The organism is Kiritimatiellales bacterium, from assembly GCA_041656295.1.
In the GTDB taxonomy this organism is placed as follows: Bacteria; Verrucomicrobiota; Kiritimatiellia; order Kiritimatiellales; family Tichowtungiaceae; genus Tichowtungia.
Genome location: JBBADV010000016.1, coordinates 1 through 56,518, shown reverse-complemented (window position 1 = coordinate 56,518; position 56,518 = coordinate 1). Strand labels below are relative to the sequence as shown.

General features: G+C 50.3%; 57 protein-coding genes and 1 tRNA gene. 47 read left to right on the top strand and 11 right to left on the bottom strand.

The features are described 5' to 3' along the window. The 10 genes from WC959_10025 to WC959_09980 form a co-directional block, all read left to right on the top strand. Nucleotides 1–506, top strand: a 506-nt coding sequence (locus tag WC959_10025; protein ID MFA5689466.1) for a hypothetical protein, incomplete at its 5' end; no start/stop codon positions are given. A 31-nt stretch (nucleotides 507–537) separates the two neighbouring features. Beyond that, on the top strand, nucleotides 538–1,320 hold the full coding sequence (locus tag WC959_10020; protein ID MFA5689465.1) for a hypothetical protein: 783 nt from the start codon (nucleotides 538–540) through the stop codon (nucleotides 1,318–1,320). Nucleotides 1,321–1,441: 121 nt separating this feature from the next. After that, nucleotides 1,442–2,278 (top strand): hypothetical protein, encoded by an 837-nt coding sequence (locus WC959_10015; GenBank protein ID MFA5689464.1) that lies wholly within the window; start codon nucleotides 1,442–1,444, stop codon nucleotides 2,276–2,278. A gap of 53 nt (nucleotides 2,279–2,331) precedes the next feature. Beyond that, nucleotides 2,332–4,074 (top strand): right-handed parallel beta-helix repeat-containing protein, encoded by a 1,743-nt coding sequence (locus WC959_10010; protein ID MFA5689463.1) that lies wholly within the window; start codon nucleotides 2,332–2,334, stop codon nucleotides 4,072–4,074. A gap of 28 nt (nucleotides 4,075–4,102) precedes the next feature. After that, nucleotides 4,103–6,097, top strand: a complete 1,995-nt coding sequence (locus tag WC959_10005) for a hypothetical protein (GenBank protein ID MFA5689462.1) — start codon at nucleotides 4,103–4,105, stop codon at nucleotides 6,095–6,097. Between the two features lie 12 nt (nucleotides 6,098–6,109). Next, nucleotides 6,110–8,623, top strand: a complete 2,514-nt coding sequence (locus tag WC959_10000) for a glycoside hydrolase family 3 C-terminal domain-containing protein (GenBank protein ID MFA5689461.1) — start codon at nucleotides 6,110–6,112, stop codon at nucleotides 8,621–8,623. Next, nucleotides 8,613–11,702, top strand: a complete 3,090-nt coding sequence (locus tag WC959_09995; protein MFA5689460.1) for a glycoside hydrolase family 38 C-terminal domain-containing protein — start codon at nucleotides 8,613–8,615, stop codon at nucleotides 11,700–11,702. The genes WC959_10000 and WC959_09995 overlap by 11 nt, the downstream gene beginning before the upstream one ends. Nucleotide 11,703: 1 nt before the next feature. Next, nucleotides 11,704–12,357, top strand: coding sequence for a beta-phosphoglucomutase (gene pgmB, locus WC959_09990; protein ID MFA5689459.1), 654 nt, complete (start codon nucleotides 11,704–11,706; stop codon nucleotides 12,355–12,357). Next, complete coding sequence (locus WC959_09985) at nucleotides 12,341–14,404, top strand: glycosyl hydrolase family 65 protein (protein MFA5689458.1); 2,064 nt, start codon at nucleotides 12,341–12,343, stop codon at nucleotides 14,402–14,404. Before pgmB ends, WC959_09985 begins: the two co-directional genes overlap by 17 nt. 13 nt (nucleotides 14,405–14,417) lie before the next feature. Beyond that, nucleotides 14,418–14,540 carry a hypothetical protein gene (locus WC959_09980; GenBank protein ID MFA5689457.1) on the top strand — a complete coding sequence of 41 codons (123 nt, stop codon included), beginning with the start codon at nucleotides 14,418–14,420 and terminating at the stop codon, nucleotides 14,538–14,540. 577 nt (nucleotides 14,541–15,117) lie between these two features. Here the strand turns inward: WC959_09980 and WC959_09975 are convergent. Together WC959_09975 and WC959_09970 are read right to left on the bottom strand one after the other, a co-directional pair. Beyond that, a complete protein-coding gene (locus WC959_09975) occupies nucleotides 15,118–15,417 on the bottom strand; it encodes an IS630 transposase-related protein (GenBank protein ID MFA5689456.1) in 300 nt (99 codons plus the stop codon). A 107-nt stretch (nucleotides 15,418–15,524) separates the two neighbouring features. Then, nucleotides 15,525–16,025 (bottom strand): HIT domain-containing protein, encoded by a 501-nt coding sequence (locus WC959_09970; protein MFA5689455.1) that lies wholly within the window; start codon nucleotides 16,023–16,025, stop codon nucleotides 15,525–15,527. 52 nt (nucleotides 16,026–16,077) lie between these two features. Here WC959_09970 and holA point away from each other — a divergent pair, with 52 nt between their 5' ends. From holA to WC959_09955, 3 genes are all read left to right on the top strand, one after another. Continuing rightward, nucleotides 16,078–17,166, top strand: a complete 1,089-nt coding sequence (holA, locus tag WC959_09965; protein ID MFA5689454.1) for a DNA polymerase III subunit delta — start codon at nucleotides 16,078–16,080, stop codon at nucleotides 17,164–17,166. A 93-nt stretch (nucleotides 17,167–17,259) separates the two neighbouring features. Beyond that, a complete protein-coding gene (locus WC959_09960) occupies nucleotides 17,260–17,940 on the top strand; it encodes a YggS family pyridoxal phosphate-dependent enzyme (GenBank protein ID MFA5689453.1) in 681 nt (226 codons plus the stop codon). 115 nt (nucleotides 17,941–18,055) lie between these two features. After that, nucleotides 18,056–18,559, top strand: coding sequence for a DUF456 domain-containing protein (locus WC959_09955; GenBank protein MFA5689452.1), 504 nt, complete (start codon nucleotides 18,056–18,058; stop codon nucleotides 18,557–18,559). A gap of 41 nt (nucleotides 18,560–18,600) precedes the next feature. On the opposite strand, the gene WC959_09950 is transcribed toward WC959_09955, so the two are convergent. Both WC959_09950 and WC959_09945 read right to left on the bottom strand, forming a co-directional pair. Continuing rightward, nucleotides 18,601–19,344, bottom strand: coding sequence for an LOG family protein (locus tag WC959_09950; GenBank protein ID MFA5689451.1), 744 nt, complete (start codon nucleotides 19,342–19,344; stop codon nucleotides 18,601–18,603). A gap of 136 nt (nucleotides 19,345–19,480) precedes the next feature. Beyond that, nucleotides 19,481–19,987, bottom strand: coding sequence for a YfcE family phosphodiesterase (locus WC959_09945; protein ID MFA5689450.1), 507 nt, complete (start codon nucleotides 19,985–19,987; stop codon nucleotides 19,481–19,483). Nucleotides 19,988–20,072: 85 nt separating this feature from the next. On the opposite strand from WC959_09945, the gene argC reads away from it, so the two are divergent. Together argC and WC959_09935 are read left to right on the top strand one after the other, a co-directional pair. Then, nucleotides 20,073–21,125, top strand: coding sequence for an N-acetyl-gamma-glutamyl-phosphate reductase (argC, locus tag WC959_09940; protein MFA5689449.1), 1,053 nt, complete (start codon nucleotides 20,073–20,075; stop codon nucleotides 21,123–21,125). Nucleotides 21,126–21,128: 3 nt separating this feature from the next. After that, the gene (locus WC959_09935; protein MFA5689448.1) at nucleotides 21,129–21,368 is read left to right on the top strand and encodes a DUF454 family protein; all 240 of its coding nucleotides are present in this window, start codon (nucleotides 21,129–21,131) and stop codon (nucleotides 21,366–21,368) included. A gap of 54 nt (nucleotides 21,369–21,422) precedes the next feature. On the opposite strand, the gene WC959_09930 is transcribed toward WC959_09935, so the two are convergent. The 3 genes from WC959_09930 to WC959_09920 all read right to left on the bottom strand — a co-directional run bounded on the left by WC959_09930 (nucleotide 21,423) and on the right by WC959_09920 (nucleotide 24,971). Next, entirely contained in the window at nucleotides 21,423–21,674 is a 252-nt protein-coding gene (locus tag WC959_09930) for a hypothetical protein (GenBank protein MFA5689447.1), read from the bottom strand. A gap of 202 nt (nucleotides 21,675–21,876) precedes the next feature. Further along, on the bottom strand, nucleotides 21,877–23,055 hold the full coding sequence (locus WC959_09925; GenBank protein MFA5689446.1) for a saccharopine dehydrogenase family protein: 1,179 nt from the start codon (nucleotides 23,053–23,055) through the stop codon (nucleotides 21,877–21,879). Between the two features lie 107 nt (nucleotides 23,056–23,162). Beyond that, nucleotides 23,163–24,971: a lysophospholipid acyltransferase family protein gene (locus WC959_09920; protein MFA5689445.1), complete on the bottom strand. Its 1,809-nt coding sequence runs from the start codon at nucleotides 24,969–24,971 to the stop codon at nucleotides 23,163–23,165. A 169-nt stretch (nucleotides 24,972–25,140) separates the two neighbouring features. On the opposite strand from WC959_09920, the gene WC959_09915 reads away from it, so the two are divergent. From WC959_09915 to WC959_09840, 16 genes are all read left to right on the top strand, one after another. Next, nucleotides 25,141–25,776, top strand: a complete 636-nt coding sequence (locus WC959_09915; GenBank protein ID MFA5689444.1) for a redox-sensing transcriptional repressor Rex — start codon at nucleotides 25,141–25,143, stop codon at nucleotides 25,774–25,776. Continuing rightward, nucleotides 25,777–26,124, top strand: coding sequence for a hypothetical protein (locus WC959_09910; protein MFA5689443.1), 348 nt, complete (start codon nucleotides 25,777–25,779; stop codon nucleotides 26,122–26,124). Continuing rightward, nucleotides 26,121–27,077: a CBS domain-containing protein gene (locus WC959_09905; GenBank protein ID MFA5689442.1), complete on the top strand. Its 957-nt coding sequence runs from the start codon at nucleotides 26,121–26,123 to the stop codon at nucleotides 27,075–27,077. Before WC959_09910 ends, WC959_09905 begins: the two co-directional genes overlap by 4 nt. Next, entirely contained in the window at nucleotides 27,064–27,393 is a 330-nt protein-coding gene (locus WC959_09900; GenBank protein MFA5689441.1) for a DRTGG domain-containing protein, read from the top strand. The genes WC959_09905 and WC959_09900 overlap by 14 nt, the downstream gene beginning before the upstream one ends. Nucleotides 27,394–27,467: 74 nt before the next feature. Next, nucleotides 27,468–28,175 (top strand): PHP domain-containing protein, encoded by a 708-nt coding sequence (locus tag WC959_09895; protein ID MFA5689440.1) that lies wholly within the window; start codon nucleotides 27,468–27,470, stop codon nucleotides 28,173–28,175. A 135-nt stretch (nucleotides 28,176–28,310) separates the two neighbouring features. After that, nucleotides 28,311–29,273 carry a tryptophan--tRNA ligase gene (trpS, locus tag WC959_09890; protein ID MFA5689439.1) on the top strand — a complete coding sequence of 321 codons (963 nt, stop codon included), beginning with the start codon at nucleotides 28,311–28,313 and terminating at the stop codon, nucleotides 29,271–29,273. A 49-nt stretch (nucleotides 29,274–29,322) separates the two neighbouring features. Beyond that, nucleotides 29,323–29,631, top strand: a complete 309-nt coding sequence (locus tag WC959_09885; GenBank protein MFA5689438.1) for a type II toxin-antitoxin system Phd/YefM family antitoxin — start codon at nucleotides 29,323–29,325, stop codon at nucleotides 29,629–29,631. Then, the gene (locus WC959_09880) at nucleotides 29,628–30,023 is read left to right on the top strand and encodes a type II toxin-antitoxin system VapC family toxin (GenBank protein MFA5689437.1); all 396 of its coding nucleotides are present in this window, start codon (nucleotides 29,628–29,630) and stop codon (nucleotides 30,021–30,023) included. Before WC959_09885 ends, WC959_09880 begins: the two co-directional genes overlap by 4 nt. Further along, nucleotides 30,024–30,830, top strand: coding sequence for a segregation/condensation protein A (locus tag WC959_09875; GenBank protein MFA5689436.1), 807 nt, complete (start codon nucleotides 30,024–30,026; stop codon nucleotides 30,828–30,830). It abuts the gene before it with no gap. After that, on the top strand, nucleotides 30,827–31,708 hold the full coding sequence (scpB, locus tag WC959_09870; protein MFA5689435.1) for an SMC-Scp complex subunit ScpB: 882 nt from the start codon (nucleotides 30,827–30,829) through the stop codon (nucleotides 31,706–31,708). The genes WC959_09875 and scpB overlap by 4 nt, the downstream gene beginning before the upstream one ends. A gap of 90 nt (nucleotides 31,709–31,798) precedes the next feature. Then, nucleotides 31,799–32,860 carry a prephenate dehydratase gene (gene pheA / locus WC959_09865; protein MFA5689434.1) on the top strand — a complete coding sequence of 354 codons (1,062 nt, stop codon included), beginning with the start codon at nucleotides 31,799–31,801 and terminating at the stop codon, nucleotides 32,858–32,860. Between the two features lie 406 nt (nucleotides 32,861–33,266). Then, nucleotides 33,267–34,169: a hypothetical protein gene (locus tag WC959_09860; GenBank protein MFA5689433.1), complete on the top strand. Its 903-nt coding sequence runs from the start codon at nucleotides 33,267–33,269 to the stop codon at nucleotides 34,167–34,169. A 26-nt stretch (nucleotides 34,170–34,195) separates the two neighbouring features. Continuing rightward, nucleotides 34,196–34,780, top strand: a complete 585-nt coding sequence (locus WC959_09855; GenBank protein MFA5689432.1) for a PEP-CTERM sorting domain-containing protein — start codon at nucleotides 34,196–34,198, stop codon at nucleotides 34,778–34,780. A gap of 932 nt (nucleotides 34,781–35,712) precedes the next feature. Beyond that, nucleotides 35,713–36,159 carry a transposase gene (locus WC959_09850; protein MFA5689431.1) on the top strand — a complete coding sequence of 149 codons (447 nt, stop codon included), beginning with the start codon at nucleotides 35,713–35,715 and terminating at the stop codon, nucleotides 36,157–36,159. Nucleotides 36,160–36,198: 39 nt separating this feature from the next. Next, on the top strand, nucleotides 36,199–36,393 hold the full coding sequence (locus WC959_09845) for a hypothetical protein (protein ID MFA5689430.1): 195 nt from the start codon (nucleotides 36,199–36,201) through the stop codon (nucleotides 36,391–36,393). A gap of 98 nt (nucleotides 36,394–36,491) precedes the next feature. Beyond that, nucleotides 36,492–37,406, top strand: coding sequence for a ParB/RepB/Spo0J family partition protein (locus tag WC959_09840; GenBank protein ID MFA5689429.1), 915 nt, complete (start codon nucleotides 36,492–36,494; stop codon nucleotides 37,404–37,406). 262 nt (nucleotides 37,407–37,668) lie between these two features. Here the strand turns inward: WC959_09840 and WC959_09835 are convergent, their stop codons facing one another. Beyond that, nucleotides 37,669–37,860, bottom strand: a complete 192-nt coding sequence (locus WC959_09835; protein ID MFA5689428.1) for a hypothetical protein — start codon at nucleotides 37,858–37,860, stop codon at nucleotides 37,669–37,671. 169 nt (nucleotides 37,861–38,029) lie between these two features. Here WC959_09835 and WC959_09830 point away from each other — a divergent pair, with 169 nt between their 5' ends. The 16 genes from WC959_09830 (at nucleotide 38,030) to WC959_09755 (ending at nucleotide 53,838) form a co-directional block, all read left to right on the top strand. After that, a complete protein-coding gene (locus WC959_09830; GenBank protein MFA5689427.1) occupies nucleotides 38,030–38,479 on the top strand; it encodes a hypothetical protein in 450 nt (149 codons plus the stop codon). Nucleotides 38,480–38,617: 138 nt separating this feature from the next. After that, nucleotides 38,618–38,806 (top strand): hypothetical protein, encoded by a 189-nt coding sequence (locus WC959_09825; protein ID MFA5689426.1) that lies wholly within the window; start codon nucleotides 38,618–38,620, stop codon nucleotides 38,804–38,806. Continuing rightward, a complete protein-coding gene (gene rsmH, locus WC959_09820; protein ID MFA5689425.1) occupies nucleotides 38,806–39,735 on the top strand; it encodes a 16S rRNA (cytosine(1402)-N(4))-methyltransferase RsmH in 930 nt (309 codons plus the stop codon). The genes WC959_09825 and rsmH overlap by 1 nt, the downstream gene beginning before the upstream one ends. After that, a complete protein-coding gene (locus WC959_09815) occupies nucleotides 39,732–40,097 on the top strand; it encodes a hypothetical protein (protein ID MFA5689424.1) in 366 nt (121 codons plus the stop codon). The genes rsmH and WC959_09815 overlap by 4 nt, the downstream gene beginning before the upstream one ends. Nucleotides 40,098–40,099: 2 nt before the next feature. Further along, nucleotides 40,100–41,842, top strand: a complete 1,743-nt coding sequence (locus WC959_09810) for a penicillin-binding protein 2 (GenBank protein ID MFA5689423.1) — start codon at nucleotides 40,100–40,102, stop codon at nucleotides 41,840–41,842. A gap of 95 nt (nucleotides 41,843–41,937) precedes the next feature. Beyond that, nucleotides 41,938–43,380 (top strand): UDP-N-acetylmuramoyl-L-alanyl-D-glutamate--2,6-diaminopimelate ligase, encoded by a 1,443-nt coding sequence (locus tag WC959_09805; protein MFA5689422.1) that lies wholly within the window; start codon nucleotides 41,938–41,940, stop codon nucleotides 43,378–43,380. Further along, nucleotides 43,380–44,651, top strand: coding sequence for a Mur ligase family protein (locus WC959_09800; protein MFA5689421.1), 1,272 nt, complete (start codon nucleotides 43,380–43,382; stop codon nucleotides 44,649–44,651). Before WC959_09805 ends, WC959_09800 begins: the two co-directional genes overlap by 1 nt. A gap of 273 nt (nucleotides 44,652–44,924) precedes the next feature. After that, nucleotides 44,925–46,064, top strand: a complete 1,140-nt coding sequence (gene mraY / locus WC959_09795) for a phospho-N-acetylmuramoyl-pentapeptide-transferase (GenBank protein MFA5689420.1) — start codon at nucleotides 44,925–44,927, stop codon at nucleotides 46,062–46,064. A gap of 82 nt (nucleotides 46,065–46,146) precedes the next feature. After that, on the top strand, nucleotides 46,147–47,427 hold the full coding sequence (murD, locus tag WC959_09790; GenBank protein ID MFA5689419.1) for a UDP-N-acetylmuramoyl-L-alanine--D-glutamate ligase: 1,281 nt from the start codon (nucleotides 46,147–46,149) through the stop codon (nucleotides 47,425–47,427). Further along, nucleotides 47,420–48,349: a LysM peptidoglycan-binding domain-containing protein gene (locus tag WC959_09785; GenBank protein MFA5689418.1), complete on the top strand. Its 930-nt coding sequence runs from the start codon at nucleotides 47,420–47,422 to the stop codon at nucleotides 48,347–48,349. Before murD ends, WC959_09785 begins: the two co-directional genes overlap by 8 nt. A 241-nt stretch (nucleotides 48,350–48,590) precedes the next feature. Further along, a complete protein-coding gene (ftsW, locus tag WC959_09780) occupies nucleotides 48,591–49,712 on the top strand; it encodes a putative lipid II flippase FtsW (GenBank protein ID MFA5689417.1) in 1,122 nt (373 codons plus the stop codon). A gap of 355 nt (nucleotides 49,713–50,067) precedes the next feature. Further along, the gene (locus tag WC959_09775; protein ID MFA5689416.1) at nucleotides 50,068–50,871 is read left to right on the top strand and encodes a hypothetical protein; all 804 of its coding nucleotides are present in this window, start codon (nucleotides 50,068–50,070) and stop codon (nucleotides 50,869–50,871) included. 11 nt (nucleotides 50,872–50,882) lie between these two features. Further along, entirely contained in the window at nucleotides 50,883–51,392 is a 510-nt protein-coding gene (locus WC959_09770; GenBank protein ID MFA5689415.1) for a PEP-CTERM sorting domain-containing protein, read from the top strand. A gap of 740 nt (nucleotides 51,393–52,132) precedes the next feature. Further along, entirely contained in the window at nucleotides 52,133–52,864 is a 732-nt protein-coding gene (locus WC959_09765; GenBank protein MFA5689414.1) for an RsmE family RNA methyltransferase, read from the top strand. Nucleotides 52,865–52,871: 7 nt separating this feature from the next. Next, nucleotides 52,872–53,735 (top strand): ParA family protein, encoded by an 864-nt coding sequence (locus WC959_09760; GenBank protein MFA5689413.1) that lies wholly within the window; start codon nucleotides 52,872–52,874, stop codon nucleotides 53,733–53,735. A 13-nt stretch (nucleotides 53,736–53,748) separates the two neighbouring features. After that, nucleotides 53,749–53,838: transfer RNA gene (locus WC959_09755), tRNA-Ser, on the top strand. Here WC959_09755 and WC959_09750 read toward each other — a convergent pair. From WC959_09750 to WC959_09740, 3 genes are read right to left on the bottom strand one after another with little or no spacing between them, the layout of a single operon-like run. Next, nucleotides 53,797–55,035: a tyrosine-type recombinase/integrase gene (locus tag WC959_09750; protein MFA5689412.1), complete on the bottom strand. Its 1,239-nt coding sequence runs from the start codon at nucleotides 55,033–55,035 to the stop codon at nucleotides 53,797–53,799. The genes WC959_09755 and WC959_09750 overlap by 42 nt on opposite strands. After that, the gene (locus WC959_09745; protein ID MFA5689411.1) at nucleotides 55,032–55,205 is read right to left on the bottom strand and encodes a helix-turn-helix domain-containing protein; all 174 of its coding nucleotides are present in this window, start codon (nucleotides 55,203–55,205) and stop codon (nucleotides 55,032–55,034) included. Before WC959_09745 ends, WC959_09750 begins: the two co-directional genes overlap by 4 nt. Further along, nucleotides 55,202–55,750, bottom strand: coding sequence for a hypothetical protein (locus tag WC959_09740; protein MFA5689410.1), 549 nt, complete (start codon nucleotides 55,748–55,750; stop codon nucleotides 55,202–55,204). The genes WC959_09745 and WC959_09740 overlap by 4 nt, the downstream gene beginning before the upstream one ends. Between the last annotated feature and the right edge of the window lie 768 nt (nucleotides 55,751–56,518).

Below are 56,518 nucleotides of genomic sequence, written 5' to 3'. Positions count from 1 at the left end.
TTCTGCCGACGCTCGCCGAACTGCTCAACGTTCCGCAGGAAGATCTGTGGGACGGCGCAAGTTATGCGCCGGTGTTAAAAGAGGGGAAAAGCTGTGGACGCGACTATCTGGTGCTGAGCCAGTGTGCACATGTTTGTCAGCGTTCTGTGCGCTGGGATAATTATATCTGGATTCGCACCTGGCATGACGGGTTCCATCTCTTTGATGAGGAGATGCTTTTCGATCTGAAAAACGATCCGCTCGAACGCCGCAATATTGTTGCCGAAAAACCGGAACTCGCCGCCGCCGCCAGGCAGAAATATGACGCATGGCACAAACACATGATGGACACCATGCCCGCCGGTTACGGCGATCCGATGGACACCGTGCTCGCCGAAGGCGGACCGTTTCATGCGCGCGGCATGATCAAAAAAACAAACTACGACAAACGCCTCGCAGTCACCGGCCGCGGCTGGGCGGTTCCTGAATTAAAACAGCGATATCCGCAGGAATTTTTAGATGTGTAATCAGGATTCGTAATTAAAAAGGAGATTGGAAGTGCAGACGAAGAGATTAAAATTATGCGTGCCAGTGTTGTGTATCATAACCGCTGCCTGCGAATTGACTGCCGGTGACATCGTTGTTGCCGACGGAATGGATTATTCAAACAGCCGGCAGCTGAATTCCGTCTGGAAAACCATGTACGGACTTTCTTCCGTAAAAAATGCGATCACGTTTGAGGCTCAATCGCTGGCAGGAACACGGCCTGCTCCGGCATCCGGAACGGTGCTTGTGCTGGGGAATGCAATCAGTCACCGCGAGCTTGGGGCAACCCTGAAAGAGGACTGGGTGCTGTCCGCAAAAATACTGCATAAAAGTTACGGGCGCGGGCAGGGGATTTATCTGCTGAATGAAGCCGGAACGCAGGGATATGGCATTCTCTGGAATTCTGCCAATGTAAGTCAATTTGCCGGAAATGGTTTTTTAAGCATTCGGCGGTTTGATAATGCGAACTATAAAGACTGGCCGTCTTTCGGCGTCGGAACGCAGCTTGGTCGGGAAGCCAACTCGCAGCATCCGGTTACCGGCTATTGTGTAACGAAACTGTCCAGCGCAGATCAAAATACCGCAACGTATGAGACCGCAGCATGGAACGATTTTTTAACGGTTGAGCTGCATTGGTCTGCGACAGAAGGAACGCTGCGGCTGTATGCCAACGGAAAATTTATCACACAGGCGGCGGACAACAGTTTTTCAGAGTTCAGCCGGATTTATTTAAGAGGCAATTCGGATGGGTACTTTGATGACATTCAGGTAAGCACCGGTTCGGAAAAAAAATAAGAGAAAGCAGAGGAGGGACGGGTATGAAAGAATGAAGAAAGATAATGGCCATCGTCGCAATAACGGGTGGTTATTGCGATAAATTCGGAGAAGTAGACAGAAAATAAAAAATGGAGAAAAAATGAGAAAAAATAAATGTATCATAATAGTAACAGCAGTACTGATGAGCCTGTCCGTTACGGCAAACGTCATCTATTCAAACGGAATGAATTACGCTAATAATGCTGCCCTCCGCACGGACTGGACTACGGTTTACGGAGAAATTACAGTCCAGCAGAATGCATCCTTCGGAGCCGCAGGACTGGCAGGGCAAACTCCATCGCCGGCATCCGGGTCATTTATGTCAGCAGGCAATGCAATTGCGTATGACAGCCTGGGGACTACGGTAACGGGCGACTGGAGTTTGAGTGTAAAAATGCTGCACAATAACTATGGACGCGGGCATGGGATTTTTCTGCTCAATGAAGCGGGGACTCAAGGTTACGGTATAATGTGGACCGGCGGGAATGTAAGCCAGTACGGCGGCAAAGGAACTTATACGATCCGCGCATTTAATAATCCAACACATAATAATCATTCCACATTTGGAGCCGGAAATGTGATCGGCAGTTCTGTCAACGGCTCGCACTGGCTTACAGGATATGAAGTGACCGCAACATCCGGCACAGATCAAGACAATGCTACGTTCGATACATCGACCTGGAATGATTTTGTTGAACTTACGCTGACGTGGGAAGCGGAGACCGGCATTCTGACGCTGTTTGAAGGCGCAAATCAGATTATTCAGGTTACAGATACGTCGTATTCGAGTTTCAGCCGCGTATATATTCGCGGCAACAACAACGGATTTTTTGATGATATCGTTGTGACAGCCGCAGTTCCGGAAGCGGGAACCATCGGTCTGTTTTTAATCAGCGGAGCCGGGCTGTTCATCTCCCGCCATTTTTTGACACGATAAAGCAGTGCGCGCCGGAAAAAAACTGAATCTCATATGATCAACCAGAGGTCCGTATGTTTAAGACAAAACCATGTTTAGTTATTGTTATGTGCGCCGGAATAAGTTCGTTTGCAACGGGATCGGCATTTCAGATTACAGGAAAAAATCCGGCGAACGCCGGGGCTGATATGCCGTTTATAACGCTGGAGGCTGAGAGCGCCGCAACAGTAAAAGGCAGTGTGGTTAGATTGTCTGAATCCTGCCCCTGGCCTTCCGTGCCGGAGCAGGAGGCATCCGGACACGCATATGCGGAGCTGAAAAAGACCGGCGATTATATCGAGTTCGTGTTTGAGCGCGCCGCAAATGCAATGGTGATTCGCCATTGCATTCCGGACGCGCCGAACGGCGGCGGAATCTCGGCGACATTGGGATTATATGTAAACGGCGAGCGCCGGCAGAATCTCACCTTAAGTTCAAAACATAACTGGCTGTACGGTGACGGGGTCTTATTCGAAAACGGACAGAGTGAAACGCCCGGAAGTTATCCTCATGTGTTCTGGGATGAAACCCGCTTTTTCATTGAGGGAGGCATTTCTGCCGGCGATGCTGTCCGGTTACAGAAAGATTCCGGCGATACGGCAAAATTTTACCGGATTGATTTAATTGAGCCGGAACTGGTTGATCCGCCGCTTTCCTGCCCGGAAAACGCACTGTCGGTTGTAGACTATGGCGCCGCCGGAAAATCTGCGGACGTTGATACGGCGGCAATTAAGCGTTGCATCGAAGATGCAAAAGCCCAGGGGAAAACCGTGTGGTTTCCTGCCGGAAACTATCTGCAGAACGAATTCTTTGTTCTGGACGGCGTTAAAGTGCAGGGCGCCGGCATGTGGCATACGGTTTTATATGAGACGGTCGGCAACTATGCAACAAACTGGGCGGGGAATGCCGGTTTCCGGCTGGAAGGAACCGGCGCGGGTGTTTTTGATCTGAGCCTTGACAGTTCGGTCTCAACGCATCGACCGAAATCACACAAAGCATTTTTCGGTGTGGCAACCAACTGGATTGTTGAAAATGTCTGGATTTCACATATCGGCGTCGGTTTCTGGATGGCGGGAAAGGATGGCGTGATCCGGAATTGCCGGGTGCGCTGTACATACGCCGACGGGATTAATATTAATAACGGTCAGAAATACGAAACAGATAATGTGCTCGTTGAAAATAATCATGTGCGCGGCACCGGTGATGACGGTTTAGCGATTCTTTGCAGTTCAAGATCCCCTGGAATTACAACCCGCGTTACACTGCGCTCAAATACAGTTTCTGCGGTCTGGTGGGGTGCAAACTGCGATTTGGCAGGAGGAGAAAATCACCGGATTGAAAATAATCTGCTGACTGACGGCGGCGGTTTTGTGGTGAATATGCCGTCCTCTTTTCCGATGAGTAAGCTCAAAGATACTTATTTCAAGGATAATGTGCTGATCCGGTGCGGAAAACGCAAAGGGCTGGCGCCTGAAGCAGAACGCGGCGCAATATGGATATTTCCTCAGACGGATGAAGTGGAGGGGTTTATTGTAGAGAACAATAAAATTTACCAATCCGCGTTTCATGGAATTCACTGCACAGGAAAGCAACGGCAAAATATTGTATTTAAAGGCAATGAAATTAAACAATCAGGGCGCAGCGCAGTGCGCGTTGATGTGTCAGCCACCGGTACAGGAGTGTTCGAAGCAAATATCTCAACTCAATCCGGCAGTCAGCCGTTTGTGAATAAGTCAACGACGTATCATGTGACCGAAAAAAATAATTCCTGGCAGTAATCCGGGATTTAATTGAAAGAACCGTTGTATGAATTTACATGCGTGGGACTGGGGGGTTCTGCTGTTCGGATTGGGTGCACTGACGGCAGTGACATTTTATTTGAGACGCTTAACCCGCAGTGTTGCCGATTATATTGCCGCCAATCGCTGTGCCGGACGTTATCTGCTGACGATGGCGGAAGGTGCTGAAGCAATCGGGGCGATCACAATAGTCGCCATGTTCGAAAAATTTTATAAGTCGGGTTTCGGCGGACTGTGGTGGCAGTCGATGATGCTTCTGGCAACATTTATTTTTTCAGCCACCGGCTGGGTTGCCTACCGTTACCGGCAGACTAGAGCCCTGACACTGCCGCAGTTTCTGGAAATGCGCTACAGCCATCGTTTCCGTATTTTTATCGGAATCCTCTCCTGTGTTTCCGGTATTATTAATTATGGAATTTATCCCGCCATCAGCGCCCGGTTCGTCGTTTATTTTTTCGGGCTTCCAATTCACATGGTTCATCTGTTCGGTATGGATCTGAATCTTACGCTCGGTATGGTTATGCTGGTGATGATTTCCGGTGCGGCGTTTTTTGCATTAATGGGCGGGCAGGTGGCTGTGCTTATTACAGATTTTATTCAAAGTGCGCTGTTGAAATTCGGCGGGTTGCTGGTTTTTGTTGTACTTCTGCTTTTCTTTAAATGGGATACATTCACATCCACCATGCTTTCTGCCCGCCCCGGAGAATCGTTTATCAATCCATTCGACCAGCAGGGGATTTCCGGTTTTAATTTTACGTTTTTTGCCATGATGGTTTTTATCGAAGCATATACGCGGAAATGCTGGATGACCGGGCAGGCGCTGTCCGCCTCGGCAAAAAATTCCCATGAATTGAAAATGGCCGGAATTCTTGGAAATTTAAGCCGCGCTACGCATGAGTTGATTTATTTTATCATTCCGCTGGCGGTTTATATTATCATGAATAATGAACAGTTTGCGGAAATGGCCGGATCAATCCGTCAGGGATTAAGCTCGCTGGGGACGGAACAACTGCAGAATCAAATGCTCGTTCCGCTGGGATTATCCAAACTGCTGCCGGTCGGAATTTTTGGACTGTTTTGTACGGTGATTGTTACGGCGGCGCTTTCTACGGATAATACCTGTCTGCTGATTTACGGGAGTATTCTTGTGCAGGACGTCATCGTTCCGCTGCGGAAAAAACCGCTGGATACGGCGCGGCATTTGCGCTGGATACGATACGCGGTTTTCGGCGTTTCGGTCTTTGTCTTTTTTTGGAGCTGGCTGTTTCCGCTGGGCGATTATATCCTGATGTATTTCCAGTTAACCGGCGCAATTTATATGGGCGGAATCGGCTGTGCGGTGATTGGCGGACTCTACTGGAAACGCGGCACCACCGCCGGGGCGTGGGCCGGAATGATTACCGGCTCAACGCTGGCAGTTGCCGGAATTATTCTAAGAAATATTATCTGGCCGTATCAGTTGGACGCAATTAAAGCCGGATTTCCGGCGGTTCAATGGATACAGCAGCTGCCGGAAGATTTCTTCTTCAACGGCGTTCAGATGATGGTGATTTCCGCGCTCTGCGCAATCACAGTTTATGTCACTGTATCTTTAGTCACCCGTGTAAAGCCGGGCTTTGAAATGGATAAAATGCTGCATCGCGGAAAATATGCGGTTGCAGAAGAAGTAATCGAACGGCATCAGGTCGGCGGATTTTTCCGACGACTCGGAATCACGGATGAGTTTACCCGTACGGATAAGATGATACTGTTTCTAAACTTTGGAATCATGCTGACATCCGTTCTCCCGTTTATCACCGGCTGCATTTTGCGCATTTTTATGGATATTCCTGATAAAGCCTGGCTTGCATACTGGGTCTGGGTTTTAATTTTCTATACCACCATCGCCGTTCTGACAACCATCTGGTTCACCTGGAAAGGAACACAGAATGTGCGTGAGCTGATTTGCGGCTTGCGCGGTCAGAATGAAACTCCGGCAGATGACGGACGGGTGGCTGAATAGCCGGAGCATGGCATGATGGAGATCGCTGAAAAAATTGAAACGCTTCTCCGGCAGATGACGCTGGATGAAAAAATCGGTATGTGTCATGCCAACACAAAATTTTCATCCGCCGGAATTTCGCGGCTTGGAATCCCGGATATCGTCATGTCCGACGGGCCGCACGGCGTCCGGCAGGAAATTGCCAAAGACAGCTGGCGCTCCGCCGGAAGAGATGACGATGATGCAACATATCTTCCCGCCGGCACCGCACTGGCATCAACCTGGAATCCGGACTGTGCAAAAGATTTTGGATATGTGCTCGGCAGGGAAGCGCGGGAGCGGGGAAAAGACATCATCCTTGCGCCGGGAATTAATATTATCCGGACTCCGCTGTGCGGACGCAATTTTGAATATATGAGCGAAGATCCGCATTTGATCCGCTCGCTGGCGCCCGGATTGATTCACGCAATTCAGGAGCAGGATGTTGCCGCGTGCGTGAAACATTTCGCGGCCAATAATCAGGAGTTGAACCGCTTTGAAACCAATGCTGAAGTTGACGAACGGACGCTGCGCGAAATCTATTTCCCTGGCTTTGAAGCCGCCGTTTTTTCCGGCGTATTAACCGTGATGGGCGCGTACAACCGGTTTCGCGGGCAGCACTGCTGCCATAACCATTATCTGCTGCAGCAGGTATTAAAAGACGAATGGAAATTTCCGGGGCTGGTCGTCTCAGACTGGGCGGGAACGCATAATACCGATGAAGCCGTTTTCAACGGACTGGATATCGAAATGGGTACGCCGGTCGAATATGACGAATATTACCTCGCCCGTCCGTTCCGCGAAGGAGTTCTTTCCGGCAATTATCCGGAATCACTGCTGGATGAAAAAATCCGCCGGATTTTATATGTCGTGCTCCGTTCCGGAATGATGAAAGAAAACAGAAAACCCGGCGCGCGCAATACTGCAGAGCATCAGGCAATCGCGAAAAACATTGCGCGTGAATCCATTGTACTGCTGAAAAATGACGCCGGCGGTCTGCCGGTGAATCCTGATAAAGTAAAATCCGTTTTGGTGGTCGGTGACAATGCCGACCGTAAAATGTCCGCCGGCGGCGGCAGCTCAGAGGTCAAAGCATTATATGAAATCACGCCGCTGGAAGGTATCCGGACGCTGATGGGTTCGCGCGCAAAAGTCGAATACATCAAAGGATATCCGGTGCGCGATATTCCGGTTCTGCCGGTGGATTCCGAATATCTTGCAATTGCAGATCAGCACGCCGGGATACGCGGCTGGCACGCCGGGTTTTTTCAGACAGAAAAGCCGTCCGGCACGCCGGTATTTGAACGCGTGACCGATCAGATTAATTTCTCCTGGGAACAGGATCCACCGGCTGATGGAATCGATGTTTTTTCAGGATATGCGGTGCGCTGGCGCGGAACATTAACTGCCCCGGAAACCGGCGAATATAAATTCGGTGTGTACAACACAAACGAAGCCGCAGTGAGTTTAAACGGCGCCGTTCTTTTAAAAACGGAAGCAAACACCGTCGCCCGCTATTCTGAAAAGACGGCTGTTTTAAAATCCGGCGAAGCATACGAAATCCTCATCGAATATTATTATAAACGCGGCAGTTCACGTATTGAATTCGGGTGGCTTCCGCCGGAAGAAACCGTGCCGGATATTCATGCCGCCTACGCATCTGTAATTGATGCCGCGCAGCGAGCAGACACCGTAATTTTTATCGGCGGGCTGAATCATCAATACGACACGGAAGCCAGAGACCGCCCGGATATGCGCCTGCCGGAAGGGCAGGATGGACTGCTGGAGGCGGTGCTGAAAATAAAGCCGGACACCATCGTTATCATCATGTCCGGCGCTCCCGTTGAAATGCCGTGGATTAATCACGCCGCCACTGTTTTGTGGACGTCATACGCCGGAATGGAAGGGGGCACCGCATTGGCGGAAGTTCTGTTCGGCGCGGTGAATCCTTCCGGCAAACTGCCGATAACCTTTCCGGAAAAACTGGCCGATTCACCGGCGCATGCCATCGGCGAATATCAGGCGGGTATCTGCCGCTACAAAGAAGAAATATTTGTCGGCTACAGGTACTTTGATTCATTCGATGTGAAACCGCTGTTTGAATTCGGCAGAGGACTTTCATATACAGAATTCACCTATTCCGATCTGCACATACAGCCATCCGCCGCGCCGGATTCGATTGCTGAAATATCCTGCAGAATAAAAAATTCCGGTTCAATGGATGGCGCGGAAACAGTTCAATTTTATCTGCAGGATGTGGAGTGCAGTGTAAAGCGCCCGCAAAAAGAATTGAGAGGGTTTGTGAAAGCGCATCTCGCTGCCGGCGAAGAAAAAACCGTTTCAATTACGCTCTCACTGCGTGATATGTCATTTTATAACGTCAGTCAAAAATGCTGGTGCGTCGAGCCGGGAACGTTTGTTCTTTATGCCGGTTCATCTTCGCGCGATCTCAGACTGCATCAATCGTTTGAATATACAGGCACAGGAATCATTACAGATGAAAAGTGAATGGGAGTCGCACCGGATTGAACGGGCGGAAGAATGGTTAGCGCGGCTGGCACGCGCTAAGTTTGCGGAGCAGATTAAAATTGATTTGGAGTTTGCGCCGGCAGAGCCGTTTCTGCCGTTTGAAAAAATTCCGGCACTGCCGTTTCGTCCGGTGCCGGAAAATCAGGTCTGGGGAACAAACGGCGAACTCGGCTGGTTTAAAATTGCGGCGAAAATTCCGGCGGACTGGAATTCCGGAAATCCGGTCGCACTGCTGGTGAATGTGAACGGCGAACTGCTGCTGTTTAATCCGGACGGCGTTCCGGTGTACTCCTTAACCGCCGGATCAATTTTCATGCCGCGTTTCCGGCACGAGCTGTTTACGCTGGAAGCAAAACCCGGCGATAACATTCTATGTTTCGGTGAAGCCACGGCGGCGACGCTGTTTGGTGTAGAGCGTCCGGTGGTCGACAGCGGCGGGGCGATTCAGCCCGGCACCGGTCCGTTTCCGGAAGAAGAAAAAATTGCCGATGCCTGTTCATCTGTAAAATTTGCGCGACTGGTTTCGCTCCGTCCGGAACTTTATGACTTAGAGCGCCGTGTTGCGCTGTTAATTGATCAGGCGCGGTCATTGCCGGAAAATCATGAGCGCCGGAAAAAACTCAGCCATACACTCTGCGACGCAGTTGGACTTTACGATTCCGGCAAACTTGCCGAATGCACAGATTTAATTCAGGCCTGTTTCGCTGCGCCGGAAAATCATGAGCTGGAATTTACGGCAATCGGACACGCGCACATCGACACCGCGTGGCTGTGGCACATGGAAGAATCCATTCGCAAATGCGGACGCACCTTTGCGCGCCAGCTCGCCAACATTAAAAAATATCCGGAATACATCTTCGGCGCGAGCGCTCCGTTTCATTATGACTGGACGGAAAAATATTATCCGGCGCTCTTTGAACAGATTAAAGAACAGGTTGCCGCCGGACGCTGGGAATGCCTCGGCGTAATGTGGGTGGAAGCGGATTGCAATATTTCCGGCGGCGAAGCGCTCGCGCGCCAACTGCTCTACGGCAAACGGTACTTCATGCAGAAATTCGGCGTCGATGTGAATCACCTCTGGCTGCCGGACGTATTCGGCTATTCCGCGTGTCTGCCGCAGCTGCTGCAATCGGCACGCGTGTCGTATTTCATGACGATTAAAATTTCATGGAACCGCTACAATCAATTTCCGTTCACGAGCTTTCGCTGGAAAGGCATCGACGGTTCGGAAGTGCTCACGCATCTGCCGCCCACCGGAAACTATAATGAACAACTGATTCCGTCGCGGCTTTCATTCGGACGCGACAACTGTCAGGAAAAGGAAACCGCGCCGCTGGCGCTGGCGGCGTTCGGCATTGGCGACGGCGGCGGCGGACCGACCGAAGAGTTTATTGAAGACGGACTGTTGATGAAAAATCTCGCAGCCGCGCCGCGCGTGCGCTTCGGAACCGCCGCCGGATTTTTTGAAAAGCTGGACCGGTATTCAAACCGGCTGCCGGAATGGAACGGCGAGCTTTATCTTGAACTGCATCGCGGAACACTGACGTCGCAGGCAAAAATTAAAGCAGGCAACCGGCAGACTGAACACCGTTTGCGTGACACCGAAATTCTGTTTGCTCTCTTCGCACCGGAAATTTATCCGCAGGAAAAACTCGAAGCGCTGTGGAAAAAATTTCTGTCGAATCAGTTTCATGATGTACTGCCCGGCAGCAGCATCGCCGGCGTTGCTGAAGACACGCTCAATGACTATGCCGAAATCAACCGCGAACTGGATGAACTGTGGCAGAGCGCCGCGCCGGAAAATTCCGGCGCCGGATTTACCGTTGTGAATTCACTCAATTTCCGGCGCAGCGATATTGTTCGTCTGCCGTCCGCATCGCCGGTTGAAACCGCCGGAAAAATTCTGCCGGCGCAAACCGTCGGAAATGAACTTTGGATTCAACTCGAACAGCCCGGACTTGCGAGCACCGTTTTAACTCCGGCGGAAACTCCGGCGCCGGAAATTCAAACGCGCGAACTCACTGCCGCTGATTTTCCGCTGACGCTCGAAAACGAGCACGCCCTTTATCAGCTCAACGAAAACGGTGCAGTGCTTTTTGCGCAGGATAGGCGCACCGGAAAAATATTCATCGAAAACGAAGCCGCCAATGAACTCGCGCTGTACGCCGATTATCCGGTGAAGTGGGATGCGTGGGATATCGACCCGTTTTATCCGGATGCGTTAATCGACACCGCGCACGCCGCCGGAACCGCCGCGCTGGAAACCGGCGCCGTTGCACAGATTTTAAATCTCAAACTGGCGGTCGGAAACTCGATCATTCAGCAGCGCATCATACTCCCGGAAACCGGCGCAGCACTTGAAGTTGAAAATCAGGTGCAATGGAACGAAACACACCGGCTGCTCCGCGTGAATGTTCCGGTGGCGGTGAAAAATAAAACCGCCGGATTTAACATTCAGTTCGGCGTACTGCATCGCAGCACCGAAAACAATACCTCCGAAGAGCAGGCACAGTTTGAAGTTGCGGCGCACGAATACACCGATCTTTCAGAAGCAGATTCCGGCGTCGCATTGCTCAACGCCGGAAAATACGGACACAAAATAAAAGGCAGCGTCATCTCCATGTCGCTGCTGCGCGCGCCGGCTTTTCCGGATCCCGATGCCGACCGCGGCGAACACTGTTTCCGTTACGCCATCGTGCCGCACGCCGGAAATCTGGCAGAAAGTGATGTCGCGGAGCAGGGCGCAATCTTCAATCAGCCGCGCTGGATACTCGCCGGAAAACACGATTTTAAATTTCCGTTCGCCATTGATGGTAATAGTATTCGCCTCGAGACCATCAAAAAAGCCGAAGATTCTGACGACCTGATTTTGCGGCTCTACGAATGCAAAGGAAATTCCGGTACGGCGGAGATGAAATTCCGGTGTGCGGTTAATGCGGCGGAAGTCAATCTGCTTGAAGAACCGATAAAATGTCTTGGAAATTTTCCGGAGGACAGCGTGCTGAATCTGCCATTCCGTCCTTTTGAAATTAAAACTATACAACTGACACAGGTGTAGCGTGAGTCTTAAGGCCGTTTTGTTTGATTTGGATGGCGTAATTGTTAACACGGCAAAATATCATTATATCGCGTGGAAAGAGCTGGCAGATAAACTTGGAATCTATTTTGACGAAGACATCAATGAACGGCTGAAAGGCGTCAGCCGGATGGCGTCGCTGGAAATTATTCTGGAGCGCGCGGAGAAAAAATATTCCGGTATCAAAAAAGAAGCGTTTGCGGATGAAAAAAACAGCCGTTATGTCGCGATGGTAAAACAGCTGACTCCGTCGGAAATTCTGCCGGGTGTACTGGATTTTTTAAATGAGCTGAACGCCGCCGGGATTCGATGTGCAGTTTGTTCCGCCAGTAAAAGCGCCGGAATGATAATCGATCTGCTTGAGTTGAATGATTATTTCGATGCGGTGTTCGGCGGAGCGGACGTGACAAAGCCGAAGCCCGACCCTGAAATTTTTATATTGGCACAGACCCGCTTCGGACTGGCGCCAGAAGAGTGTTTAGTAATTGAAGATGCGTTTGCCGGAATTGAAGCGGCGCAAACAGCGGGAATGCGCACAATGGGGATCGGCGATGAAAAAATTCTGACAAATGCGGACGTGGTTTACCGTGACATGACATGTTTTTCCCTGGCGGATGTGTATGAATTTTTTAACTGAGGATATAATGTGGGTTTATAAAACAGAAGGATATTCTCTGGAAGAGATTAGGCTGAACGGCAGCCGTTTCATGCTCGGCAACGGCTATATGGGTTATCGCGGCACACTGGAAGAACACACGAAAGAAGAACTGACCGCGTGCATTCTAAACGGCGTATATGATCAGGTTCCCGGGAAATGGCGTGAACCGGTGAATGCGCCGAACGGGTTGTTTACAACGGTGGGAAACGCCGGAAATATTCTTGCGCACGAACAGTCGCTTAATATTCGCCATGGCATCCTGTCGCGCAAGACCGAATATGAAAACGGTAACGTGGAAGCAGAGCGGTTTGTCTCAATGGATGATATCCATCTGATTTGCTTGAGATATAGATCCACGATGCCGGTCAAAACATCGATCAACTCAGATGTATGGGATATCAACGGTCCGCATTTTCAGTGCGTTGAGCAATCTGAAAATCATGTTCTGGTGAAAACCGGCGAGCAGGGGGTTCTGATTGCAGTCTGCACTGAAACAGAGTGGATCGGAAAGAACGCGTTTAATAAATATATTTCGATTTATACTTCACTGGATTGCGACAACCCGCTGGAAACAGCACGCGCGAACAGCCGTCGAGCAAAAGAGGCGGGCTATGAGCGGCTGAAAGCTGCACATGCCGCGCAATGGGAAACACTGTGGAAGCGCTGTGATGTTAAAATTTCCGGTGATGACGAAGCGCAATTCGCACTGCGGTACAGTTTGTATCAACTGTTACTTGTCGCGCCGCGCCATTCAGACCGTCTTTCAATTCCGGCGCGCGGTCTCTCTGGACAAGTATACAAAGGCGCGGTTTTTTGGGACACGGAAATGTTCATGACACCGGTATTTTCGCTGATCGATCCGGCAGTGGCACGTAATCTGATTTTATACCGTTGTCATACACTTGACGGCGCGCGCCGTAAAGCAGCAGAGCTTGGATTTCGTGGCGCATTTTTCGCATGGGAAAGTCAGGAAACCGGCGACGATGCATGCTCATATTTTAACGTCACCGACGTTTTTACTGGCCGTCCGATGCGTACCTATTTTCGTGACAAACAGATTCACGTCAGCGCCGATATGGTTTACGCGGTGGATCAGTATTTTAAACAAACCGGCGATTTTTCAATTTTCACCGCCGGTGCGGCGGAGTTGATGATTGAATGTGCGCGTTTCTTCTTTTCATATGCATATTATAAAAAAGATAAATCGCGTTATGAGCTGCTTGATGTCGTCGGTCCGGATGAATATCACGAGCGTGTGAACAATAACGCGTTCACCAACCGGATGGCGAAACACACGATGGAATCGACTCTTGCCATGCTGGAGATGCTAGAAGAACGCGCACCGGAATTTTTCGCGGCGCTGGATGAGAAAATAGAATTTTCAGCAGAGCTTGATAACTGGCGTGACTTTGCTGAAAAACTTTATATTCCGGCGCCGGATGCCGCCGGAATTATTCCTCAGTTTGATAACTATAAAAAATTAGAAGACATAACGCTCAGCGAGGTGAAAGCGCGCATGCTTGACCCGACAGAATATCTCGGTGGCGGTAACGGCCCTGCCGTTGCCACACAGATTTTGAAACAGGCTGACGTAATTCAGATGCTCTATCTATTCCGTAACGAATATTCACCAGGAATCAAACAGGCGAACTGGGAATATTATGAGCCGCGCACAGAGCACGGATCAAGTCTGAGTGCGTGCATGTACGCAATGGTCGCGGCAGAAATCGGCAGACCGGACTGGGCGTATAACTATTTCATGAAAACGGCGACGGTGGATTTGACGGGACAGTCGAAACGGTACATCGGTCCGCAGTATATTGGCGGAACACATCCGGCGGCAAACGGCGGCGCATGGATGAGTGCAGTGTTCGGCTTTGCAGGACTGAATGCGGACGAAAGCGGAATTACACTGAAACCGTCGCTGCCGTCGCACTGGAAGAGTATTGAATTTTCTGTTGAGTGGCACGGTCAACGCCACCGCATTTTTGTTTCGCACAATGAAACTTCGATAACGCCAAAATAAAGGAATGAGTACGATGTTTGCAATTTTTATACAAGGGCACTACTCGGCCAGACTTTACGATTTGAAAAACGATACGGATGAAATGAACGATCCCGCCGGTTTGTTGGAATATGCCGAAGTATTGAAATCTTTATGAGTTAAGGTATGACAACCGTTTTTACTTCGGTTGCGGAATAAGTTGTGTACCAAAATGATAAAATTTTCCAATGATATAATCTTTAGCAATAACACAGACACATTTCTGTAATGTAGTTAACCTTGTCCTCCGTGTCTTTGAGCCCTTTACAGATTGATATCTTGAGGCCCAGAGATGCTCGAACGGATTTAAGTCGGGAGGAGGTATGGAGGCAGGAACATCAACGTACAACCACCGGCTTCCACGAGCGCCTGTGTGGAGAGCCTGCATAGAAGCTTGCATTGTCCAGAACGATGGCACTGCCTGGGGGAATGGAAGGCAACAGGACATCTGAAAAGCAGGCATCCACTACGGCACTGTTATAATGTCTTTCAAAGGTCATCGGACTCACCAGGCGTCCGTTGCGGGATGCGGAGATGATACTGGTTCGTCCACGCTGCCCTCTAGCAACATCCGTATAGACCGGCTGGCCCTGCGGTGAACGGGCGCAGGGCCGGTACAGGCAGTGGTCCATGCCGCTTTCGTCGAGAAAGTACACCGGACGGTCTCTCAGACGGTCGAGTTCCCGCTGGAACAGTCAGCGTTGCACCTCATCCCGTTCGAGGTAGCGCCCGATTTTTAATGTGAGGTTCTGCCTTTTCAGTCCGTGCCAGACGGTCGTGAAATGGACCCCAAGGCGTTCTCCGGACTCCTCGAGCGTGGCGTCGGGATCCTTTTCCACCTCATGCCGGAGCGCGTCCGGATCAAGCGTACGCCAATGTCCCCAGTTCTGCCTGGGCTCGAGCGTTCCGGCGGCATTGGAGGTACCGATAGACGGTGCGCCGCCCGACATGAAACCGTTTAGCTGCCTCAACTTTCGATCCGCCGTTTTTGACAAAGGCCGCGATCCGTTCCCGCAAATCCATCGTATAGGCTTTGATGAGCGCGCGATGCCACAAAGATCAAGAGTCTGACAATGTTATTTTAAAATACTATATTTCGCTGTTAAAATTTTCCGGCGAGCAGATCGTAAGTTGCGAGCAGGGCTTCGGGAATGACGCGCGGACCGCCGAGCACAGGAATAAAATTTGTATCGCCGTTCCAGCGCGGGACGATGTGCTGATGCACATGATCGCGCAGTCCGGCGCCGGCGGCCTGTCCGAGATTGAATCCGATGTTGAATCCTTCCGGAGCCATTGTTTCACGCAGCACCTGCAATGATTTTACGATGAGCTGATGCATTTCCGCCGCCTCATTGCCGGAAAAATCTTCCGGCGTGGCGGTGTGCCGCAACGGGGTAACGAGCAGGTGGCCGCTACTGTATGGGAAGCGGTTCATGACTACAGCGCAGAATTTTCCGCGATATAGAACTAAATTTTCACGGTCGTTTGTTTCGGAAAAATAGCGGCAGAGAAAACAGCCGCCGGTTTTTGCGCCGCGAATATAGTCGATGCGCCACGGCGCCCAGAGCGGACGCGTCATTCCATCGTCGTGTGTGTTGCTCATGTATGTATTTTATGATTAAAATGGCGGAATAAAGCAATGAAGGAATGTTGCCGTGGCTGTAAAACTGATCGTTGGAGCAGATGAATATCTGGTGAGCGTGAATGCGCGTACGGCTGTCGAGGCGCTTTGTCCCGCAAGTGAGCAGGTGCTCGGACTTGAAACAGTGAACGGCGATGTCAAGACGATTGACGACGCGATCGCGGCGTTAAAAACATGCATCGGTGCCATTCGCACGGCCGGACTGTTCGGCGGACAGAAAACCGTCTGGCTGTGCAATGTTACAATTTTCAAAGATAAAATTATCAGCAAAAATGATGCCGTCAAGAATCTGCTCAACACGCTGGCGGGCGATATTCAAAAGGGGCTGCCGGACGGACATCATCTCATTATTTCTGCGCCGGGCATCGACCGGCGGTCGGCATTTTATAAAATTTGCGAGGCCGCCGGCAAAGTTGAAGTCTATGATCTACCGGAACAGAATTACAAAAAACGTCCGCTGATCCGTGAGCGCGCTAAAAAAATGTTTACGGATGTAAATTGCCGGATTCCTGAAGACGCGCTCGATCTGTTTTTGGACAAAGTCGGTATGGACACGCGTCAGCTCGCGATGGAAGCGGAAAAGCTGGAGCTCTATATCGGCGATCGCAAGGAAATTACCGCAGAGGATGTACAAGCGATTACTTCATCCTCTGCCGAAGCGGTCGGCTGGGATTTTACTGATGCACTCGGTGAACGCCGGCTCGATGAAGCCCTCCGCATTTTGCGGCAGTTGATTTTTCAAAATGAAGCGCCGGTGGCTATCATGTTCGCCGTGGAAGGACAGTTTCAGAATATGATGCAATATCGCGCCTATATTGATCAGGGCTGGCTGAAAATCGGCAGCGGATTTGGCGCGGCGTCCGTGCAGTGGTCGAACGACCCTGAAATGGAACGCATGTTCGCACAGTTTCCGTCTGACCCGCGCGATACGCACTGGTTCCGTACATCCAAACTGGGCAAACAGGCAAAAAATTTTACGGCGGATGAATTACGTGTAAGGCAGAAATATCTGCTGGAAACACACGAACAACTCTTCTCCAGCGGCGTGCCTCAGGAAATGATCCTCGAAATGCTGGTGATAAAACTTATTGCGAAAACATAAATATTCATCACGGAATACATCGAACACACGGATTCTGTGTTTTCAGTGTATTCTGTGGTTAAAAATAAAATTAGTGCAGATTAGTGGTTAAAGATGATCTCCGAAAATTTAAAAGCAGTTGAACAGCGCATTGTCGCGGCATGCGCAAAAGCCGGACGCGCGCAGAGCGAAATTAAACTCGTCGCCGTTTCAAAAACAAAACCGGCGGACGCTGTCATAGAGGCCGCCGCCGCCGGACAGATTGTATTCGGTGAAAATAAAGTGCAGGAGGCGCAGCTTAAAATTCCGATGTGTCCGCCGAATCTGCATTGGCATTTGATCGGCCATTTGCAGAGCAACAAAGCGCGCATCGCTGCATCCGGTATTTTCCGGATGATCCATTCCGTTGATTCCGTCAAACTGATTCAAACACTCGACGAGTATAGCGCACTGCCGCTGCCGGTTTTAATCCAGGTGAATGTTTCCGGCGAAGGGTCTAAATCCGGTTGCGCGCCGGATGAAGCAGCGACGCTGATTGAAGCCGCAAATCAAAGTGCACGGATTGAGGTTCACGGGTTAATGACTATTCCGCCGTTCACACCCGATGTCGAAAAAGCGCGCACACATTTCGCGGCGCTGCGCGCACTGCGCGACCGTCTGCAGGATGAGACCGGCACACCGCTGCCGGAGCTATCCATGGGGATGTCGCACGATTTTGAAATCGCCATCGAAGAGGGCGCCACCTATATTCGCATTGGATCGGATATTTTCGGGGCAAGAACCGTCTGCAAATAATATCACTGTTCACAAATCAAAAAGAGCAGCAGGAAGTATGCTTTTACAGACTGCCGCCGATCTTTACCGGTAAATGATTTTGCAAAAACAGTAAACGCATGCTGAAGTCCGGCACATGGAAACCATATTATTTATTATCGCTGTGATGTTTTGTATGACCGGACTGCTGATGTCCAGTCTTGCATTTTCCGGCACATGGCTGGTGCTCGCCGCCGGCGTCATCGCGCATATGAGCACCGGAGCTCCCGGCACCGGTATCCTAATCTTGTTTACGGTGCTTTGTGCTGTTGCTGAAATTTTTGAAGCGATCGCCGGATATCTCGGCGTTAAAAAACGTGCCGGTTCCGCGCTTGCCGGTTTTATTGCAATGATTGGCGGCCTTGCCGGCGCATTCATCGGCAGCGGCATTTTTCCGGTGCTGGGAACAATTGCCGGAATTTTAATCGGCTCCTTTGCCGGCGCGTTTTTTACGGAATGGGTGCGGTTGAAACAGCATTCACCGGCGCTGCATATTGCCTGGGGCACTGTCTGGGCAAAACTGTTTGTGCTGTTTTTTAAAACTGCGCTTACTCTTGCGATGAGTATTTATTTATTATGGACACTGGCACCGGGCTCATAGTTTCAGGCACCGGACGAACATGATGCCGGCACCTGTGCGCTTCAATGCCTGATGCCTTCTGATGCATAAAAATCTTTAATGATTTTGCAGGCCTCTTCGGCGTCCTCGCAGAAAGTAAAAATGCGGACATCCTCAGGACTGATGAGTCCGCTTTCGACCAGACAGTCCCAATCAATGAGTTTTTTCCAGAATTCAGTGCCAAAAAGAATGACGGGTATCGGCGGAATTTTTCCGGTTTGAATCAGGGTTAACATCTCAAACAGCTCATCGAGTGTTCCGAAACCGCCCGGAAAAATGCAGACGGCTTTCGCGCGGCGCATGAAGTGCATTTTGCGCATATTGAAATAGTGAAAGCGGAAACAGAGATCTTCGGTGACATACGGATTCGGTTTCTGTTCGTGCGGCAGAGTGATGTTCAGTGCAATCGATTTACAACCGGCATCTTTTGCGCCGCGGTTGCCGGCTTCCATAATTCCGCCGCCGCCGCCGGTGATGATGACAAATTCGCATCCATGTTCAGTTTGCGATTCACAGCTGATGATTTCCGCCAGTTTGCGCGCCTCTTCATAATACGGCGTGAATTCTGCCAGATGTTTGTTCACTGCGCTGCCGGCGTGTTCCGGCGCCGGAATGCGGGCACTGCCGAAAAGAACGAGCGTTGATTTGATCCGGTGTTCATTCATTACAATTTCGGGATGCAGATACTCAAGCCCGAGGCGCGCTGAACGGCAGGCGTCACTGTTCAAAAATTTAAGATTTTCATAGGCGACCGGTGGATTTTCCATAATTACTCTCTTTCATTGGTTAACCGCGAATACACTGAACCACACTTAACTTTACAATGCAAAACAAGGAAAAGGCAGATACGCAAAAAATACGCAGAGGAAAGCCGGCGACCGAATATCATCAAGCGCGCATGCTTCACCGCCGAATGGTAAAAAACGAAACATCACCTGATCCCAGATCGACAACGGCGCCGGACGGATGCATGCCGCGCCCGGCGCTGCCGGGATTCACCAACCGTGTTTTTCCTGCAGTTTCGTCGTGCCGTGCATGGGAATGCCCAAAAAAGATATAATCATAGTCGCCGGAATTCACGGTGGTTTCAAAGCGCTGTTCATCGTCGCCATGCAGCACGGCGACGCGGTGTCCGGCAAAATTCAAGTCGGCAAAACGACCGGGAATTTTTACACCGGCGGTTTCCACAACTTCATACGCGGCAGACTGCAGATCGCAGTTGCCGATAACGGCATAGATCGGAATATCCAATGCACTAAACAGTACCGCCATTTCCAACAGCACCGCGCCGGTGCCGATATCGCCGCAATGAACAACGGCGTCAACGCCGCGAAAAATAAATTCGCGCGCGGCGGAAAGCGCCAGATCGATCTGTCCATGCGTATCTGAAATCACTCCGATTTTCACCACACTCCTCTGATTTTTAAGGCTTGGCACAAAACTGCAAGGGTCTATATTAATCTGATTTTTGAACATGTGCCCAGTGAGGATTTAAATGAAGAGTGTAAAAGTTGTTGGAGCGACGGGGTATGGCGGCGTCGGGATTATTGAACTGCTGTTAAAACATCCGGAATTTAAAATCGGGTGTCTTGTCGCTGCACAGGAAACCGGCATGAGGATCAGTGATGTGTACCCGCACCTCACCGGTTTTTGTGATGACATTGTTGTGACGCCGGACGATCCCAGGGCGCAGGAAATCTACGACGCAGTTTTCTTCTCCACGCCGGATGGAGTCGGCATGCAAACTGCCGGCGCTGAGCTGGATAAAGGCGCGCACGTGGTTGACTATAGCGGCGATTTCCGTTTTACCACACCGGAAAAATATCACGCTTACGCCACATTCATCGGGAAAAACCCGCAACATGCCGCGCCGGAGCTTCTGTCGCAAACAGTCTACGGACTTCCAGAATTACATTCGTTCGGCGCGGAACAGAAGCTTGCCGGTAATCCCGGCTGCTTTGCGGTGAGCTGTATTCTCGGGCTTGCGCCGGCTGCAGCGGCAAAAATTTTCAATTGGAACAGTGTAATCTGCGACTGCAAAACCGGTGTTTCCGGCGCCGGGAAAAAGCTGTCGCCGGCGTTTCACTATCCGGCACGCTATGAACAGATCAATGCCTATAAGCTTGCCGGACATCAGCACATGGTTGAAATCGAACAGGAACTTTCTGCGCTTGCCGGTGAAGCCGTCACTGTGACGATGACCACGCAGGTGCTGCCGCTCTGCCGCGGAATTCTCTCCTGTCTTTATGCCGATCTGAACGAAACGATGACCGCCGCGCAGGTGATAGATATTTATAAGTCGTTTTATGCCGGCAAACCGTTTGTGCGTATTTTTGACAACCGGGCCAATATCGGCACAGCACAGGTGAACGGGACTAACTTTTGTAATTTGATTGTGGATGTCGACATTCGTACCAACCGGTTGCGGATTATTTCGCATATCGACAATCTAATGAAAGGCCAGGCGGGCAACGCACTGCAGAATATGAACCTCATGGTCGGTTTCGATCCAATGCTCGGGCTGAATTTTGCCGGCCGCTGCCCGTAATACATGAAGGCAATTTCCAATCCATTGCATCGCGGGCTGTGGCTGCTTGCCGGACTTTTTTTTCTGCTGCTCGGACTCATCGGCCTCGCGATTCCGCTTTTTCCGCAGACGCCGTTTCTGCTCGCAGCAGTTTTCTGCTTCATGCGCATGTCAAAACGGCTTGACGCCTGGATTCGCCGGCAGCGCTGGTTCATCTGTTTTCACGACAAACTGTGCGCCTGGCAGGCAAAACGGCGGAAGTAAAAACAGGAGCATGATCTGTGAGCCGGTATCATGCGCCCGGAGAGCGCGTTCTACCTACTCAAAAACCATCATTTGAACATTCACGCCGGGAATCGCCGCGAGTTTTTCTTTGATCGTACCGGCTTTTTTATCGCACACGAGTTCAAGCAGAATCAAACCGTCGGCCGGGCAGCTTCCTTTTTCACCGCCGTGCAAACCGAGGCGTGTGCGGATATCGCAACCGAATTCCGTCAGCACCGTTTGGACTTCCGCTGCCAGCTTTGCGCGTTCTGCAATCTGAATTCCAATAATCACACGTTTACTCATCTTCAGTCTCCTTCAAATAAGGTTAAAACACAAAAAAACTGCTGCAGCAATATCTTGCGCAATTTTTTAAATGCCTTTGCGGTGCAATAACGGTTTTGACAAAACTTGTCACTAATACTCATTTTTAATTCAGCAGTAGAATATAAAACCGGCGACACCAATTCCTGCCGACACGCTCCGTGCCGAATTATACCGGTTTTACTTATACTTCCACGCATTTCCACGGCAGGCCGCAGCGGTTGAGTTCGTCCATGAACGGATCGGGATCGAACTGCTCCATATTAAATACGCCGGCGCCTTTCCATATTCCGGTGAGCATGAGTTTGGCGCCGATCATTGCCGGCACGCCGGTGGTATAGGAAATCGCCTGCGACCGCACCTCTTTATAGCATTCTTCGTGGTCGCAAATATTGTAGACATAAATAGTTTTTTCCTGACCGTCTTTAATTCCTTTGCACCGGCAGCCGATGCAGGTCTTGCCTTTAGTCAGCGGGCCGAGGCTCGCCGGATCAGGCAGCAGGGCTTTGAGGAATTTGAGCGGAATAATTTTCTGCCCGTTATACTCCACCTCGTCGATGCGCGTCATGCCGACGTTTTCGAGCACCTCGAGATGTTTCAGATAATTATCCGAAAAACTCATCCAGAATCGCGCGCGCTTGAGATGCGGGATATGTTTAGCAAGCGACTCAAGCTCTTCGTGGTACATCAGATAAATGTTCAGCGTACCGAGGTTTTCCGGCATGGTGAACTCCTGTTTCACCGAAAGCGGATCGGTTTCAATCCACGCGCCGTTTTCCCAGTAGCGGCCCTTTGCGGTCACTTCGCGAATATTGATTTCCGGATTAAAATTGGTGGCAAACGGCTGTCCGTGATTTCCGGCATTGCAGTCGATGATGTCAATTTCATGAATTTCATCGAGGCAGTGTTTTTGAATCCAGGTACAGAATACGCTGGTCACGCCGGGATCAAAACCGGAGCCGAGCAATGCCATAATTCCGGCGTTTTTAAAACGCTCGTCATACGCCCACTGCCAGCTGTATTCAAACTTTGCGGTTTCCAGCGGTTCATAATTTGCCGTGTCGAGGTAATCCACGCCGGTTTCTAAACAGGCATCCATGATATGCAGGTCCTGATAGGGCAGTGCGACGTTCAGCACGAGATCCGGCTGCTCTTTTTTAATCAGTGCGACCAGTTCCGGTACATTATCGGCGTCTACCTGCGCGGTTTTGACCGGCATGCTGATTTGCGCCGCAATCGCATCGCATTTGCTTTTGGTGCGGCTCGCCAAAACAATTTCGTTAAATACATCTGAATTCTGCGCGCACTTGTGAACCACCACGCCGCTGACTCCGCCCGCACCGATAATTAATACTTTGCTCATAGTTAGATTCTCCTTTTTAAATTTTTATTTCCAATCACGAATTCACACGAATATTTTTAAATGAAATTTTAATTAGCGGTTTTAAAACATTCGTGTCCAAGTCGCGGTTAACTCTTCCTGTTGTGATATTCCAAAAACACACGGGTGCCTTCTTTTCCCATGAACCGGTCTAAAATTTTCGGACTGGTTTCCGTTAAATCAACCCACATCAATCCGTCGAGCACATCGCTGAAATTCGGATCAATATTAAAGCTGAGCAGTTTTGCGCCGAGTTTCAGATATTGCCGCAGCAGCACCGGCACGCCTTTCTGTTCCGTCTCAATATCGGCGATCAGCGCGGAAACTTCGTCGACATCCGTCACCGCCTGACTGAATGTTTCCGGATCAAAATTTTTCACCGGCTTAAAGCGGAACGGATTGCGTGCTTTTACCAGCGCCGCCAGTTCCGGCAGGAAATTATTCATTTTTAAAAATGCCGCCATCAGGTGCCGCGACGCGGAATGATAATCATTATTAATGCTCACCGGACCGAACAGGCTTTTATATTCCGGATTCCGGCAGATCACCTGTGCGAGCCCCTTCCAAAGCAGCAATAACGGCGAATAACTTTTTTGATAATCCGGTGTAATAAATGAACGTCCAAGTTCAATTGACGGTCCGAGTTTTTCCAGCAGCTTGGCGCGGTAGTTAAAGAGCGTGTGAGTATACAATCCGGCGACACCGTAGTCGCGCAGAACTGTATCGGTAAATGCCAGACGATAGGCGCCGGCGAGTTCTTTATTCTGTTTGTTCCATAAAAACAGATGCGCATAATAGGGGTCAAATTTATCTAAATCCGTCGGCAGTCCGGTGCCTTCGCCGACGGCACGGAAGGTGATTTCACGCAGCCGCCCGATTTCGTGCAGCAGATTTGGGATCTGTTCTGCCGGGGCAAGACAGACCGTAAACTCGTCGTTTTCAATCACAATCTGATCCGCCGGCAGCGCCGCCACTTCCGCTTCCGCTGCCGCGCTGTCTGCCGCCGCGACCACCGGTTTTTGTTTCGCCGGTTTACGCACAAAAAGTTTCGGCTTCACTTTGGTTTTGCCTTTTAACTGCCGGTTGCACAGCAGGTACGTACGGAAGCGGAGATAATCGGTGAGTGCATCCGTATCAAATTCGGCGAGCCGTTTCCACGGAATGAGCTGTCCGATGTTGACTTTAAAAACCGTACTGCGTTTGCGCACGAGTTCATACGGCAGCATGGCGGTGCGGATGCGCGGATGAATCAGCCCCATCACCTGGAACAGATTTCCATTGCGTCCCTGAAAAAAGACCGGCAGTACCGGCGCGCCGGTTTTCTGAATGATGCGCGCAATGGTGGAACTCCATGCCGGATCGCAGACCGAGCGTTTATGTAAATCGATGTGGGATACTTCGCCCGCCGGGAACACAGCGAGCAGATGTCCGTCCTGCACCCAGCGCATCACTTCTTTCATGCCGGCGATATTTTTTTTCGTTGCCGCCTGTGTGCCGAACGGATCCACATAAATGCTGTATTCGTTCATTTCCGGCATACGGCCGAGCAGGTAGTTTGCAATTATTTTTACATCCGGACGAATCCGGCGCAGCAGATGCAGCAGAATAATTCCCTCAATGCCGCCGAACGGATGATTTGCCACCACCACGCCGCCGCCGGTCGCCGGAATGTTTTGCAGATCGGCATCGCTTACCTCATAACTGATGTCCACCGCTTTCAACACGTTGCCCGGGAAATCGCCGGATTCTCTGCCGGCTTCTGTCGCACACATATAAATGCGGTTGATCTCCTCCAGATACAGAAATTTTTCCAACGCGCCCTGCGTCATACTGAACAGTTTGGCACGCACCGGATCTTTAAAGGGCGGCGTTATACTGAAGACTGATTTTTCACTCACAAACTCTCTCCCAGAATAAACGCCGGAAACGTTACAGGATTTCCTGCCGGTGCAAAACCGGAAAAATCAGATTCATGAAGATCAACTGCAATTTGTAAACTGTTTGATTTATGCTGTGTTTTTTGGTTGCGGATTTGCGCCGGCGGTTTTTTGTGATAGATTCAAAATTATGAAAGTTCAACCGGCTGTCATTGAGCGGCTATTAAAATACCGCGGTGTGATGCAGAAAATGAAAGATATGGGATTTATCCGTGTATTTTCGGATAATCTGGCTGATGCACTGGAAATTTCTTCGTCCCTGGTGCGTAAGGATTTTTCACTGTTCGGGCTTTCCGGCAATAAACGCGGCGGCTACCGCATCGATGAGCTGATCACAAAGCTGAATGTGATTCTCGGCAAAGACCGGAAGCAGAAAATTGTCATTGTCGGCTGCGGGAAAATGGGCAGGGCGCTGATGAATTATAACGGCTTCCCGCGCGTCCGTATTCGCGTGGAAGCGGGCTTTGACAGCGATCCGGCGGTGGTTAACGAAACCGCGCCGATTCCGGTTTTCCACATCAGTAAAATGAAAGATTTTATCATTGAAAACCAGATTCAGGTTGCGGTGCTGACGGTGCCGGAATCATCTGTGCAGTCGATTGTTGATTCGCTGAAAAAAACCAGTATTAAAGGCGTGATTAATTTTGCGCCGGTGCCGCTGCGAAGCTCTGATGCGTTTCTGATTCAGAATATCAATGTGGAGCAGGCGATTGAAAATATCTTTTATCAAATTCAGTTTGTGGAAGAAAACAGGGGAGAACAATAGGTGTCGACAACATTAAAATCTGTGATTGAAGCGCTGCCGGCGGAAATTGTATATGCGCCGGAAGATTGGGAAGGGCGCACGTTTAAAAATGTTTTCGCCTCTGATTTGATCAGCGATATTCTGATGAATGACGGCGAAGATCCCTTGATAATTACCTCGCTGCTCTCCGATCAGATCCTGCGCGCCGCCGAAGTGATCGGTGCTGCCGGCGTAATCGTTGCCCACCGCAAACAGATTCCGCCGGCGCTCGGCCGCGCCGCCGAAAAACTCGGCGTACCGCTGTTTGTTACGCCGCTTACAAAATTCAGAACCAGCGTCCGTACCGGACGCGTAATGGGAATTGAATGAATGCATCGCCCTCTATTCCTCAGCCGGAAGAGGATATTTCCCTGCGGATTGCAGAGCTCGCCGGGAATCTGAAAATCCGGGATGTGATGACGCGCAAAGTGTTTGCCGTTACGCGCCACTGTACGATGCGCGATGTGCAAACGATTATGAAAAGCAATGCGATCAGCGGTATGCCGGTGGTTGACGACCGGTATGTCGTCGGCATTGTGACCGTACACGACGTAATGGATGCCTATGAGCAAGACTGGATGCAGGACACCGTTGCCGATCACATGTCCACCGGCGTGCAGACGCTCAGCGAGGATCAGCCGCTGTCATTCGCCATGTCGGCATTCAGTAAATATCCCTACCGGCGCTATCCGGTAGTCAACCGCAAAAATGAACTGGTCGGCATGCTTACGCTGCGCAATATCAACGTCGCACTGATTCAGGAGCTGTCGCGCCAGCTTACTGTGATGGAAACGGAAAGCGGGCAGATTTCACCGCCGGCGTCATCTGATAATTGTATTTTTTATCGCGTTTACCGGCTGACGCGCTATGGCTTCGACGCCGGCGGCAAGGCATCCGCCGAACTGCGTGAACAGCTCCGCGCCCGCGATATCCCGCCGAAAATCATCCGCCGCGCCGCCGTTGCGTGTTATGAACTGGAGATCAACATCATCGCACACTCGCTTGGTGGCACGCTCACACTGTATATCGACCGTGACCGCGTACGCATTACTGCCAACGACTTCGGTCCCGGCATCCCCGATATTGCAAAATCCATGACAGAAGGGTTTTCGACCGCGAACGACTGGATCCGGTCGCAGGGATTCGGTGCCGGCATGGGTCTGCCAAACACTAAACGCCTGTCTGACGAGTTCGAAATCCAGTCCGGCATTGACATGGGAACGATGGTTAAATCGGTTGTTTATTTAACCCCGAAAGAGGAGAGTTCTGATGAAAGTAAATGAACTGAAATTTGACGGTCTTGAACTGTTACAGCCGGCGCCGGACACAATTGAACTGACCGGCGGTTACACCTCCGATCTCCTCAGCGATGTGATGGCAAATATGCAAGAGGGTACCGCTCTGATTACAATCCAGGCGCATAAAAACACGGTCGCCGTCGCTGCGCTTACCGGTGCATCCGGCATTATTTTCTGCAGCGGACGTAGGGTAGAACAGGACGTTCGCGAAGCTGCCGCCAAAGAAAATATTGCGCTGTTTGTTTCGTCTAAAAATCAGTACAAAACCACCGTGCAACTCGCCAAGTGCCTCGGCGAGTAAAATTCGACGCACGAATAACGAAGCACGAAAGAAAAAATGTTTCGAATTTCGATATTCGAATTTAGGATTTATCAATGAAGGCGTTCGTTGATTTTCATATTCATTCCTGCCTGTCGCCGTGCGCGTCGCTGGATATGTCGCCGCGCGAAATCGTGGCGCGCTCGCAGCGTGCCGGCATGAATTGCATTGCGCTGACGGATCATAACTGCACGCGCAATCTGCCGGCGTTTCATCGTGCTTGTGTTGCTGCCGGAATGCACTGTCTTTACGGCCTCGAAGTGACGACGGCAGAAGAGGTGCATGTATTGTGTCTGTTTGATCAGCTCGCGCCGGCTGTGGAATTCGGTGAAATGATTTACGCGCGCATACCGGAAATTAAAAATGACCCGGAGCGGTTCGGTGAGCAGCCGGTGATCACGGTCGATGAGGAAATTATTGAATTCGTCGATAAACTGCTGGTTTATGCCGCCGATATTTCATATTTTGATCTGATTCCCATGGCGCTCGCCGCCGGCGCGCTGTGTATTCCGGCGCATATCGACCGTGAAATGTACGGCGCGCTCAATGTGCTCGGATTTCTGCCGGAACTTCCTTACGACGCACTTGAAGCGGTAAACCGGCAAATGATCGATAAAAAAACTGCCGCGCGCTGGCCGGTGATTCAATCTTCCGATGCCCATGCTCCGGAACACATCGGCCGGCGCTATACCGAAATCGACACCGCCGGTTTTTCTGTTCCCGAGCTGCGTGAAGCATTCCTGCACACGTTAAAAAATCATTAGGCGGTATATCTTCCGTAAGTATTTCGTTTCGCGCTGTGCCGCAATGACTATTTTGGTTGAACTGAAGCCGCAAGCCTTTATGATTCAAAAGTTTTAAGTCCGGCGGGATTTTTGTGCCGGAATGGAGAGTTTGGAATGAGAATACTTTCAGGAATTCAGCCGTCAGGAAAACTGCATCTCGGCAACTATTTCGGCATGATGAAACCGGCGCTGGAGCTGCAGAATGAGGGCGAGGCGTTTTTGTTCATTGCCGATTATCATGCGCTGACAACGGTGCATAATGCAGCGCTGCTGCGCGAACAGGTAAAAGATGTTGCGCTTGACTTTCTCGCCGCCGGCCTTGATCCGGAGCGCACGGCGTTTTACCGGCAGAGCGATCTGCCGGAAGTTCAGGAATTAACTTGGCTGCTGTCGGTCATCTGTCCGATGGGGCTGCTGGAGCGCGCCCATTCCTATAAGGATAAAGTGGCGAAGGGGTTTGCGGCGAGTCACGGCCTGTTCACTTATCCGGTGCTGATGGCGGCGGACATTCTGATTGTGCAGGCGGGCATTGTACCGGTGGGGCGCGACCAGAAACAGCATGTTGAAATCACGCGCGATCTGGCAATGAAGTTTAATAACGAGTTCGGCGAAACATTTAAGATTCCGGAGCCGTCCATTCGTGAATCCGTCGCGGTGGTTCCGGGCGTCGACGGACAGAAAATGTCAAAATCCTACGGTAATACGCTGGAAATTTTCGGCGATCCGGCGGCGCTTAAAAAACGCGTGATGCAAATCGTGACGGACTGCACGCCGCTCGAAGATCCCAAAAACCCGGACGCGTGCACAGCGTTTGCGCTCTATAAACTGTTTGCGTCTGATGCCGAGGCGGCGAATCTGGCGGCGCGTTACCGCGCCGGCGGTTTCGGCTACGGCACTGCGAAAAAAGAGCTGCTCGCGATGATTAACGACTATTTCACACCGCTGCGCGCCAGACGCGCCGAGCTCGAGAAGAACATGGATTACGTTGAAGAGGTTTTGCAAAAAGGCGCGGCAAAAGCACGCGTTGAAGCACATAAAACTTTGAAAGCCGCACGCAAAGCTGTTGGACTGGAATAGTTGACGTGATCATGTCAATTGATATGGTTATGTCCATTGGAGGTGCATTGTGAGTATTACAGTTTCAGCAGTCAAAGCCCGTCAAAATCTGGGTGAACTTCTTAATCTGGTTTCGATCCGCCGCGAAAATGTCATTATTGAGCGCGCCGGTAAAAAAATCGCGAAACTGGTGCCGATTGATGATGTTCCGGACACGCTGAATGAGCCGGTTGCCGAAAAAGGTTATATGGACGGGGCAGAGAAGAAAAGTAAGATTGATTTCAGTTCGATTTTCGGCACATGGGATGATGAGGAGTATCGCAAGGTTACAGAAGCAATCAACAGCGCGCGGGTGATTGAGCCGGAGATGTGGGAGTGAGATCCGCAGTTGTTGATACAAATATAATGAGCGATTTATTTCGAGGTGAACTCTCCACGAAAAATCTGCTGGCGGAATTTGATTCCATCCGCGTTCCGGTAGTCGTTTTAGGCGAACTCCTTTTCGGGTTTGTTCTTGGCTGCCGGGAAGCGGAAAACCGTCGCCGGCTTGATCAGTTTTTGTCGCAGCGGTCAGTGGATATTCTTCCAACGTCTCCTTATGTCGCGGAATATTACGCGCTGCTGCGGGCCGATTTGCTCCGCAACGGAACGCCGTTGCCGGTGAACGATATCTGGATTGCGGCGGCGGCCTGCGCCGAAAAATCGCCGCTGATTACTCGCGATCGGCATTTCTTGAAAATCAACGGACTTCAGCTCATTATTCCGGAATAAATGCATACGCCTGAATTACTGCCGAACGAGGAATATAAGGTCAGTCTCGAAGTATTCGAAGGACCGCTCGATCTGCTGCTTTATCTCATCAAAAAAGAAGAGTTGGATATTTATGATATTCCCATCAACCGTATTACCACGCAGTACATGGAATATCTCGAGCTGATGAAAATTCTGAATCTCGAAATCGCCGGCGACTTTATTGTGATGGCGGCGACGCTGATGGTGATTAAAAGCCGGATGCTGCTGCCGGACGAAGAGCGCGGTCCGGTGGAAGAGGACGATGAAGAGGATCCGCGCTGGGATCTTGTCCGGCAGCTGGTCGAATATAAAAAATTTAAAGATGCCGCCGGTTTTCTGGGACATCTGGAAGAAATTCAGGAAAATGTTTTTCTGCGTGAAGGCGAACACGTTGAACTCGGCGCACAGCCGGACGTCGGCATGCAGGACGTCAGCATTTTTGATCTGATTGCGGCGCTGAATAAAGCACTCGACCGTGCGCCGAAGGAAGAATTGCAGGAAATTTTTGCCGAGCAGTTTACAATCAGTGAAAAAGTGGACTATATTCTTGAAGTGACGAAAAACGGGAAGCCGCTGACGCTTGGCAGGATATTTCGTAATATGCGCTCGCGGCAGGAGATCGTCTGTACATTTCTGGCGGTGCTGGAGCTGATCAAGCTGAACCGCTTGACCGCGCGGCAGGACGGCCATTTTGAAGAAATTGTTATCGAACAGACGGAGGGCGGTGAAGACCCGGCGCCGGTGCGGATGGAAGAGGGGACTCCGGCGGAGGAAATACAGATATGAGCGGTGTAGAGATACTTCCTGAACTCAAGCAGATTATCGGCGCGCTGCTGTTCGCCGCAAAAAAACCGCTCACGGTCAAAGAGATCCGCAAAGTACTGACGGATGCCGGCGCGCACTACGGCGGTGCGTATGAGCCATTCGGCGCGATTAAAGAGAAAGAGATCGACGAAGCCGTTGAAGCGCTGAAAGACGAACTCAACCGCGGCGGCACCGGACTCTGCGTTGCCGAAATCGCCGGCGGATACCGTTTGCAAAACGAAATCAGCTGCGGCCCGTGGGTGCGTACGCTGCTGGATAAAGATCGTACGACGAAACTGTCAAAGCCGGCGCTCGAAACGCTGGCGATTATCGCCTACCGCCAGCCGGTACTGCGTTCTGAAATTGAATCTGTACGCGGCGTGGCGGTCGATCAGGTCCTGCGGAATCTGGTTGAAATGCAGCTTGTCAGAGTGGTCGCGCGCAGCGAACTGCCGGGGCGCCCCTGGCTGTTCGGAACCACACAGCGCTTTCTGGAACATTTCGGATTGCGCAGCCTCGATGATCTGCCGGGCATGGACGAATTAAAGCGCGTTGAAATTGAACCCGGGGCAAAAACAAAAACCAAGCAGATTCCGGCGATCGAAAAAGAGCTCGAAAAACGTGAAGAAGAAAATGCCACCCCGCTGCTGTTTGAAGATGAAGCGGAAGAAGAAATTGAGGTCGAAGAAGTTGAAAAACCTGATCAGTCAGATCTGTCTGATCAGTCAGATCTGACCGATCCCCCCGAAGAATTCGCTGACAACGACGAGTTTGGTGATGACGAGGACGAGTTTGACGACGAAGATGAATTCGACGATGATGAAGACGATCTTGATAATGAAGATGAGGATGAGGAATAAAATTTCCCACGAATCATACGAATGTTCACGAATCTTAAATCCGTTTTTTCGTGTTGATTCGTGTGATTCGTGGGCGGAAATAAATTGGTTATGAATCTGGAAAGCCTAAGAAAAAAAATTGATTCGCTCGACGAAGAGCTTGTGAAGCTGCTGAATGAGCGCGTAAAAGTTGCGCTCGAAGTCGGCAAAATTAAAAAAGAGCAGGGCGGCGAAATTTATGTCCCGGCGCGCGAGCGGGAGGTGTTCAAGCGGATTGAAAAACTGAACGGCGGTCCGCTGCCGCACGATGCAGCGCGTGCGATCTACCGAGAAATCATGTCCGCATCGCTCGCGCTCGAAAGCAATCTGAAAATTGCCTATCTCGGCCCGCCGGCAACATTCACGCATCAGGCGGCGCATTTGAAATTCGGCGCAAGCGTGGGGTATCATCCCGCCGCGACCATCGCTGATGTTTTCGCGGCGGTGGAAAACGGCGCCGCCGATTACGGCGTCGTACCGATCGAAAATTCAATTGAAGGCGCGGTAACGCATACGTTTGATCAATTCACCGGTACTAATCTTAAAATCTGTGCCGAAATTTATCTGCCGGTTTCGCTGGCGCTGCTTGCATCCGTGCCGAAAGAAAAAATTTCGCGCGTATGCAGCAAGCAGGAAGCTCTCGGGCAGTGCCGCCGGTGGCTCGCCGAAAATCTTTCCGGCATCGAATATGAAGCCGTTAACAGCACCGCATTTGCAGCGGGAATAGCGGCAAAGAGCGATGCTGCCGCGATCGCGAGCCCGCTGGCAGCTGAGCTGTACGGACTCTCTGTGATCGCCGAGCATATTCAGGACGCCAGCGGTAATACAACGCGCTTTCTGGTGATCGGACACAACGCCGCCGATCCGACCGGCAGCGATAAAACATCGATCTATTTTGGACTCAAAGATCAGGTCGGTGCACTGCACGATGCACTCGAAGCACTGAAAGCCGGCGGCATTAACATGACAAAAATTGAATCGCGCCCGAGCCGCAGCAAAGCGTGGGAGTACTACTTCTTCGTCGACTTCGAGGGTCACGCTGAAACACCGGAAGTGAAAATTGCACTCAAAATATTCGCGCGCCACTGTGCCGTCATGCATGTACTGGGTTCGTATCCGCGCGCCGATGTTTAAAAATAAAATTACAGCCAAAAAACACATCCAGAGAAGGGTTTGCCGTAATCGGGCAGCGAAGCGGGAAAATTCACAAACTTTAAATTCAAATGTGTTCATCACGATTTGATCTGACGGGACAGTCCTGTGGGATCACGATTTTTGTCAGGCAGCTTTCTCTTCAGGTCTTTCCCTGCTGCCCTTACATCATAAATTTTTACAGTGTGAGAACTTCCCCTACAAAAAATACGTCTATAAAGTAAGCTGCAGAAATCCTCAATACGGGGTTTATACATCCAAATAATTTTAAAATACCCTATCCATCAATGCTTTATATCGTAAAATAACACATCTGACGCAGTACAAAAAAACTGATTTTTTCTACAAAAAACGGTTGATCGGCTCGAACGTAACGGCTACATTAGTATTGTTTTTATCAAAAAAACAACTGAATGATGCGGGTGCAGATAATCAGAAAGTTAAAAATAGAAGAAAAAGAGAATATAGCAGCATGAAAAAATTAATTTTACTTTTAAGCGCAGCAGGTCTCATCACTGTTGCTTCATACGCTCAATCAACTGCGGATATCGTTGGGTTTTCAAGAGTTCCTGCTATGCCGGATGGACAATATGAAATGATATCTTTCACCCATTTTATGGGAACAAATGAGGATATTAAAGTACAAGACACCATCAAACATTTAACTGATTATAACACATCGACAGAATGGGATAGTGCAGATAAATTGTACTTATGGGATAATCATACGCAAAAATATATTATATACGGATTGTTTGTTGACTATTTTGACAATACTTATTTTGGTTGGGCGGATCCGCTTGATGAATGCTGGGAAAACTGGACAGGGCCTTTTTCCATACAACTCACAAACACGCTAGGTAGAGGAATTGGAGTGTGGTATGTAACCGCACCGTCTTCAGAAAAGACTCCGAGAATCATCGTTTCTGGCTCAGTGTACACAAATGACTCTACAAATATTGATCTCGAAGAAGGATTCAATATGATTGCATATCCGTATAGCGCCTCAATTTCCTTTACGAGTAATATTATATCTGGAGTGACAGGAAGTCCAGAATGGGAAACCTCAGATAGGATACAGTTATGGGATCCTAACACTCAAAAATTTGTTGAGTATGCGTATTTTGTAGGTTACGATGGTGCAGTCGGGTGGGCGAACTCTTTGGATGAGTGTTGGGAAAACTGGACAGGTCCAATAGATACCGTTCCACCTGTTTTGGATATGGGTAAAGGATTTTGGTATTTATCATTATCAAATAAACAAATATCGTTGCAAAAAATTTATAATTGACAGAACTTAGCCAAAAGGAATTCTAGATGAAAAAAGGACTATTAGTTGTTTTTGTTGCGTGTTTTGGTCTTCAACAGATAACGGCAGATACCATCACTATAGCTAGGGCATATATGAATGTATACGATGCCCGTTTGGATGAATTTTCTGCAAATCATACTGATTTTTCAGACTGGTACGTTGATATTTTTTATTCATCTAGCGCAATCGGGTTAACTGAAACGTTCCTGGCCACATTAGGCATTGGGTCGTATCGAATAGATGGGAATCCCGCACCTCCTGGAGGATACCAAACAAATCCTGCGACAATAGTTGATAATTTGACACTTTCCGCTCAAACAAATTATGAATTTATCTATCGTGTATACACAGCAGTAGATGCAGTAGGACGGTACGGATATCTTGAGATAACTGGAATTACGTCAAAATCAGGAGTTGCTCCCGATCCGTCCTTTACTTTGAGCCAAGCTGCTGTTCGAAACGCAATTGCTTCGAATCCCGATCTTGCATGGACTATTATACCCGAACCGGCAGCCGTACTGCTGATGTTTGTTGGCGGTGTGCTGACCTGGGTAAGCAACCGGCGTAAAAAACTGCACTACGCTTTGTAAGCTAAACCGTCTCCCAAAAAAACCGGCGTTATTTTTTTCGCCGGTTTTTTTATGCGGTCGAAGACAGAACACCACGGCTTTAGCCGTGGATGAATGAGCCTCCTGATTGCCGCGAACGCAAAGTTTCGCGGCGGTCAGGTCAGCTCTGAGAGGAGCTGTGATGAAAAAAGAACCCCGAGTTTACTCGGGGGTATCTATGCCCCGCTTCGGTAGGGCGTGCAGTCCCTTGCGCGCCCTACCATTTCGATAACGCACAAAAAGTTTCGCCCAATTGAAAAGAGGTTCTCCGGCTGATTGGCCGTATGTTTGGGAAACCCGTATCCGGTAGGGCGGTCAGTCCCTTGACCGCCGCACGTCATGTGCAGAGATGGCGCGCCGTCGCCATCCATTATCATATTGAATCATTCAAACGACCGGCGCGCAAGGGACTGCGCGCCTTACCAACAAACGATCGGCGCGCAAGGGACTGCGCGCCCTACCATTTCTTATTGATAACGTACAAAAGTTTCGCCCAATTAAAAAGAGGTTCTCCGGCTGATTGGCCGTATGTTCGGGAAAACCGTATCCGGTAGGGCGGTCAGTCCCTTGACCGCCGCACGTCACGGGCAGAGATGGCGCGCTGCGCCATCCATAATCATATTGAATCATTCAAACAATCGGCGCGCAAGGGACTGCGCGCCCTACCATTTCGATAACGCACAAAAAGTTTCGCACAATTGAAAAGAGGTTCTCCGGCTGATTGGCCGTATGTTTGGGGAAACCCGTATCCGGTAGGGCGGTCAGTCCCTTGACCGCTTCACGTCACGTGCAGAGATGGCGCGCCGTCGCCATCCATTATCATATTGAATCATTCAAACGACCGGCGCGCAAGGGACTGCGCGCCCTACCATTTCTTATTTGACTTACATTGCAGAAACTTTTAAAGAATGGTTATGCTGCCTAAACGTAAAAAACTGCCGCATGGAATTCCATCATGGGTGCCGGACGGCGCTGATTTTTTCATTACCATTTGCGTGCGAAATCGCGCAGAAAACTCACTTTGCAAGCAACCTGTTGCCGGACAACTGAAAGATTCGTTTATGTTTCTGCAAACCCGGCGGGAACTCTGGATTCATCTTCTGTTATTTATGCCTGATCATCTTCATGCCATCATCAGTTTTGCGCGTGAGCCGGGAATGCAGAAAAGTATTAAAAACTGGAAGCATTACACCAAACGCGCTTACGGCATAAACTGGCAGCGTGATTTTTTTGATCACCGGATGCGAGCCACTGACAGTTACATAGAAAAAGCCGGATACATTCGTATGAACCCTGTGCGTGCCGGTTTCGTTCAATCTCCGGCTGATTGGCCGTATGTTTGGGAAAACCGTATCCGGTAGGGCGGTCAGTCCCTTGACCGCCGCACGTCACGGGTAGAGATGGCGCGCCGCGCCATCCATTACAATATTGAATCATTCAAACGATCGGCGCGCAAGGGACTGCGCGCCTTGCCGACTTCATTTTCCGCGGCGCTTTTTTTCCCTCTGCGTAATTTGCGGATAAATTTCCCGGCTGTCCTGGCGGTAAATCCAGATTTTTCCATCTGCAAGAATTCTGTTATTTTATCTGAATGACTTCACCATCGTTCACTTCGTTCCGAAACGCGATTGAAATATCCACGTCCACCTGTTTAAATCAGCAATCAAATCACGGCTTTAAAGCGGAGTAACTTATGGCAAAACAAAAAACCGGACTCGGGCCACGCGGGTTAAACATATTAATTCAGGAAAAAAGAGTTATTGCGCCGGCGGCAGCGGGTGTTCCGGCGCCGGATTCCGGCGGCATAACAAAAGTTGCCGTAAAAAAAATCAAGGTCAACCCGCTGCAGCCGCGCCGGATATTCCGTACGGAAGCGCTGAACGAACTGATTGCATCCGTAAAAGAGCGCGGCGTTTTGCAGCCGTTGCTTGTCCGGCAAAGGGAGAAATATTTCGAACTGATTGCCGGCGAACGCCGGTTGCGTGCCGCAACTGCCGCCGGACTCGCTGAAGTTCCGGTGATTATTCTCAACGTTAACGATCAGGAGGCGCTTGAGATCGCATTGATCGAAAACCTGCAGCGCGACGATCTGAATCTGATGGAAGAGGCAGAGGGGTATCGTGAGCTTGCCGCTAAATTTGGCATGACGCAGGACGAGATTGCCAAACGCGTCGGTAAAGCGCGCGCCAGCGTGGCGAATACGCTGCGGCTGCTCGAACTGCCGGCGGGCATAAAAAAGCTGCTTGAAACCGGCAAGCTGTCCGCCGGCCACGGAAAAGTTCTGCTTTCCGTTGAATCCGATGTTGAAAAGGAGCTGCTCACTCAACGGATTATACGCGAAGGGCTCTCTGTGCGCGCACTCGAGAAAATCGCAGAAAGACTCAAAAAACCGGCGAAAAAACCGCGCGCCGAAAAGACCGATCTGCCGGCGGATTATATCCGCCACCTGTCCGAAAAACTGCATCAGCATTTCGGCACGGCGGTGCACATTAATTCAACCAAAACGCTCGCCAACGGAAAAAAAATTAAAGGTACTATTCAGATCGACTATTACAATGACGACGACCTGAGCCGTGTACTTGAAATTCTTGGTATTGATGTCGGATAAAAAGCCGGTACGCAGTTCAAAAAAAGCGGGCGACAGGGTGCGCAGTCCTTTACGTGCCAAAAAAACGGACGGCAGGGGTCTTGCCGTCTTACCTACCTTTAAACGGACAAATCCAATAGAAACTTTGGTATTTTGATTTTTTGGGACAGGTTTAGCTGTACCAACCATTCACAACTCGTTGATTTAGATAAAAAAGGACCCTCTTCTGAAAAGGGGAGAAACAGAAGAGGGTGTATGCATTCCCGACCGCAGGGATGAACGGTCATTTGGGTATCGGGCATACGCCGCCGGAACAGGTGGATTGGGGTCTACCTGTTCCTTTTTCGCTGTCGCATTGCGCGGCAGCGGATTCGGGGTTGGGGTGTTTAGATTGGTTTTTGCAGGGCGGACGACTCATTGCGCCGGCGCCGGCGGCCAGTGCGATCAGTATTCCTGCTATGATCAAATTCTTCATTTTTTCTTTCCGTCCTTTCTTAGAGTTTTATCAATTTGCCATATTAGTCACTTTCGGTTCAATTCTGTTCATTTTCTTTTTCAAAAAAATTAGATAAAAAGCATTGACGTTAGGTGGAGTAAAATGGAATAAGATGTTTTATAAAAGAGGAAAATGGAGCATAAGATTGATGAATGAAAGAATAGAAGAGTTGTTCGTCGGCTCGTTTCATCATTCTCTTGACCCGAAACGGCGGCTGATTATCCCGTCGGGATGGCGCTCAATGCTGGGTGAATCGCCGCGCTTATATGCCTTTCCTCATCCGGATGCGAAATGTCTCTACATCTATACGCTGGCGGAAATGAACCGGCGTTTACATCAGCTGCGCGGGACATCAGCGATGGACGCAGACGATCAGCGATCAATTCGCGCGATGACGGCGGCGGCGGATTCGCTGGCGGTGGATGTACAGGGCCGTGTGCGTATTAAAGATGAACTGCTGGCACACGCCGAAGTGAAGACGAAAGTGGTGCTGGTCGGCACACTGACGCGTATGGAGCTTTGGAGCGAAGAGAATTTTGACCTGGCACTGCCGGCAGAATCGGCGCTGGCAGAAGCAGCTTTTTATGGCGGGTATTAGAGCGTGGAGCGAAGAGGAGGAAGCAGGAGATGCCGAAAGTCAAAGGTCTGAAAGTGGAAAGTCGGGAAACCGACGGCAGGCCGCTGCCACTCGTCACCGGTCACTTACTGAACCCTGAACTCCGAACAGGTAACGGTTATGAGACAGATTGCTGAATATATGTACTTCTCGCAGGCGGTGGATTTGCGGCGCGACAGCGAACGCATGATGCGCCTGCCAGCCGGCAATGGAAAGCTGCGCCGGACAGTTTTAATGCCGGAAAAGCGCACAGCGCGTCTTGCGGCGGATTTTTGGAGTCGCGTAATCAAGATGCCGGGACTGACGTAATGCATATTCCTGTGCTGCTCAGCGAAACGATCGATCTGCTGGTGACGGATCTCTCCGGCACCTACATCGACGGAACACTTGGGTGCGGCGGGCATGCAGCGGAAATTTTAAAACGTCTGTCGCCAGCCGGGCGGCTGATTGGAATGGACAGAGATTTGGATGCGCTGGCGGCGGCGGGAAAAAACTTGAAACCGTTCGGCGACAGGGCGGTGAGGGTACACGGAAACTTTGCAGAGATGAAAATGCGTTGTGAACAGATCGGCGTGAATGAAGTCACCGGGATCCTGCTGGATCTAGGTGTAAGTTCACCGCAGCTCGATATCGCGGAGCGCGGATTCAGTTTTGCGAAAGACGGGCCGCTTGACATGCGTATGGACCGTACCCAGCCCGGATCTGCCGCCGCATTAGTAAATGAACTGCCGGAAGAGGAGCTCGCCGGAATTATTTTCCGGTTCGGCGAAGAGCATGACTCGCGCCGGATTGCGCGCGCGATTGTTGAAGCGCGTAAAAACCGACGGATTGAAACCACGCTGGAGCTCGCCGGAATTGTGGAAAAAGCGAAAGGCGGACGGCGCGGTGCAGCCACGCATCCGGCGACGCAAACATTTCAGGCGCTGCGGATGGCTGTGAACTGTGAACTGGAAAGTATTGAACGCGGCATCGCAGACGGACTTGCAATGCTGTGTACCGGCGGGCGCATGGCTGTGATCACGTTTCACAGCCTGGAGGACCGCTTAGTCAAAGAAATTTTTAAACGTCATACCGTGAAGCGCGAGTCGCTTCAGCAGGGCGGTGAAAAACTGGTTTATGAAACACCGGCAGTGCGGCCGTTAACCAAAAAGCCGCTCACTGCCGGAGAAAATGAATTGAAGGAAAACCCGCGCGCGCGGTCGGCAAAACTGCGTGTTGTCGAGAAGGAGGCCGCATGAAGAAAAAACAGATGAGAAAAAATCATAAAGCCGAAGTGCGCATACCGTTTCCGGTGGCGCTGACCTATATTCTGATTTTTGCGGCGGTATTCGGTATCAGCTATGTCTGGCTCTGCACCCGCTGCAATCAGCTCGGTCAGGATATCAAAGAACTCGAAACCGCTCAGCGCGCGGTAAATGCACGCTGGATTAACGAGCAGGACCGCTGGGCCAGCATGCGTACACCGGCCAATTTCGAGCGCACACTGCGCCGGCACGGCCTTCATATGCATCTGCCGGATACGCGCCAGATTATTCTCGTTCGTAATGCGGATGAACGTTTGTCGCTTGCATACAACAGCCGGGACGGCAGAAAACTGTAGCTATGCAATATAAAGGACGGGTTATTTTAACTGCAACCGTGGTGACAGCACTGTTCGCCGGGCTGGGCACACGCCTGGCCTTTTTGCATTTAAAGCCGTCCGGGAACACGCTTGCGCGCATTGAGCGTGCGCGCAAAATGGAGCTGGAAATCCGCGGACCGCGCGGCACCGTGTTTGATTGTAACGGACATATTCTGGCGCTCGACGCCGGCACGAAACATATTTGTGTCGATCCAAAATATATCAGCCGGCACGGCGACCTGCAGAAAGTGCTCGAGGCGTTTGAAAAACATCTTCCGTTGAGCCGTACTGAAATCTGGAAGCTGTTGAATCAGCCGGAAAAGCAGTATGTGCGCGTCCACTGTTTTGCCCGTGATCAGGTGGTGGATGCACTGCAGACGATGAAACTTGGACGCGGTGTAATCTTTGAAGATGCGCCGGTCCGTGAATATCCCAAAGGCGTGCTCGCCGCGCATGTGATCGGTTTTGCAAATCAGGAGGGCCAGGGCAGCGCCGGCATTGAGCAGCGGTTGAACACCATGCTGCAGGGCACGCCGGGAATCCGCAGTACGCTGGCAGACGGCCGCCGGCGCGAAATTTATTCCGGCCGCACTGTGGATATTCCGCCGGTACCGGGAAAAAATATTTATCTGACTATTGATCAGCAGATTCAGTATTTCACCGAAAAGGCGCTCGATAATCTGAATGAAAAATATAAACCGCGCGGCGGTGCGTGCGCCATTGTGCAGGATGTTCGCACCGGAAAAATTTTAGCTATGGCATCGCTGCCGACGTATAACTTAAACCGCTACAACATTACTCCGGCGGAATGGATGCGCAACCGCGCGATCAATTTTGTGTACGAACCCGGCTCGACGATGAAAGCGGTGATCATTGCCTCGGCGCTCGATCAGGGCATTGTCCGGCAGTCGGACGTGTACGATTGCGAAAAAGGAATCTGGTATTACGGCGGACGTTCGCTGCGCGATTCGCATCCGGAAGGACTGCTGAGTGTGGCCGACATTGTAAAAAAATCCAGCAACATCGGCGCCGCAAAAATTGCCCTGCAGATGGGTGACGAAAAAGTTTACCGCAGCCTGCGTGATTTCGGTTTTGGCACTATCACCGGCGTTGGACTGCCCGGCGAAGACGCCGGTATCGTCTGGCCGGTGAATAAGTGGTCGAAGATCAGCATCACGCGCCTTGCGATGGGGCACGAAGTCCTGGTTTCAACCATTCAACTGGTTGCAGCGTTCAGTGCCATTGCCAACGATGGTAAATTAATGAAGCCGTATATCGTCGACCGCATTACTGATGAGCACGGCAAAGCGGTCAAAGAATTCACGCCGGAAATGATCCGTACGCCGATTAAGCCTGAAACGGCAAAACAGATGCGCCGGCTGCTCGCGCGCGTTACACAATCCGGCGGTACCGGTACGGGCGGTGCAGTGCCCGGTTATATGGTGGCCGGCAAAACCGGCACGGCGCAGAAAGTGGATTTAAAAAACGGCGGCTATTTAAAAAACCGTTACATCGCATCATTTATCGGTTTTCTGCCGGTGGAAAATCCGGCGGTTTGTATCATCGTGGTGGCTGATGATCCGGTCGGCGCCGGTTACGGCGGAACAGTGTGCGCGCCGTATTTTAAAGAGATCGCCGAGCAGGCGGTACGCTATCTTCGCATTCCGCCGGAAGGATTTCCCACCGAATATATCGCGCCGCAGACAGCACAAAACTTTTTTTGACAGGATAACAGGATGACATGGATTTTAAAATACTTGACGTCGTGGCGGTTAAAAAAGCCGGCAATCGGCAATCATAAATCGGCAATGATAAATAAATGCAACTGAACGAACTTTTAAATGGAATTGAAACGGTGGAAATTGCCGGCGATATGGCGGTCGAAATTTCCAGTGTGGTTTATGATTCGCGGCTGGCGGCGCTGGGAGCGCTGTTTGTTGCGCTGCATGGTGCGCATGCTGATGGCGCCGTATTTATCGAAGACGCCGTCCGGCGCGGCGCCGTGGCAATTCTTTCGGAAGCACCGCCGGTCTCCGCTGGAAACTTTCCGTTTGTTCAGGTCGCCGACGCACGCCTGGCACTTGCCGGAATTGCCGGCGCGTTCTTCGGCTTCCCGGCAGACCGGCTTTGCTCCGTGGGAATTACCGGCACGAATGGTAAAACGACGGTAAGTTTTATGCTGCGCGAAATTTTTAAAGCAGCCGGGCGGCGCCCGGGACTCATTGGTACGGTGCGTTATGAAATCGGCGACCGCGTGCTGCCGGCGGTGCGCACTACGCCGGAAGCGCCGGATATTCAGTCGATGTGCATGCAGATGGAACGTGCCGGCTGTGACAGTGTGCTGATGGAAATTTCGTCGCACGCGCTCGCACAGCACCGTGTATACGGAATTAATTTTGATGCGGCGGTGTTTACCAATTTAACGCAGGATCATCTGGACTATCACGGTACGCTCGAAGAATATTTTGAGGTTAAGTCGCGGCTGTTTGCTCAGACAAAACAGTTTGCTGTCATTAACTGCGACGATCCGTGGGGGCAGAAGTTGATTTCCGGCGCACACTGGCCGGCGCAGAAAATTTCGTACGGTTTTTCGGATTGCGCCGATGTACGCGGCAGCGAAATAAAAATCGATTCCGGCGGTTCAAAAATGCACGTTGCCGGTCCGTGGGGCACAGCAAAAATTTCATTAAAACTCATTGGACGGTTTAATCTGCATAATGCACTGGCCGCATTTGCGGCAGCGGCGGCGCTCGGAATTCCAGTGGAAATTATTGTGCACGCATTAAACGGAATGGAGTGCGTACCGGGACGGCTGGAAGCAATTCCGAACCGCAAAGGGAAAAAAGTTTTCGTTGATTACGCGCACACGGATGATGCGCTGCGGAATGTGTTAGAAACAGTGCGCGCAATTACACCGGGCAAACTGATTGTCGTTTTCGGCGCCGGCGGAAACCGCGATACCGGTAAACGGAAACTGATGGGGCAGGTGGCGGCGCGGCTCGCCGATTTTTCAATTATCACGAACGACAATCCGCGCAACGAAATTCCGGAAAAAATTGCCGCCGATATTGCCGCCGGTTTTGATTCAGAGCGGAAATATGAAATGATTCTCGACCGGAAAAAAGCGATCGAGCGCGGGGTGGAGCTGATCGGCAGAAAAGATGCGCTGCTCGTTGCCGGTAAAGGTCACGAAACGTATCAGGAATTTATGGGCACGATTATCCCGTTTGATGATCGTGAAGCAGTGCGGGGGGCATTCTGATGTTTTCTTCCGGCGAGTTTTCTAAATGGACCGGCGCGGAATGGAAAAATTCTGCCGACGAATTTTCTATCACCGGAGTTTCGCATGATACGCGTACACTGGACTCCGGAGCGGTGTATATTGCGCTGCGCGGCGCGGTGCACGACGGACATGATTTTATTCCAGCCGCGGTGGAAAGGGGTGCAGTGGCGCTGGTTGTTGAAAAAGAAATTCCGTCGGCGGCTGTTCCGCAATTGATTGTTCCGGATTCACTGACGGCCTTGCGGAAACTCGCCGCCGGCGTGCGTACAACCTGGAATGGAACGGTGATTGGAATTACCGGCAGCGCCGGCAAAACCACCGTAAAAGAGATGATCGCAGCGGTGCTATCGCAAAAAGGCCGCGTTTCAAAAACGCCGGGCAACTGGAATAATGAGATTGGTCTGCCGCTCAGTATGCTGGCGGCGGAACGCGATTCAGATTTTTTTGTATTTGAACTAGGCATGAATCACGCCGGTGAGATTGCGGTGCTCGCTTCGTTATTACAACCGGACTGGGCGGTGATTACAGATATCGGTAAAGCGCACATTGAATTTTTTGACAGCGTTGAAGCGATTGCCACCGAAAAAGCGTCGTTATTAAAATTCGCGAAAAACGCACTGCTTGATGAAACGTCAGAGTGGTTTGAATTGCTGAAACAAAATACTGCCGGAAAAATTTCTATGTTCAGCGATGAAGTGTTTGAGTTTTCAATTTCAGTTCCCGGTGAACACATGATTCGCAACGCGCGGCGCGCAGTGGCGCTGGCGCGTGGACTTGGGTTTTCTGCCGCAGAAATTCAGCGCGGCCTGGATGCCTTTGTTCCGGCGGATAAGCGCTGGGAGCGGGCAGAAATTTCCGGTGTGGTTTTTATTAATGATGCGTATAACGCGAATCCGCTTTCGATGCGTGCGGCACTGACAACATTCGCCGGACTTCCGGTCGCCGGAAAAAAAGTTGCGGTTGTCGGCGCCATGCGTGAACTCGGCGCGGCGTCCGATGCCGAGCACCGCGAGCTCGGTGCGCTGATTGATTCACTGAATTTTGACTGTGTAATTACGATTGGTTCCGCCGGTGCAAAAATTGTCTGCCGGAGCTGTGCCGGACTGAGCAAAGAGGCGGCGGCGGAGATGCTCGCCGGCATTTTGAATCCCGGCGATGCGGTTTTCTTTAAGGCGTCGCGCGGTGAACAGCTTGAAACGCTGGTTGAAGGGCTGAAAGAAAAGATTAATTCTACCGGAAACCACGAATGATTACAAATTTTGAACCGCAGATTTCACGGATACAACCGGAGAAGAATTTTTACAGATTCAAAGCAAAGCGGAGAAAGGCACGGCGACTGCCGTGCAGCGAAGCGGCAACGAAACAAAGGGAATGAAGACCATGCAAAATAAGTTAAACCGCAGAGATACGAAATCAAAATTCTCTAATTTATATTTCATTTCTCTCATTGAATTTTCATCCGTTTATATCCGCGGTATCCGTGGTTCAGAATTTAATTTTATAAAAATTTAACGGAGAGCATTATGATGTACCGGTTGAGTGAGTTGAATGAGGTTTGGTCGGCCCTGCGGATTTTTCAGTACATTACGTTTCGCGCGATGATGGCCGCCGGCACAGCGTTTATTCTCAGTCTGGCGATCGGCCCGCGGCTGATTGAAAAACTGCGCGCGATTCATTTCGGCGAACAGCGCGAAGACGAGCGCGTCGCCGGTTTAGACCGTAAGGCCAAAATCGGTACGCCGACGATGGGCGGGCTGATGATTCTTATCGCCACGGCTGCCGCCACGCTACTGTGGGCGGTGCCGAATTTTTATGTGCTGTGTGCGCTCGCAACGTTTCTGTTTCTCGGTGCGCTCGGTTTTATTGACGATTACCTGAAAATTAAGAATTCCGCCGGACTGGCGCCGCGCTCGAAACTGCTGGCGCAGGCGCTGTGGACCGGAATTTTTATTACGGCGCTTCTGCTGAATCCTGAAACAGCGGTGCGCACAAAGCAGTTGATGGTTCCGTTTGTGAAGTTTCCGGTGATTACAAGCATGGGCATTGCCGGCACGTTTATATTTATTTTTCTCGTGCTGGTCGGTTCATCAAACGCCGTCAATTTAACGGATGGTTTGGACGGGCTGGCGATCGGCTGTTCCAATTCGGTGATGGTGGCATATCTGGTGATGGCGTACGTCGCCGGACACTTTTCGTTCGCAGAATATCTGCAGGTTCCGTTTGTAAAATCCGGCGGCGAGCTCGCCGTGTTTTGCGGTGCGCTGCTCGGCGCCGGTTTAGGGTTTCTCTGGTTTAACTGTCATCCGGCACAGGTGTTTATGGGCGACACCGGCAGTCTGGCGATCGGCGGCGGAATTGCGGCGGTGGCAATTTTAATTAAGCAGGAACTCGTTTTAATCATCGTCGGCGGCGTGTTTGTGATGGAGGCGGCGAGCGTACTGATTCAACAGAGCTGGTTTAAATTTACGCGCAAAAAATATGGCGCCGGCCGCCGTGTTTTCCGGTGCGCACCGATTCATCACCATTTTGAATATATTGCTAAAGAGCGCGCTGAAAAACTTGGACGTTCCACGGCTGCCGCTGAAAATATGATCACTGTGCGGCTGTGGATCGTGTCCATTATTTTTGCGATGATTGGTCTGGCGACGTTGAAAATACGATGAACGAGTCAAAGGTCTTAAAGTCAAATGTCTGAAAGTCCGATTCTTGACTTGCGACTTGTGACCTTCAGACCTTGGACAAAAAATGAACATGAGAAAATACAAAACAGCGCTGGTTTTAGGAACGGGACGCAGCGGTAAAGCGGCCGCGGAGCTGCTGCGCGCGGAAACGTGTGATGTGGTTTGCATCGATCAGGAATTGACGCCGGAGTACCGCTTCACTGCGCTGCCGTTTACGCCGGATGTGGCGATTGTGAGTCCCGGTTTTCCACTGGATCATGTTTGGCTGAAGGAGCTGATTGAAAACGGTGTACCATTGCTCTCGGAAATTGAACTGGGCTGGTCGCGCCGGCAATGTCCGGTGATTGCAGTAACGGGATCGAACGGCAAGAGTTCGGTGGTCAAATGGATTGCGGAAACGATTGCGGTGAACGGACAGAAACCGGTTGTATGCGGTAACTACGGTTTCCCGGTGTGCGCGGCGGTGATGGCGCCGGAAACGCCGGACTGGCTGGTCATGGAAGTGAGTTCATTTCAGCTTGAAACAATCCGAAGTTTCCGTCCGGAGATCGGCGTGCTGCTGAATGTGCTGCCGAATCATCTTGACCGGCACGGTGATATGGAGTGCTACCGGCGGATGAAGCTGCGGCTGTTTGATCGCATGATTGCCGGCGACACGGCGCTGATTCCATTTGAGCTGCTGCCGTATGTGCCGGACGATTCGCCGGCGATGTGGAAAACATTCGGCAGGGAAGAGGGCGCGGATTTTGTTTATGCGAATCATCACGCCGGTGAAATTAATGTGAGCGGAACGTGGTTTGATAATCCGGTGCTGGGAGTTGCAGCGGCGGCAGTTGCCGGCGTTTGCGAAGCGTGCGGAATTCCGGTGCACGCCGCAAAAGCGGCGGCGCATTCATTTGAGCCGCTGCCGCACCGCGTACAGCTGATTGCCGAAATAGACGGTGTGAAATTTATTGATGATTCAAAAGCGACCAATCTGGCGGCGATGTGCGCGGCTGTCCAGCTGTTTCCCGGCGCGGTGCATTTAATTGCCGGCGGCCGCGCAAAAGAAAATGATTTCAGTTTTGCAAAAGATTTACTGGCACAGCGTGTAAAGCGTCTATATCTTATCGGGGAAGCATCTTCAACCATGGAAGCAACATGGCAGGATGCAGTTGAGTGTCTTCCCTGCGGGACGCTGGAGCAGGCGGTTCGTGAGGCGTGGGTGCGGGCGGAAGCGGGTGATACCGTTCTGCTGTCGCCGGCGTGTACGAGCTTCGATCAGTTCAGCAGTTTTGAGGAGCGCGGTGACTGTTTCAACGCAGCGGTCCGGACGTTAAGCAGGAAAGGAGACAGGAATGAGTAAATTATTAGAGAAGGAGTTTCTCATGAAGGCAAAGGTGATTGGTGTTTTAGTGCTGGTTCTGCATATTGTTGTGCTCGCCGGGTTTTCGTTGATGCAGGGCTGCACAACGGGTACGAGCCCGATTCCGTGGCTGAACATACCGCAGAAGCAGGAGACTCTGCCGTCCTATGTTTCAGAAGATCTGACACCTTTGCCGCCGCCGGTGGACACTGCGTATGCGCCGCCGCCGGTAACATCGTCAGCCTATGTTCCGCCGGCAGCGGCCGCAATGCCGTCTGCTGATGATCAGACATACTCGGTGCAGAAAGGTGATACGCTGTCCGTAATCGCCGCTAAATATGGAACCACCTGGAAAAAACTGGCCGACTATAACGGTCTGACCAATCCGAATCAGTTGCGCGTTGGACAGAAACTGAACATCCCCGGCGCACTGTCAGCAAAATCCACGACCGCGGCAGCGCCGTCATCTGCGCCGAAAGCGCTCATTTCACAGGGCGGTACTTACGTCATCCAGCGTGGCGACACGCTCGGCGGCATTGCCAAACGCAGCGGTGTTACAATTGCCGAACTCAAAGCTGCGAACCATATGACCAGCGACCGTATCATCGCCGGAAAAAGTATAACCATTCCGAAACACGGCACCGTTCCCTCATCTGCTGCTGTTGCCGAAACCATACCTGCAACGACAACGGCTGCAGCGCCGGCGGTTGAGACCGCACCGGCAGCAGTTCCGGCGGATGTTGCTCCGGTTGCAGTTTCCAGTGCTGCGCCGGTATATGATCATATTCTTTATCCCGGAGAAACGCTCAACGATGTGGCACGTCAGTTTGGAGTTTCAAAAGATTCCATCATGAAGCTGAATAACATCACCGATGAATCTACGCTCAAACCCGGAACTAAACTGCTGGTTCCGCTGCCGTAATCAACCGGACGTTGAAAAATAAGAAGGGCGCTTAACTGACGCCCTTTTTTTATAAACGTATATTAAATAGATCGCCGCAAAAATGCGCAAAAACCACAAAGTTATTCATACGAACGAAATGCATCGCAGCGCCGACTCTATGAGCCGAAACATCAAATTGGCTCTGAGAGCCGACGCTACACTTTTTGCGTTCTTGGCGGTTACTCTAATCTGATGCCTAAACTCTAATGCCTTCTCCAAAATGTTACGCTGGACCATAACCGTATTAATTGCTGCCGTTCTGATTCTCATCACAATCGGAGTGGTCATGCTCGCCAGCGCCAGTATGCTCGACGGCGGACGGTTTGTCTGGAAACAAATTATGTGGCTGGGTGTCGGTATTCCCGGCGCACTGGTCTGCGCTAAACTTGACCTGCGCTGGATACGCCGGTTGACAATACCGTTTGCATTGCTCTGTGTTTTCCTGCTCGTACTCGTGCGCATTCCCGGCATCGGCGTCAACGTTAATGGAAGCTGGCGCTGGCTGCGTTTCGGGGCGTTTACGCTGCAGCCGTCAGAGCTGGCAAAAATCGGACTCATCCTCACCATCTCCTGGTGGATTGCCACGCAGCGGCGTTATATGTACACCTTTAAACGCGGCACGCTTGTGCCGATGCTGTTTCTTGCTGTTTGTACCGGACTGCTGATCATCGAACCGGATTTCGGTACCGCAATTCTCATTTCGCTCGTCGTTGTCATCATGATCTACGCCGGCGGTTCGCGCCCGGTCTGGCTTATCAGCCTCGGTTCGCTCGGAGCCGCGGCAGTCGGACTTTTAATCTGGAAAAACCCGAACCGCATGGGGCGCATCATCGCGTTTCTTGATCCTGAAAAATATGCACAGGGAGAGGCATGGCAGTTAATCAACGGCATCGCCGCGTTTGCTGCCGGCGGTGCGCACGGCGCCGGACTCGGCAACAGCATTCAGAAACACCATTATCTTCCTGAAGCGCATACCGACTTCATTCTGCCCATCATCGGCGAAGAACTGGGGTTAATCTTTACGCTGTTCATTTTAATTCTGTTCGTCGTCATTTTCATTTGCGGACTGCGGATTGCAGCGCACGCCTCCGACGACTTCGGCAAATTCACTGCATTCGGCTGCACCATGATGATCACCCTGCAGGCTGTGATCAACTTTGCCGTTGTTACCGGTTCTATGCCCACCAAAGGACTTGCTCTGCCGTTTATCAGCTACGGCGGTTCCAGTTTAATGGTTTCATCCGCCATGATCGGGCTGCTCATCAACGTTGCCCACACCGCCCGTTCCCCTAAAGAAAAAAAGCGTAATGCGCTGTTTAAAGATAAAAAACGCAAAGGATAAGGTAGAGCAGGCGCCTCGCTTGCTTTTTAATTAAAACAACCGGGACGGTTGTTCTACGTTTCCACGCGGCGCAAAAATAAAAATGCCGGGCGAAGGCACCCGGTCACATCATCAGATACATGATTTTTTCCATCCGCCTCTAATTTCTTCGCGTCTCTGATGGTTTTCTCCTGTTTTCGCCTGATTTGTTGCGTACCTGACCAGATAATCGTTCGGCTTTTACGGTGCTTTTTGAGGAAATCCATGGCTGAAATTTTCGAAAAATAATCAAAAAATTTACTGGAAAAACAGAAATATGTCCCTTATATTATGTACAGGTTTTAAGAGAGTGGGTTATACACTGAGGAGAAATTCCATGAAAAAATGGGTCATATTATTAGCATCCGCAAGCATCGCCGCCGGCATATTTGCAGAATCCAACACCGTTACCTCCGCTAACATCTTAGGGTATGTCAAAGTGGATGCACCACCGGCAGGAGCGTTTGATATTTTATCTTTAGTTCAATTCTCTAAGGAAAACGATGAAATTAATATTCAAGATGCGATTTCGAATTTAAATGAACTTAATGCGTCAACAACATGGGAGAATGCAGACAAATTATATGTTTGGACGGGTACTTCGTACAAGCAATACGGTTTATATGCTGATGGAACGGATGTCTTTTGGATGGGAGATGACGCATCCCGCTGGACGCTTCCTTTTGTTCCTGCAATGCCGGCAACAATAACACTCCGTCGCGGAAATGCTGTGTGGTACACAACAGGAAATAATGCGGTTCCCGCAAAAATATTAATATCAGGTGATGTTTTTATGGATAGTTCTTTTAATACGGAAGTTTATGCAGGTTTTTCATTAATTGCGTATCCGTACAGTTCTGATATCAGCTTAGCCGATCTAAGCATTTCAAATGCTACAGCGTCGTCGACTTGGGGGAATGCGGATAAATTATATGCATGGACGGGTACTTCGTATAAGCAATACGGTTTATATGATGACGGAACGAGTGTCTTTTGGATGGGAGATGACGCATCTCGTTGGACACTTCCTTTTGTTCCTGCAACACCGGCAACAAATACAATTTCTCTTTCAAAAGGTTTTTGGTACGAATCTGTATCAGAAAAAATTGTGGGATTTGATAGAATTTATCTAAATGATTGAAGGAGATTATTATGAAAATTTTTTTAATTGCGTTTATGATTTTAGTAGGATGTACGACTCAGGCTGCAATTGAAAGTCGCGAGTGGACATTTCCTGGTGGTATGGTTATCTCTGATCTTTTAGGTGGAGATATTCCTGGTACTGGAAGCGATTGGTATATTTGTGCATTATACGAGGATGGCACGGAAATAGTGGATTTTAATGGAATAGCTATGGGGTTTTATGCTGGTTACGGTTATGTACTAAATGGATCTAGTTTTTCTGCATTAGAAAATGAAACTGTATTTTTGAGATATTACAACGATGTGAATGAATCACTTGCCACTTATTATATTGATAGTGATTCTCACCTGCTACCTGATTTAGAGGGAATTATTAACCCTGGTGATGGATTAACAAGCATTGCATTTACTTTTGGAAATTCAACATGGCAAGCAGTTCCAGAACCGGGCACGATTCTGCTTCTTATCTTTGGTGGAATTGGAACCTATCTGGTGCGCCGCAACAGAATGCTGTCGTAAAACCTGTTTGCAGAAAAGACACTTTCACTTAAAGCCCCGGATTCCCGGGGCTTTTTTGTTGTCGGCACATAAAAAGCGCGAAAGATTCAAAATGATTCAATATGATAATGGATGGCGACGGCGCGCCATTTCTGCACATGATGTGCGGCGGTCAAGGGACTGACCGCCCTACCGACGTGCGGCGGACAAGGGACTGACCGCCCTACCGGATACGGTTTTCCCAAACATACGGCCAATCAGCCGGAGAACCCCTTTTCAATTGTGCGAAACTTTTTGTGCGTTATCTGTACGTTATCGAAATGGTAGGGCGCGCAGTCCCTTGCGCGCCGATTGTTTGAATGATTCAATATGATTATGGATGGCGCAGCGCGCCATCTCTGCCCGTGACGTGCGGCGGTCAAGGGACTGCCCGCCCTACCGACGTGCGGCGCGCAAGGGACTGACCGCCCTACCGGATACGGTTTTCCCAAACATACGGCCAATCAGCCGGAGAACCTCTTTTCAATTGGGCGAAACTTTTTGTACGTTATCAGGCTCGGTGGAGAAAAGGAAATTTTTCACTTCGTGTATGGTGTGTTTTTCATGATTAATGAAATCCGTTTCCATCCGTTTATATCAGTGGTTAATTTGTCATGAAAAAGGTATAAAATTTTTTAAAACGAAGTGTATGAAGCATCTTGATATGGTCTTTCGATGATCATAGGTCAAATGAAATTTTAAATGTGTTATGTTTTTAAATTATGCGTATTAACAGTTTTATAGCGCCGGAGCAGATGAGCGGCGATGAAGCGGTTCTGTCACCGGAAGAATCACATCATCTTGCACGCGTGCTGCGTGTTGAAGCGGGACAGGAAATTACACTGTTTGACGGCACCGGAAATCGCGCAACGGCCGTTATTACCGGCGTTTCAAAAAAATCGGTAACGGTTCGAGTTACGGCACGCGAAACTGTTCCGCCGCCGGCGGTGAACATTACATTAATTCAGGCTGTTTCAAAGCCGGACCGGTTTGAAACGGTTTTGCAGAAAGCCGCCGAGCTTGGCGTTCACTCAATTATTCCGGCGATTACGGCGCATACAGTTTTTAAATCCAATGATCAGGGAAAACAGGCGGCGCGCTGGCGGTCGATTATTCTGAACGCATGTCAGCAGAGCAGCGCAGCGTGGATGCCGCAGTTGTGCGCGCCGGAAAAAATTTCGAAGATCATTCCGGTATTAAAAAACTTTGATGTCGCTTTTATTGCGTCGCTCTATCCCGGAGCGCGCCGGTTTCGTGATGTTTTATCCGGCATCGGAAAAAATAACTTTAAACACGTCGCCCTGCTGATTGGTCCTGAAGGTGACTTCACTGAAGAGGAAACTGCCGGCGCAGTGAACGCCGGTGCAATTCCCGTTTCGTTCGGCACACAGATTCTGCGGACTGAAACCGCCGCGATTTTCGGTTTGAGCGTTTTAGTGTATGAGTTATTCTAGCCCGTACATGAGCACAAAAATTATTGCACTTGCAAATCAGAAGGGCGGCGTCGGTAAAACAACAACGGCGGTGAATCTCGCGGCGGCGCTCGCAGAACGTAAACAGAATGTTCTGCTGATCGACCTTGATCCGCAGGCGAATGCAACCAGCAGCACCGGACTCGAGAAAGACGTTGGCGCAAGCATTTATACTGCTCTGCTTGGCGAGGCCGCCGCGCACACGTTAATTAAACCGACCGCGACAAAAAAACTGCACGTTATTCCGTCCGAGCTTGATCTCGCCGGTTGTGAAGTGGCTATTGCACGCATGGACAACTATCTGCATTGTCTGAAAACGGCGTTGCTGCCGGTGAAAGAGCTGAACGAGTACGATTTCATTCTGCTCGACTGCCCGCCGTCGCTCGGCATCCTTTTCATGAATGCACTTTACACCGCCGATTCAATCATCATCCCGATTCAGGCTGAATATCTTGCGCTTGAAGGGCTCAGCGTGATGCTCAGCATTATTGAACAGGTGCGCATTGCCGGGAATCCGGCGCTTGATATTGAAGGTATCGTACTTACGATGTACGATGGGCGCACCAATCTTGCACAGCAGGTTGCCGAAGAGGTTGAAAAACATTTCGGTGGTAAACTCTATAAAACATTTATTCCGCGCAACGTCCGGCTCAGCGAAGCGCCGAGCCACGGACAGCCCGTGCTTGAATACGCAAAAATGTCGCAAGGTGCATGGGCCTACCGCAATCTCGCCAAAGAATTTCTCAAGCGCCGGAAACTCATCGGCCCTGAAGCCGTCGCCGCATCAACACCGCCGGCAGAAACTGTTCAGGAAAATGACTTGGCAGCAACCGGTGAAAAAACTACCTTGTAGAGCCTTTTTATTCGGAGAGGTGCCGGAGTGGTTGATCGGGACGGTCTCGAAAACCGTTGTACTAGCAATGGTACCGAGGGTTCGAATCCCTCTCTCTCCGCCATTTTCCCCCATGTCCCGCAACGGGACGCGGCGTGACTTTAAGCCCGCCATTATTGACTGATATTGATGTTTCGCCCTCGCATTTTCCGGACACAGCGGGACTGCCAATACCTGCATTTGTCGCGTTCGGGTGGACAGTATGAGGAGCAAAATCCGGCAGACTGTTCACTGCGGCGGTGGTTGGTAGCTGGCTGACATCTGTATAGTTTTTAGTTGTCAGTTTTATTTCGCTGTGGCGCATGTGCGCCTGAACAATGCGCGGCGAAATGCCCGTTGCCAGCATTTGCGTACAGCACGTTGTCCGCAGGGCATGAAAATCGGTTTTGTTCCCGCGCTCGTCTTTGTATGCAATTCCGGCTTTTTTCAAATCCGCCCGAAATACTTTCATCGCCGGCACATCAAAAATGCGGTCGGTCTGTGACGGGTTGTTTTTACCAATGGTTAAAATGGCATCTACAACCGCCGGATGCAGAGCGATCATTGCATCTTTGCCGTTTTTGGTGGTAGATGCCCTCGCATGAATATACGGGGCTTTTGCATCTAAATGCAGATCGCCATATTCTACCGCCTCAATTTCCGCACGGCGCAAGCCGGTATATAATGCAGTAATATACACCGCGCGGCGCATCGGATCTTTTACCGTCTCCAGTAATCTGGAAATTTCATCAGCGGACAACGCCTTGCGCTCAAAGGTCTGCCCTTTCATTTTTAACGGACGGACTTCTTTGAACGGATTTTCCTCAATCAGTCCGTTTGCATAAAGCCAACTGGAAAAACCGCGCACAGCAGTTAAAAAGTTGTTCAGGGTTTTCGGTGAACGGTTACGCTGTCTGCCGCGCCATTGCGTAAACGAGAGCCGGTCAAAGTCCCGTAATGTCTTCCAGCCGCATTCGCGCATTAAGAGCTTCAAACGGTCTTCGGTTAATTCGTAGTTTTTAGTACTTGTCCATTCCCGACTTTTTTCGCCTAAATAGAAGTCTAGGTGCGAGCCTAGCGGGAGCTGAGCCGCTTGTCTGATCTTAGCTGGAATAGCCAAGCCCTCATGCTCCCGTTCTATTTGTCTTGCCCAGTCATTTAATTTTTTCTGCGCAATTTCCTTATCAGATGTTTTTAACGATTTTTCTATTTCCCTATCGGTGGGATTTAACCGGATTCTGCCGTACCAAATCCGCCCCCGTTTCCTCATAATTTTTTTCATCTCAGCCCCCTGCGGTTTGAATTTACATACTCATCGAGTTCCGCTTCATCGATACGGGTCGCCCGTCCGATTTTTACCGGCACCATCGCCCCTTGATTTATCAGACGGTAAACCGTCTTCGTAGATACGCATAGCCGTCCGGCTACGTCTTTAATCCTCAGCATCTTCATTTTGTATCTGCTCCTTTCTTTTTGTTATTGATGAATTTTTCGATACAAATCGTTCTAACCTCGTCCGGCAGTCCGCGCCATTCATCGAGCAGGTGCAGTTTGAAAATAACATCATCTGCCTGTTTTTTTTCTTCTGCAGTTTTATTCCCCCATTCGTGCGTATAGTCAGAGGTAACAGCTCCGAATACGGTTTCACTGTCCAATAGAATTTTTTCAGGAGTATAATCAGTTACTTCGGCAAGCTGAGCCGCACCGAACCGCGCACGGGCAAAAATTTCTTTTAAATAAGTATCTTTTTCCCGCAGTGCCGTTGAAACACTCGCCGCACTGATTTGATAATTTTTATGGTCTTGAAACCACCGGCTGATTGCCCGTGCGCTCATGGTTTTTGATGCCAGCAGAATATATGGAAACAAATCATCCAGTTTCCCGCGCTTGGCAACAACGCCCTGTTCGGAAAACTCAACAAGGTCTTTGCCCATATCCTGAGGGCTGTCCGGCTCGCCCGACATCCTACGCATTTCTCTTAAAATATCTCTACTCATGGAAATCTCCTATTTGATTTTCATGTAACTTTTCATAAAAGTTTTCACTCGTCAAGTCCCTTTCTGAGATTTTTATACCCCCAGCTTAACCGCAAGCCCCGTAGCGGCTTTCTATAAATTTAAAAATGATTCGACGAAATTCCGTGCGCCCTTATATTTTTTTCGTGACGGTTTTTCAGAAAATTCGATTTTTATTTTTTTGGCTCCGGTTTTTTGACGGAAAAAAGTGTCTGATTTTTCTAAAAAAAGCATTTTTTGAAGCCGGTATTGCTACTTTTTTGAATCGGAAGAATCGTTTTTTCTCGGAAATACCGCAGAAAAACCGTCTGCGATTTTTCCGGCAATGGAAATTCCATCATTTTTTTGATTTGCCGGAAAAACACGAAATTTCTTTTTTATGATTTTTCTGCCAAAAAAATGTGTCGGCGGTTTTTCTAAAAATAAAACTTTTTGACACACGAATTTTTAAAGATTAGAACCGGATCACAGTTAAAAAATTAGATTGATGCGTTTACGCATAAGTTGCTTCGACTGAAAACCAGCAATTTACCGTTGGAAGCGAGATATGCGGAGACGCGCCGAACCGGCGCGGCTCCCTGTCTTGTGCTTCCAACAGGGACTTGCTGGTTCCTCAGTCGAGGCATGAGCGGGAGTTCGCGCCTCCGTATTGCCTCATATAAAAAAGACACCGAAGGGGTGCTGATTTTTGATCGTTGACGGGCATGGGGTAGTTCTTTCGTTATGGTTTGTCAAGCGGCGGTTTTCCCG

Bases quoted from the DNA above. Each gene is read 5' to 3' on its own strand.
- WC959_09855 (MFA5689432.1), top strand. From the start codon at position 34,196: ATGAAAAAAGGACTATTAGTTGTTTTTGTTGCGTGTTTTGGTCTTCAA.
- mraY (MFA5689420.1), top strand. From the start codon at position 44,925: ATGATGTACCGGTTGAGTGAGTTGAATGAGGTTTGGTCGGCCCTGCGG.
- trpS (MFA5689439.1), top strand. From the start codon at position 28,311: ATGAGAATACTTTCAGGAATTCAGCCGTCAGGAAAACTGCATCTCGGC.
- murD (MFA5689419.1), top strand. From the start codon at position 46,147: ATGAACATGAGAAAATACAAAACAGCGCTGGTTTTAGGAACGGGACGC.
- WC959_09770 (MFA5689415.1), top strand. From the start codon at position 50,883: ATGAAAATTTTTTTAATTGCGTTTATGATTTTAGTAGGATGTACGACT.
- WC959_09745 (MFA5689411.1), bottom strand. From the start codon at position 55,205: ATGAAGATGCTGAGGATTAAAGACGTAGCCGGACGGCTATGCGTATCT.
- WC959_09905 (MFA5689442.1), top strand. From the start codon at position 26,121: ATGAATGCATCGCCCTCTATTCCTCAGCCGGAAGAGGATATTTCCCTG.
- WC959_09985 (MFA5689458.1), top strand. From the start codon at position 12,341: ATGAATTTTTTAACTGAGGATATAATGTGGGTTTATAAAACAGAAGGA.
- WC959_09825 (MFA5689426.1), top strand. From the start codon at position 38,618: ATGAGACAGATTGCTGAATATATGTACTTCTCGCAGGCGGTGGATTTG.
- argC (MFA5689449.1), top strand. From the start codon at position 20,073: ATGAAGAGTGTAAAAGTTGTTGGAGCGACGGGGTATGGCGGCGTCGGG.
- WC959_09955 (MFA5689452.1), top strand. From the start codon at position 18,056: ATGGAAACCATATTATTTATTATCGCTGTGATGTTTTGTATGACCGGA.
- WC959_09915 (MFA5689444.1), top strand. From the start codon at position 25,141: ATGAAAGTTCAACCGGCTGTCATTGAGCGGCTATTAAAATACCGCGGT.
- WC959_09750 (MFA5689412.1), bottom strand. From the start codon at position 55,035: ATGAAAAAAATTATGAGGAAACGGGGGCGGATTTGGTACGGCAGAATC.
- WC959_10000 (MFA5689461.1), top strand. From the start codon at position 6,110: ATGATGGAGATCGCTGAAAAAATTGAAACGCTTCTCCGGCAGATGACG.
- WC959_09875 (MFA5689436.1), top strand. From the start codon at position 30,024: ATGCATACGCCTGAATTACTGCCGAACGAGGAATATAAGGTCAGTCTC.
- scpB (MFA5689435.1), top strand. From the start codon at position 30,827: ATGAGCGGTGTAGAGATACTTCCTGAACTCAAGCAGATTATCGGCGCG.
- WC959_09950 (MFA5689451.1), bottom strand. From the start codon at position 19,344: ATGGAAAATCCACCGGTCGCCTATGAAAATCTTAAATTTTTGAACAGT.
- WC959_09900 (MFA5689441.1), top strand. From the start codon at position 27,064: ATGAAAGTAAATGAACTGAAATTTGACGGTCTTGAACTGTTACAGCCG.
- WC959_09760 (MFA5689413.1), top strand. From the start codon at position 52,872: ATGAGCACAAAAATTATTGCACTTGCAAATCAGAAGGGCGGCGTCGGT.
- WC959_09785 (MFA5689418.1), top strand. From the start codon at position 47,420: ATGAGTAAATTATTAGAGAAGGAGTTTCTCATGAAGGCAAAGGTGATT.
- WC959_09960 (MFA5689453.1), top strand. From the start codon at position 17,260: ATGATCTCCGAAAATTTAAAAGCAGTTGAACAGCGCATTGTCGCGGCA.
- WC959_09980 (MFA5689457.1), top strand. From the start codon at position 14,418: ATGTTTGCAATTTTTATACAAGGGCACTACTCGGCCAGACTTTACGAT.
- WC959_09805 (MFA5689422.1), top strand. From the start codon at position 41,938: ATGCAACTGAACGAACTTTTAAATGGAATTGAAACGGTGGAAATTGCC.
- WC959_09815 (MFA5689424.1), top strand. From the start codon at position 39,732: ATGAAGAAAAAACAGATGAGAAAAAATCATAAAGCCGAAGTGCGCATA.
- WC959_09835 (MFA5689428.1), bottom strand. From the start codon at position 37,860: ATGAAGAATTTGATCATAGCAGGAATACTGATCGCACTGGCCGCCGGC.
- WC959_09840 (MFA5689429.1), top strand. From the start codon at position 36,492: ATGGCAAAACAAAAAACCGGACTCGGGCCACGCGGGTTAAACATATTA.
- WC959_09930 (MFA5689447.1), bottom strand. From the start codon at position 21,674: ATGAGTAAACGTGTGATTATTGGAATTCAGATTGCAGAACGCGCAAAG.
- WC959_10005 (MFA5689462.1), top strand. From the start codon at position 4,103: ATGAATTTACATGCGTGGGACTGGGGGGTTCTGCTGTTCGGATTGGGT.
- WC959_09800 (MFA5689421.1), top strand. From the start codon at position 43,380: ATGTTTTCTTCCGGCGAGTTTTCTAAATGGACCGGCGCGGAATGGAAA.
- WC959_09850 (MFA5689431.1), top strand. From the start codon at position 35,713: ATGCTGCCTAAACGTAAAAAACTGCCGCATGGAATTCCATCATGGGTG.
- WC959_09830 (MFA5689427.1), top strand. From the start codon at position 38,030: ATGAATGAAAGAATAGAAGAGTTGTTCGTCGGCTCGTTTCATCATTCT.
- WC959_09765 (MFA5689414.1), top strand. From the start codon at position 52,133: ATGCGTATTAACAGTTTTATAGCGCCGGAGCAGATGAGCGGCGATGAA.
- WC959_09995 (MFA5689460.1), top strand. From the start codon at position 8,613: ATGAAAAGTGAATGGGAGTCGCACCGGATTGAACGGGCGGAAGAATGG.
- rsmH (MFA5689425.1), top strand. From the start codon at position 38,806: ATGCATATTCCTGTGCTGCTCAGCGAAACGATCGATCTGCTGGTGACG.
- WC959_09935 (MFA5689448.1), top strand. From the start codon at position 21,129: ATGAAGGCAATTTCCAATCCATTGCATCGCGGGCTGTGGCTGCTTGCC.
- pheA (MFA5689434.1), top strand. From the start codon at position 31,799: ATGAATCTGGAAAGCCTAAGAAAAAAAATTGATTCGCTCGACGAAGAG.
- WC959_09925 (MFA5689446.1), bottom strand. From the start codon at position 23,055: ATGAGCAAAGTATTAATTATCGGTGCGGGCGGAGTCAGCGGCGTGGTG.
- ftsW (MFA5689417.1), top strand. From the start codon at position 48,591: ATGTTACGCTGGACCATAACCGTATTAATTGCTGCCGTTCTGATTCTC.
- WC959_09970 (MFA5689455.1), bottom strand. From the start codon at position 16,025: ATGAGCAACACACACGACGATGGAATGACGCGTCCGCTCTGGGCGCCG.
- WC959_09845 (MFA5689430.1), top strand. From the start codon at position 36,199: ATGGCGCGCCGCGCCATCCATTACAATATTGAATCATTCAAACGATCG.
- WC959_09775 (MFA5689416.1), top strand. From the start codon at position 50,068: ATGAAAAAATGGGTCATATTATTAGCATCCGCAAGCATCGCCGCCGGC.
- WC959_09810 (MFA5689423.1), top strand. From the start codon at position 40,100: ATGCAATATAAAGGACGGGTTATTTTAACTGCAACCGTGGTGACAGCA.
- WC959_09895 (MFA5689440.1), top strand. From the start codon at position 27,468: ATGAAGGCGTTCGTTGATTTTCATATTCATTCCTGCCTGTCGCCGTGC.
- WC959_10010 (MFA5689463.1), top strand. From the start codon at position 2,332: ATGTTTAAGACAAAACCATGTTTAGTTATTGTTATGTGCGCCGGAATA.
- WC959_09740 (MFA5689410.1), bottom strand. From the start codon at position 55,750: ATGAGTAGAGATATTTTAAGAGAAATGCGTAGGATGTCGGGCGAGCCG.
- WC959_10015 (MFA5689464.1), top strand. From the start codon at position 1,442: ATGAGAAAAAATAAATGTATCATAATAGTAACAGCAGTACTGATGAGC.